Below are 53,580 nucleotides of genomic sequence, written 5' to 3' on the forward strand. Positions count from 1 at the left end.
ATGGGCTGCCGCATGGATTCTGACAACGGAGGCGGATTCTCCGGCACGGCCTCTGATTGCTCGCCCCCCGAACCGGTTCCCTATGCCTTCCTGTTTCTCAGAGTGGAAGACAAGCAGATCGGCCGAGTGCGCGTTTTCAGCGCTGAATGCCCACTGGATTTCACTGGTCTTCCGCTGACCTGGCTCGAAGACGTCAAGCCAGAGCAAAGCGTCGAACTGCTCACCGGTCTGGCAATGTCGGGCGACGCCGAAGAAACCTCGGGAAAGAAGCAGCGTGCCGATAACGCCATCATGGCAATTGCCATGCACGACGCGCCTGCAGCCGACATTGCTTTGGAGAAACTCATCCAGCCAGCGCAGTCTGAGCGGCTGCGCGAAGAGGCGATCTTCTGGCTGGGAGTCGAGCGCGGTAAGAAGGGCGTCGAACTGCTGCACAAATACGCAAAAGACGATCCCGATGATCGCATTCGCGAAAAGGCAACGTTCGCATTCTCACGAAGCAAGGAGCCCGAAGCGCTGAAAGATCTTATCGGAATGGCGCGCAGCGACGCCAGCCCGCGCGTGCGCGGCCAAGCCATCTTCTGGCTCGCGCAGATCGGCGGCAAGAAAGAGGCCGCGCAGATCACCGCGGCCATTGAAAACGATCCCGAGACCGAGGTCAAAAAGAAAGCGGTCTTTGCCCTCTCCCAGATGCATAACGAGGATAGTGTGCCGTTGCTGATCAACCTGGCCAAAACCAACCGCAATCCGGTCGTCCGCAAGCAAGCCATCTTCTGGCTGGGACAAAGCCATGATCCCCGTGCTCTCGATTTCCTCGAGGAGCTGGTCACGAAATAGGAGGCTGGCGGTTTGCGACAAGACGCTCTGGAAAACAGCCGTAAATTCTGGGGGCTTTGGCGAATCTTTGGACCAAAAGCCCCCTTCTCATACCCTTTATGCTTCAATTTCGTCTGTTATTAAAGTACTTGCGGTTTTTCTGAGTACCGGGGACTGAGTACTCACTGGTTTCCGGCATCCAAATTCAGGTATCCTGAAACTCATATGGGCATTCGCAAAACGTATTTCCTGGCCTTGATTCTGGCTGGGCTGGCGCTGTTTACAACCTCCTGTGATACAGGGGAGAAGCGCACGGCCAAGACTACTCCGCCGCCACAGGCATTGGCTCCGGCCATTGCCGCTCCTACTCCGACGCCGGCCCCCAAGGTCCTAGTCGAAGAGCAGCCTGCTCCTAAAGTTGATCCGGTTGAGACCATGGTAGCCGCCGCCGAGAAGGAGTATCAGGAAGGGCGGGCCAACTACACGGCCGGACACCTCGATGCCGCCAAGCAGAATTTCGACCGGGCATTCAATAACCTGACTCAGGGACCAGTTTCCATCAAGACCGATGAGCGCCTGCAGGAAGAGTTCGACAAGATTGTCGAGGGCACCAATCAGCTCGAACTCCAGGCCCTGAAGCAGGGCGACGGGTTTACCGAGCAGAAGTCCGAGCCGGCGCCGATTGACGAAGCCAATGCAATCACCTTTCCCGTAGATCCCAAGATCAAGGCAGCCGCCGAAGCCGAGTTAAAAGAGACCCACTTCGACCTGCCGCTGACCATGAATGATTACGTGGCCGGCTATATCAACTTCTATGCCAACTCTCCCCGAGGACACGCCACCGTAGAGCATGCTTTCTCGCGCGCCGGGCGCTATCGCGACATGATTCAGCGAGTACTGCGCGAAGAAGGCGTTCCCCAGGACCTGATTTATCTGGCGCAGGCCGAATCGGGATTCCATCCGCTCGCCCTCTCTCGCGCCGGGGCCCGCGGCATGTGGCAGTTTATGGCCAGCCGTGCCTCGGGCTACGACCTCACCCGCAACTGGTGGGTTGATGAGCGCCAGGACCCGGAAAAATCCACGCGCGCGGCCGCCCGGCATCTCAAGGATTTGTATAGCCAGTTCGGCGACTGGTACCTGGCCATGGCTGCTTATAATTCCGGTCCAGGAAACGTGCAACAGGCGGTGCAGCGCACCGGCTTCGCCGATTTCTGGGAGCTCTACCGCAGGAACGTGCTGCCGAAAGAAACCAAGAATTACGTGCCGATCATCCTGGCCATGGCCATCATTGCCAAAAACCCCAAGCAATATGGTTTGGATAACATCCCGCTCGACTCCCCCTTACAAATAGATAAGCTGACCATTGACTACCCCGTGGACCTCCGGCTGGTAGCCGAATGCGTGGATATCTCCGTGGATGACTTGCAGGACCTGAATCCCAGCCTCTTGCGCATGACTACCCCCAAAGAAGGCACCTTTGAACTCAACCTGCCCGCCGGAACCAAAGATAAATACCTGGAAGCCATAGCCGCCATTCCCGCCGAGAAGCGGGTATGGTGGCGTTATCACAAAGTATCCAGTGGCGAGACCCTGGCCTCGATTGCCAAGGAATATAAAACCACGCCTGCAGCCATCACCGAAGTGAACGGCCTCACCGCCGATGAGATATTGCCCGACACTAAACTTATTATTCCCATTGCCGCGGGCAAACATGCGCCCGGTGATGTTGAGACTTTGGTTTTTTCCAAACATCCCACGCGTTACCGGGTGCGTCGTGGCGATACCGTGCTTTCAGTCGCCGATGATTTCGGCGTGCCGCCGGAAAAACTCCGCCAATGGAACCGTTTAAAAGGCAATGAACTGCGCAAAGGAAGCCGCCTGTTGATCTATCGTCCTTTGCCTGGTGCCAGGGCAGAAACGGAGCCCCGGTTTGCATCTAAGTCCCATAAAAACAATAACTTACAAGTAGCTGCCAAGACCACCCAAACCACTCCGAGCGGACGCACAACCCATACGGTTCGCGAGGGTGAAACTTTGTATAGCATTGCCAACGACTACGGCACTACCGTGGATGCTCTCAAGCGCGAGAACAAACGTGCCTCTGCGCTGCTGCATCCCGGAGATGTGCTGATCATTAAATGAGTACGTGTAAAGACACTTGTGTTTTTACGCGCTTTGATTACACTTTCCTTGTTGACTTACAAATGTCGGCTGCTATAATCCGCGCCGTATTCATTTGTACATTTTTACAAGGCATAATGTTGTGTACCCGGCTTCCGATGCAAAGGGCTTTGCGTCCGGACCGGAATTTATGAGGAGGATAGAATGAGCTTCGACGACCTGACCCTCTACGGACGCAATGACGACGATGAAGACTTCGGCGACATGGGTTCCAGCTATGGAGATGCCACCGAGGAATACGAGGAAGAAGAGGAAGAAGAAACGACCGAACCCTCCGGCGGAGTAGGACCTGCGACCACTGGTTCCTACAGCGAGCCCGCTGGCGGCGAGTACGGCAAACCTGCTGGGGATGGCGGCAAACCCGCCAAGAAATCCGGTGGTAAGAAGGCAGCCAAGAAGAAAAAGAAACCAGCCAAGAAGTCGGCGGCCAAGAAAGGCAGCTCCGGCGCAGGCAAGAAGAAATCCAAGAAAAAGGCTTCTTCTAAAAAATCCAAGAAATCCAAGAAAAAAGACAAGAAAAAGAAGAAAAAGGGCAAAAAGAAATAAGGTTGCTCCCCTCTTCTACTTGGCAGTATCCCAAAAGTATCAAAAAGCCGCAGAGTTGGTCTGCGGCTTTTTGCATTTTTAGGCGGCGTCTTCAAGCATCAAGCATCCGGCTAGCAGCATGCCGGTTGCTTCGATTCGCAACCCGAAGTTCCCTTGGAGCTTGCAGCTTAGGACTTGGAGCTGGATTACTTCCTGCCCTGTACTACGTGAAGGCAGCGCCCGTAGAGTTCCAACAGGTGGCCGGCGTAGTCTTCTGCTTTTACGGTGGATGCCCCCTGAAAGCCCGCACCTGCGGCGACCCCACGCCCGTAACCGGTGGTGATGGCAACAAACTTCATCAGGTCCAGGGCAATGTCTTCATTGCGGCGTGCGCCCAAAGTAATGCTCCCCATCTCTTCCATAAATCCTCCCAGCGAATTCGTAAATACGAATTGGATTCTACGGGAAAGCAGTTTCAAGTTTCCAGTTTCAGGTTTCGAGGCCGGACTATTGCTTTTTGCCTTTGAAACTTGAAACTCGCAACTGCCTTCTTGCTTTTGCCTTTGAAACTCGGAACTTGAAACTCGAAACTGCTTTCTCTTTTTATTTGCCTATTGCCAACTCGGGTGTGAGGGCATAGGATACGAAATTAGTGGTCGTCGCGCCAGTCTACGGCATTTCAGCCGAGGCTCCTCAAGGGCGACGTTCACGCCGTCAGCAGTGCCCTTTAAGCCTTTTAAGTGATATCGGCCCCTTTTAGTCCTATAAAGACACGCCCCTTGGAAGCGTGTCGTCTACTCATGTTGCGCGTTTACCCAAAATACCGTTAGTACAGGGAGAGATGGTTATGGCCTGGTACGCATACTGCATTACAGAGCAGCAAGCATTTCAAGGCGAAAACAGGGCCCGTCGGCCTTTCGTCATTGATGAAGTTCGGGGAATTGGGGATAGGCAGGTTATGGGCTATCCCAGCGGTGAGTTAGCCGTCATTGTCAGCGAATACAAGCGTTCCAACGACCTTGATCAGAAGGCCATTTTGGAACACCTCAAAGTCGTGGCCGAGTGTTTCCGCAGCGCAACTGGTTCGAATACAACCGTCCTGCCCTTCCGTTTTGGGACAATCTTTGACACCGATGAAGCCCTGCGCCGCGCGGTGCGGGCCAATCGTAAGGCTTTTCTGAACGGCGTTGACCACCTTCGCGGGAAGGCGGAAATGCATCTGAAACTCCTGGTCAAAGACGGTTCGGTTCGAGAGGCATTGGAAGAGGTGGTTCTGCCGGCTACCGTTGGCGGTGCATACCTTACCAAGCTGCGGGAAAAAGCCGCCCGCCTGCGCGAACGCCAGACTAAAGCCCGCGCCATTTCGGTGCAGGTACACAAGCTATTTAACCCGCTCGAAACAGAAGTAACTTGTAAAAAGGTAGACTCCGGCGGAATGCTCATTGATATAGCCCACCTGGTAGATCACAAACAAATTGAAAAATACCAGGCGCGTTACAATTCCGCTGCCCGCCAGTTTAAAGATTGTGAATTGGCCATCAGCGGTCCCTGGCCTCCGTATCATTTCTTGCCCGGCAAGCTACGAACCGTAGCGAATTAGACTTCAACGCGAATGTTCTTAGAAAGGCGCGGCTGAATGCTGCGCCTTTTGCATTTTGTCTCGTGCTCGTCTGTATCCCACCCCTTGGGATAGGGCCTTTATGGTGAGATAACCAGCAACCCTGCCTTGTACTATCGCTGAAGCTGCCCTTGCAGCTTTTGGGTTGCAACCCGTCTTTTCTCTGAAACGTTCTGTCAGCGCGAAACACTATGGCTCAAATCCAAACTGGAAAGGCAGGGTGAGTCAATGGCATGCAAAAGCGGAACGATCTCGCTGGTGTACGACGTGAACGGTAAACCGACCGGAGAATTTGATCTCCATTGCGCAAACGGTTGCACGGAAAGGAATGAAAAATGCGACTGGGTTGAACACTTCCACTACAAAAGCCCAAGCCTGGTGGGAGTGAGTGCTGTTTTCTGTCACTGTACCAGGATCTACGAAGGTGGCAAGGTGGAGCACGTTACATCTGGGAATCCCCCAGGAAGGCTGACCCGGTGTGATGAGAGCGCGGGCATGCTTTGGATCACAGAGGGCGATGTCTGCAAAATGGTGCCACATTGCTTTGGTGGATGCGATGATGATGACTACGAATGCAAGGTGAAAGAACCGCCCCAAGAAGAGTGGAAAACCATTGAAGGCGGCCCATTCCCCAGGAGAGTGCGGGTTGTGACCTGGGAATGCGCCTGCCAGTTGAAACAAAAGTAAAAGCAAGCCTAAGCTAGAGGCTGAAAAACCAAACAGGTATACCGGTGCCGTGCTGGGCTGCGCCTTTTGCCCGGCGCTGAGACTTCAAAGGGAATGTTCTTAGAAAGGCGCGGCTGACGGCTGCGCCTTTTGCATTGTCACTCACCTGTATCATCCTCGGGAAAAGGCAACTACGGGGTGACTGCCCCGCCTACGTTCACATTGAATGAAAGCACACCGTTGGCCGAGGTGGTGAACGCGCCTCCCCCAGCAGGTGCAACTGTCACAGTGTGTTGGTTGCTCGCCACATTCACGATTATGTTGTAAGTGGTGTTAGGGGGCAAGTCCGTAATTACGTGATGGGTTTGCGCGGCTGGGACAACATAAACGAGTGTTCCCGTTGCATTCTGCCCGAAGGCGGCCGAACCTGCCAGCACTACAGAATTTCCCGCTCCTACGGGAGACGCCAACAACGCTCCCAGCACCGAGCCGCTGGTAACGTTGACCGGCGTAGCGTTTGCCACCTGCTCCGCGGTATCGGAAAGATCGAACACCGTGAGCCAGCGCTGGTTGGCATTGGCCGGGCCCGGCGGACGCACCTCCAGCCGCCAGATCTTGCTCCAGGTAAGAGGATCGGGAGCAACATGATCAGTTACGTTCGTCGCACTATTGGCGGGCAGCACGGTAGTCACCGAACCAGAGAAGCTCCCAAAGGTTACGTCGTAACGGTGTTCACCAGCCGCAGGAGGAGTAGCTGCCACGGCATTGGCCGGGAAGTGGAACGCCAGATATTGGTCGTAGGCAGCGTTGCAGATGGTGGTGCGGTCATAGACCACAAACTGGTTGGGCCGCAAATAAACAATCTGCCGCGACCAGGAGGAAATTGGCGGGCCGCAGACAAAGGGGCGGTAGGTGTCTTCCAGATACTCGCCTACTGCCAGCACGTAGGAATTGCCATCTTCGAAGCGGCTGATGTTGGTCCTGACGCCGTCGACCCGGCCCAACGAATACTGACCATAGTGCTCGAGAACATTCCCGCCATTATCCAGGTTCCGTACCTGGAACGTATTGTTGAGCTTGCGGTTGCCTTGAGTATGGTCGGCATCCCAGTTGCCATAGTTGTCGTCATAGATTGCGCTTTCGCCCGGGTCGCCGTTGGGTTGGTGTGTAATCCAACCCGATACATTCACCAGCAGAGGATTCTTGCCTTTCACCAGCGCCAGCGAACCCGAATCATAGGACTGTTCGCCCTGACCAGGGGCGTTGACATAAGGCCCCGAGGTGAATGACATCCACACCGCGCCCGTGCTCCAGTCTGACCGGGCGGACGCGATGCTGATTCCGGGCGCGAGATAGGAGCGTGGCAGCGTGGTGTAGTCCTGTTCGGGGGCGTTGTTGTCCCAGAAAAGGAATTCGATCCAGGGGTCAGCCTGGCCGGTTTGACTGGCGATAACAGTCTTCACATCGCGTGCATACTTGTGCATCATGGCTGCGTGCGGGCTGTTCCACATGCCCAGGAAGCCCGCAAGGAATGAGTAGAGGTTAGGCTCTGCCGTTCCCGGCCACAAGCTATCGCCGCGGGTGTGAGTTGTGCCGCGGTCGTCAATGAAATCACGGCTCGGCCAGGTGAAGTGCATGAGGTAGTCACCGGTGTCGAGCGGGAATGTGTAGGGGTTATTGGTATCGTGAATCAAATCCAGGCCCTTGGCGGTTCTGGCAGCCAGGGTTGGCAGCGCCTGATTCATCGTACCCAGCGGGCCATAGTTGGCAAAACCTTCCGGCCAGCCTCCGCCGATCATGTTGAGGTTGTAATAGGGCGCGACCCGCGCGCCATGCTGGTTGGTGTACCAGTCATTCCAAAGAGCATTGCCATTGGGATTGTCGCCTTGCGTGGCAATCGCGGCCATGCCTTTGGCGTCGTAGTAGCCGGCAAAGTAGTTGCTCTGCGGGTGCTCATATTCAAAGGAATTGTTTTCAAAGTCGCTGATCCACATGTTCAGGTCGTTATACACCTGCGCTTGCTGGCTGGCGTTCATCAGGTCGTGGAACCAGTCGTAGCCGATTCCCAGGGCCCCGCCGTAGAAGCGGATGCCATATCCGCTGTCGCGGTTCTGTATGGGGCTTCCGCCCACCAGTTGATGCGCCGGGTCAGACATTTTCATCAGGACATCCACACCCTTGGCGCCATATAAAGCAGCGTTGGTTGGATCGAACGTGCGCGCCACCTGATAACACAATCCCACTGAAAGCAGCGCGTAATAGTAGTCGCTGCCCTGATAGCCTTCGCCGATATTCGGGAGATTGGGATAGCCGTTCTGGTCGGGGAAGTTGACGCTTCCGCCGTTGTAGGAATCGCAAACGCTTTTTAATGCTACCCATTCCGGCGTGTTGGCCTGTGCCCGTGCGCGTAACCCCGCCAAGGTTGCCCCATCCAGAATGATGCGCGGATGCGCGCCCGTAATCGCCCCGGGTGTGGTCGCATTGCTCTCATTGGAATACGGCGAATCACCGCTGGTGTTGGTGGCACGCACGCGGTAATAGTATTGCGTCGTAGCCGACAGCCCGGAATCAATGAATCCCGTACCGTTCGCACCTGTAGTCCCAATCTGTATATAGGTCCCGGCACTACCGATCTTGCGCTCGACTTTGAATCCGGTTTGATTGTTGGCGTTGTTGATCCAGGAGAGGATGATCTCTGAACTGGTGACGGCGAGTGCTGCCAGGTTACTGGGCGGGGCAGGGAACTGCGGTGGATTCACCGTGAGAGAAGCTGTAGAAGGCGCGGCTCCCGCGATGGCGGCTGTGATCGTGGTTGTACCTTGCCCACGACTTGTCGCCAGGCCCTGCGAGCCGGGCGCATTGCTGATGGTGGCCACTGCCGTGTTCGATGAACTCCAGGCGACGGCGCGGGTCACGTCCTGTGGACCTCCGGCCCCGAAGGTTGCGGTTGCCTTGAATTGCTGTGTTCCGGCAAAGGGAATGGCCTGACTGGCCGGACTCACCGTGATCGTCGAGACTCCTACCAGAAGCGTAGTTGATCCTGTGAAAGCTCCATGCCTTGCCGTGATGGAGGTAGTCCCTTGTCCGGTGGTGGTGGCCATGCCGCTTTGCGCATTGATGGTAGCCACCGATGGGTTCGAGGAACTCCATGTAACCGAAATTGCTTTACCAGTCTGCTGGGCACCCCTGAAGAAGCCGGGAGCCGACGCTGTGAACGCCTGGTTGCCACTGACCGCGATGGAAGGATTGGCCGGGCTAATCTGGATCCGCACCGGACCAGCCTGTCCCCGGCACCGGGCCGCACTCAACATGAAAAATAAACCGCAAAGAATGAAGGGCAATCCAATCGTGCCGGCAAGCACAACAAATCGCTTCAACAGTCTGGTTTCGCGCATCGGCTCCTGCTTTTTCGTCAAAAAATCCTAATAGAGTCCTGGGAGAGGCCTTTCCGGACAGGACGATTCGCACACACTGACAGCCCTGTGAGTTCAATCCTTCGTGCAATATTTTGGGAAAGGAAAGGCAGATTCATTTGTATCAGCAGCGTCAATTTTGCGTCAACGATATTGCTTGCCCCACCTCACACACTGGTACAGTTTTGGGAGTGTACGTTAGAACATGGATGGCGTAGTACCAGCATCGTCGTGGAAAACGAAAATTCTTTTCCAGGAAAAGGTCTTCCACTAAAAAGGCGCGGTGCTCGGCTGCGACTTTTGCCCGGCGCTCATCTGGGCTACGGCACGGGTGGGAAGTCCGGGCGCGAACTTTCCTGGGTTCCCAGAGGAAGGAACACATTCCACGGGAACATTTTTTCACTCTGTCATCCTGAGCGTAGCCGCGCTTCGCGGCGTAGTCGAAGGACCCGAGGATGTCTCATTCGCCCATGCCGTTGCAAGGCATTCTCTGAAGAAACCCTCAGGCTCTTTCCTTGGAGCTGTTTTTAATCCCCCACTTGCTGAAGAAGCCGCATAGCTGCTAAGTCGGCAGTAATCAGGGACATACCGCGTAAAAATGATGCACTTACAGCTAGTGTCTGACGGTCGTCTATGCCGTCTTACGAGTGTTGCTCTCATTTTTCAAAGACCTCGAACTAAAGCGGCATGCTAAATGCCGTCAGCCAATTATGAATCATAAACCTCGCAGAATGAGCTTTTTGATATCAGTATGATACCACTCTAGAAAACTTTCTTTTCTTTCGCTGCATTGAAAAGAACCCCTCCGGCGGGGGCGCGCTGAAGATGATGTGGGAAAACACACAGTTCTCAGTGGCGTTCACGGCCCAGCAATAGTTTTCTTGGAGTTGTTCTTTAAGTCTGTCATCCAGAGCGTAGCCGCGCTTCGCGGCGAAGTCGAAGGCCCCCGACAACATCTCGTTCGCCTATGCCGCTTCAGGGCATTCTCTGAAGGACCAAAACATCCGCGCGATCCGTGAAATCCGCGGTTGCTTTTGGCGCGGCAATCGAACCAACTATCTTGCCACTTGCTGCTTCAGCTCTTTGAGCTCCGTTTGATATTGGGGTCCCAGCTTCGGGTCCAACTCGATAGCCTTATTCAAGTCACCCAGCGCGCTCTGGAAGTGTTGTTTGCCTTCGTAGGCGTGGGCGCGGATCACGTATGCGTTGGCCAGCTTGTAATCCAGGTGGATAGCCTGGTTGGCATCTTCGATGGCGTGATCGAAATCGCCTTTCATCCGGTAATATTCGGCCCGCGTAACCAGCGGCTCGGTATCGTTGGGATCGAGGCGAATGGCCTCGGCCAAGTCCTGAAAGCAGTGATCGTAGTCGCGCTGCACGAAGTAGACCGCGGCCCGCAGTTCGAACGCGCTATGACCTTTGGGATCAAGACGAATGGCCTCGTTGTAGTCTGCGATGGCGGGCAAGTAGTGGCCCTGGTTCTGGTAGATCATCCCCCGGAAAATAAAGGCTGGAGCGAACCCGGGATTCAGGCGGATGACCTCGCTGTAATCATCCAGCGCGTTCTGCTGGGCGCCTTTGCGCTGGTAGGCCAGCCCCCGGCTGCAGAACGCTTCCACATATTGCGGATTCAGGCGGATGGCCTCGCTGTACTCCTTGATAGCTTGATCGTAATCATTCTTCGCCACGGCGGCCTCGCCCCGGTTGAATGCGTCCAGGCCGGGGTTGGAGTGCGAACACGCCGCGAGCAGCAGCACGGCGACCGGTAACATGCGGAGAAATCTCATGGGAAACCTCATGTCCAGCGAGAGTCCAATTACAAACTGGATACCGGGTGCTGTCAAATGGCCTGTCTTACACTAAGTTATTCTGGATTTCGGCCGTAGGATCAAGATCAGCTCTTCAGATTTCAGGCGCGCTTTACGCTTGAGATTGTTGCCCCCTAACGTACTGAATCGGCCAGCAACTACTTTAGCCGTCACTTGGAAACGCCGTTCGGCCAACTCTCTGATTTCCTCGCCTGACAGGCCATTGCTGCACTCTGCATTTGGAAATGTAAACAGAGCGGTGCACTTTGATTGACAAACCTTCCATCAGCTTAATCACAGCCGAGGTGGATTGCCCTTTGTTGCTGAAGGCTGACTGAGGACGGTTCACAAGAGGAGGATAAGGGCACGAAGAAAGCAGTGGCCAACCGCCCCAAAGCCCGGGGGCTTTTTCCTGAGAACTGAGAACCGAGGACTGTCTCAGACTACGGCGTGACTGCCCCGCCTACGGACCTTGCAGGATCGAGGGGGACTCATTTTTTGATCTCGAGGGCGCCTTGGCCCTGTGAGCCCGCCTACGTTGGCGAGCTGCGTAAGCTGCGACCTTGAGGCGGTTCCCGCATAGTTGCATGCTGCACCAGCGTCGCGTCCCCTTCTTGCTGGTGTCATAAAAGTGCAGTACACACTGATCACACTTGCGGACGCGGCTGCGCTCTACACTCGCGAGCAACGTCGCTATGCTGTGCGCCAGCGGGGCAAAGAAGTCTTCGGGTTGGCGCGCTTTGAACCACAGCTCGGTCGCGGACCCGCTTCCGCCCGTCTTCAGCCTGGTGCGCATGGGATGCTCCGCCATGAGTCTATTGAGTTTGTCTACGGTGGAGTGACGAACTGCACCGCCACCCTCCCACGCAAGAACCTGCTTCCTCAGTTTCTCCCGCAGTTCACGTATTGCTTCCAGGGTGCGCTGAGCTCGGGCCGATTTTTCCCATTTTTGCCGAAGATTCGCCGCGTCGCGAGCACTGAGCAGCTTAGCCGCCTGAAACCAGCGCAAAAGCGCGTTGAAATCAGGCAGTAACTCCATGGGCTCGCCGTTCTGGAGAGGACGCGTGTTCAGCAAATCCAGAGCCAACTGGTTGCCGACGAAGAGGAATCCGTCTCTCCAGTCGGAATTGTGAATTGTCTTAACCCGGCTCATATTTCGACCTGAATAAAGTATAACACCGATAATGAATCTTTTTAAAGGTTAGCTAATCTGATGTTAAGAACGTGCAAAACGTTCTGAAACGGCGGCCTAATCAAGCGGCCGCCCCATCCAATCTTCTAAGGAGACGCACTATGATCAGGTATCACCATGCCATCGTCGACGGCTTCAAGATTTTTTATCGTGAAGCCGGTCCTAAAACCGCACCCGCCATTCTTTTACTGCATGGCTTCCCCACGTCGTCGCACATGTTCCGCGACCTGATTCCGGCCCTGGCCGACCGCTACCATGTGGTCGCACCCGATCTGCCGGGCTTCGGCTTCTCGGACGCACCCGATCGCAAACAGTTCCGCTACACGTTTGAGAACCTGGCCAAGGTCATCGATGGCTTCACCCAGACAATCGGGCTGGAGCGTTACGCGATTTATGTCTTCGATTACGGCGCGCCGGTCGGACTGCGGCTTGCATTGGCGCATCCCGAGCGGATCACCGCCATCATCTCGCAGAACGGCAACGCCTATGAAGAGGGTCTGAGCCAGGGCTGGAACCCGATCCAAAAATACTGGAAGGAGCCAACTGCGGAGAACCGCGCTGCCTTGCGCGAATTCCTCAGACCCGAAGCGACCAAGTGGCAATACCTCCATGGCGTCGAGGATGTGACGCTGGTCGCGCCGGAAGCCTACGAACTCGACTCCGCGCTCCTGGGGCGGCCTGGGAACGACGAGATCCAGCTCGACCTGTTTCTGGATTATGCCAGCAATGTGGCGCTCTATCCCAAGTTCCAGGAGTATTTCCGCACCAAGCAGCCGCCGCTGCTGGCGGTTTGGGGCAAGAGCGATCCGTTCTTTCTGCCTCCAGGTGCGGAAGCGTTCAAACGCGACAACCCCAGCGCCGAGGTGCGTTTCTACGACACCGGCCACTTCGCGCTCGAAACCCACCACCAGGAAATCGCCGGCGCCATTCGAGATTTCCTCGGTCGCAAGGCGGCAACCCAGGTCAAGGCCGCATAGTCAGTAGTCGCCAAAGAAAAACGCCGGGCTGGTTGGCCCGGCGTGGCTTTTCATTTTTTACTTTTACTTTTCGCTTCCCGGCTCGTTGAACCAGACCCCCCAGTACTGTTTCACCTTGCTTGAGTTGCGAAAACTCTTACTTAATTTCAACTTATTTTTCGCTTCTCCGTTTCGTGAACCAGACCCCCCAGTACTGTTTCACGCCGCTAGAGTTGCGAAAACTCTTACTTAAACTTGAATCAGGGCCTGAACCTTGCCGGCCCCGCCTTACATATCTGGCTGGGGTTAATTCACCAGCGCCAGACTTTCCAATTCCTCTGCTACCGCTTCGTCATCACAGCAGGTGGCTCCCAGCCTGGCTACGCTGGTCCGCGCCGCCTGAGGAGAAACTCCGTAGCCTCGTGACCTCAGGAACATTTGAATCATGTCGGCAGATTGCCAGCAGTCGAATTCAGCCGCCCTCTCCTGGAGCGCACCACGTAACAATGAGACGTCGCCCGCGGAGAACATTTGCTGCGTTTTCTGCTGACTGTCGCGTAAGCTGCTCAGTTCCAAATCTTTCGCTGTTGTCGGCTTGGCTTCCATTTTCGTTCCCTTTCTTTCTTGGGTTGCGGAGGGCCCGGAATTCTTCAGTTTCCTGACCCCCGGATTTCTTTAATTCTCAGGAGAAACTCAACTTGTCTTATGTAATTGCAACCCTCGTGCCAAACAGCACTCGGACGGCAAGTGTTTAAGAATAAGCTACTTAGATTTGCAGCAGCGGCGGATTGACGGAAATTGGACGAGCCACGTCCAGTTTCTGGACTCTCAATTCCATAATCGAGCCACGAATGTTTAACCACAAGGGACACGAAGGGCTGAACCACAAAGGACGCGAAGAAAGCAAGGCCAACTGCCCCCCAAAAGCCCGGGCCGCCCAACATGGTCCCATTGTGGTATCAAAAGTTTGATTTCTCAGAAAACTGCATGCCATCATTGAGAAGCGGTTGCCAGTGAAAAACGACCGCAAAAGAACGAAGACAGCATTCAAAAATGCCGGGGCTTAGGCCCGGGTGAGCGCGAAGAGAGCGCCGGATCGCGCGAGCGTAGCGCGAGGGCGAAGCCGCGAAGCGTTGCGGGAGCCCTTAGAAGAAAGCTCTTTGAAAATTTATTGCCTGACGCGGGTTTCGGCTGTTCCTGAGGACTTGAGGACTGACGACTGAGGATTCTCTGGCGACACTAGCTGCAAGTGCACCATATTTCCTCGGTATGTCGTTGATTACTAGAGACTTAGTATCTACACGGCCTGTCTCAGCAAGTGGGTGAGGGTGTACGACCTAAAGCTAAAGAAATCAGCGTAAATCTGCATTGATCTGCGGCGAGCTTTTGTTTTGGCTAAAAGCTAAGGCTAAAAGCTTTTCTGAGAACTATTCTCACACCGGTGCGCTGCTCGTCTGCGGTTTTTGTCCGGCGCTCATCTGTGCCACGGCATGGGTGGGAAGTCCAGGGCGTGCACCTTCCGGGGTTGCCAGGGGAAGAAACACATTCACGCATGTGTAGCTGGCCTCTGGTCTCTGGCTGCTGCGGATGCGGATCACGCCAAGCTGTTTTTCCACAATGCTGTGCACCATCCACAGTCCCAGGCCGGTGCCTTTAGCGGCTTTGGTCGTGAAGAAGGGCTCGAAGATTTTTTCGCGGTTCTCCGGCGAAATTCCGCACCCGGAATCGGCTACGGTGATGCGGATCCCTTTATGGGCAGGCCGGCCCTTACGCCAATCCTGTGATTTCGCGATACGGAAGCGCAGTTTGCCGTTCTTGGGCATGGCATCCAGAGCATTCAAGATCAGGTTAGAGAACATTTGCCGGAACTCACTGGGATATCCCTGATACGTGCCTTCATAGAGGAACTCGCGTTCCAGGCTTATATGTTGCTGGCGGAAGCGGTGCTTGTGGAAGGCGAGCACCTCTTCGGCAATCTGTGCCGGGTCGAACTCGGTCTTCACATATTCGTGATACAGACCGAGCGTCTGCTGCACGATGCGCACCACGCGCTCCAGCTCGCTCTGGGCCATCTTGGCGTAGTTGCGGCTGGCCTCATCGAGGTCGCGGCTGAGCACGAGCAGATTGATCAGGTTTGAAACCGCCTGCAGCGGATTATTGATCTCGTGGGCCATGGCGGAAGCCATTTGCCCGGTGGCGGCCAGCTTCTCTGACGTCACCAGCGCCTGGTCGCGCTGCTGGCGGGCGGTGATATCAATGAAAGTCACAACCGCACCCCAGACCTTGCCCTTGAATGACATGGGGTAGGAGGCGCACTCCACCGGAATGGACCTGCCGTCTCTGCGCCAGAAAACTTCATCCAGTGCGCGGATTCCCTTCTTGCCCTGCAGCACCTGCTCGATGGCGCACTCTTCAGCCGGATAAAAATTCCCGTCAGGCCGGCGCCCATGCATCAGCTCGTGAAAATTTTTACCCAGGATTTCCTCACGCGCGTAGCCCAGCATCTCGGCGGCGACACGGTTGATCAGGAAGCACGAGCCTTCAGCGTCCACCGCATAGACGCCGTGATCGGTGGATTGCAGCAGCAGGTCAATCTGCTGCAACAAGAGCACGCGCTCCTCCACCTGGCGGCGATGTTCGCTGATATCGCGATAGACCAGTACCACTCCGGTGATCTTTCCTTGATCGCTGCGAATCGGAGCAGCACAGCCATCAATGGGAATCCCGCGGCCGTCGTGGGCAAGCAGCAGGGTAGGATGGCCCATCTCGGCGTAGGCATTTGCCCGCAGGACCTGAAGCACGATGTCCTCGGCCGGTTCCAGCGTGTCTTCTTTGACGATACGATAAACATCTTTCAAGGGACGGCCAAAGGCATCTTCCATGCGCCAGCCGCAGAGCCGTTCCGAGACCGGATTCATAAACATGATGCAGCCGCGGTCGTCGGTAGCAATCACCGCATCGCCGATGCTGCGTAGCGTGGTGGCATAGCGTTGGCGGCTCTCCTGCAGCTCCAGGTTTTTCTGCTGCGCGCCGCTCAGCGCCTCACGGTAATTTTCCGAGAGGTGCCACAGCAGCCTTCGCGAGTAGAACAGCAACAGAGTCCCCAGGAAAATTGCGCTACCCGCCCCGATCCACAGCGCTTGCTGGGTGTCATAGCGGGTCCGCGATTCGCGTTCGGCCCGCAGCGCGGTTTCCATGGCGATCAACGTGCGGAATTGCTCGCGCATGGAATCGAGCAGGAAGGAGTCGTGCCCCTTGGCTTCCAGTTGCAGGTAATCGCCGTGGTTCTGTTTCAACTCCACGGCCTGGTCGCTGGATTGCTGCCATTCGTTGGCCAGCCGGCGGATTTCCAGCACTTTCTGGGCTTGCAGGGAATTGCCTGCCACCATGGCGTCGAGCTTATCGAGCGCCTGGGGCAAGCGCTGGTTGGCGCGCTTGGCCGGCTCCAGCAATAACGGATTTCCAGTCAGCAGAAAACCGCGGTAGGCGGTTTCGCGTTCCACTAATAAGTCCTCAACGGAGTAGGCCGCCTCAGTGGTTTCGTCGGAGCGGTCAACCACTCGATTGAGATTTTGCAAACGATAGATTTGCCACAGCAGTACGCCCGTAAGCAGAATAAGGACCAGCGCTGGCAGCAGCATAGCGCGCAGCAACAACGGACGGAAAAGCCTTTGATGAATCCCGATTGCAGTCATATCACAGTCGGAAGGCGAACCAAGAGGTAAAGCTTAGTTCCTGGGCACCTGAGACGAGGCGGCGTGTACAACGGTAAGGCCATTATCCGCCAGATATCGTCCGCTCTGCAACCAGCAATAGGCAAAATTTACCGGCATGTCGCCAGTTAGGCAGCCCTGAGTTTTTATGGAGGAGCCGGGCCATGTACAAACGTCACTACCACGATATGGCATTTCTCTTCCTATTGGTGGAATAATGATTACAATACTGGGTCAATTGATATTGATCCTAATCCGCATAAGGATAGGGATTCCTAAAAGTTCCAGCAATCTTCCCATGTGGCAACAAACTTGCGTTTGAGCATCTAAAGTTTATGCCAAGCTACTTCGCTCCAGGGGAAACATGAAAGCTAGCCCAAATTTTCGCGTGCTGATTGTCGACGATGACGCCGGGACGGCGAAGTTTCTGACTTCGCATCTCACCCAGCGAAGTTTTGACGTAAGCGTGGCATCTACCGGCGAAGAAGCCCTCCGCCTGTTTCGTGCTTATGATCCTGTTCTGGTGCTGCTCGATATTGCCATGTCGGGCCTGGGTGGCCTCGAAACCCTGGAACGCCTTAAGCAGATTAAGCCCGAAGTTTCGGTAATGCTGCTTTCGGCCCAGAATGATCCTGCGGTTATTTTTAAGGCCTCGAAGTTAGGCGCAGACGACTACCTGGCCAAGCCCGTGGACCTCAGCGAACTCGATCTCCGCATCAATCGCGTGCTCGATAAACAGCGTGTGCTCCATGAAGTGACCCAGCTTCGCGAGCAGGTGCGCAAGCAGAGTGACTTTTCCATGCTCTTTGGCACCAGCCCCAAGATGGAAGAAGTCAAGATGACCATCGAACAGGTGGCCGATACCAATGCTACGGTTCTCATTCGCGGCGAGAGCGGCTCCGGCAAAGAGGTGGTGGCACGCATGGTCAACGCCAACTCCACCCGCCGCGATAAGCCGTTTATCAAAGTAAATTGCGCCGCCATTCCCAGCGAGCTTCTGGAAAGTGAGTTGTTCGGCTACGAGCCCGGAGCTTTCACCGGCGCCAACCGGCAGAAACTGGGTAAATTCGAGCAAGCCAATTACGGCAGCATATTTTTAGATGAAATCAGCGAGATGCATCCCGCGCTCCAGGCCAAGCTTCTGCACGTCCTGCAGGACGGCGAATTTGCCCGCCTGGGCGGCAAACGCGATATCGCCGTAGATGTTCGCGTGCTCGCCGCCACCAACAAACCCCTGGAGCGCGCCGTAGAGGAAGGTCTCTTCCGCGAAGATCTCTTCTACCGCTTGAATGTTGTGACCATCCACATTCCTCCTTTGCGCGAGAGGAGGGAAGAGATCCCCATATTCCTGGATTTCTTTCTGCGCAAATACAGCGAGTATTACGGAAAGCAGCCCGCGCCTTTCAGCGACTATGCCGTGGGCCGCATGATGGAATATGCCTGGCCAGGCAACATTCGCGAGTTGGAAAACCTGGTCAAACGCTACACCATCGTGGGCAATGAACCGCAGATTATCCGCGAGCTCTCCACCCACAAGCCGATTGTCTCTTCTCTCGGCGCGGGCAAGGTCCAGGAAATTACGCCTTCAATCAACCCTGGTCCTGCGTTTATTACCAATGGCAATACTGAGATCGAGATGCCATCTTTATTGGAAATTGGCAAGCGCGCCGCCATGCAAGCTGAACGTGAAGCGATTGAGCGCGTGCTGGCGCAAACCCGCTGGAATCGCCGGCAGGCAGCTAAAATTTTGAAGGTCAGTTACAAGGCACTGCTCAATAAATTGAAGGCCATGGGAGAGCATAATCAGGTTCAGAATAAGCAAAAACATGCTTAAAAATGGAATTCAAGTTCCACTTTAATGTTAGATTTAGATGATCACAGGTTGTGGAAATCCCGCTAGGAAAGTATTCTAAGTCTCAAATCTTCAATATCTTCCAGATTTTCTTCTGAATTGAAGAATTTTTTCATCTTAATGGTGCTCGAAGTGCTCTATATGACAGTAACAAAAGAGGCCAATTTCACACATCCATAAGTCTTATGACTTCGAATTTCTCCATCATTGCCGATATCTACCTTGGGCATTCTTATATAGATTGCCGTCCCTGAGATTCCCTCCCCTCCCCTTTGCCTCTTTATAGCGGTTGCTGGAAACAGCAACCGCTTTTTTTTGAGAGATAATTTTCAGAAGTGTTTAGAGTTTGTTTTGAGCAACAAACTGGACTATGATTTTGTTCAATCCTCCCAAAATCCAGGTTGCGGCGGAAAGGCTGATCTTTCAGGAACAGTAAGCTTCTTCAAAACAGCAATTCGCCTTTTTTGTTCCTGAGACGCTCTCCCGCCCCGCGAGCTGTACCATGAGATTTCATTCATCGCATTTCCGGCCAGAATCCCAACACGGGCCTTGTTCCCGGAGGGTGCTGACCTTTTGATTACCCCCCCTTCCTTGACGCTTCTTTCGCGCCACGGATATCATCTAAGATTCACCCCGTTACTGCGGTGCTAGCAGAGCAGTTCGGGTATTTGAGATGGGGTTGTCGAGAGCGACCCCCACAAGCAGGGTTTATGGGTAAAGCATTAACTAAAGCAGGAACAATGGATAAGAAAAGGCTGGAACAATTTAAAAAGAAATTGGAAGAGCGGCAGCAGGAGCTGCGCCGCGTGGTGACCCGCACGGAACAAGACGGCCGCGACGCCGACAGCGAGGTCGCGCAGGATATTGCCGACAAGGCCGCCAACTCCTATAACAAGGAATTTCTCTTTCACCAGAGCAACAGCGAGCGCCAGGTTCTCCAGATGGTCGAGAGCGCTTTGGACCGCATCCGCCAGGGAAGTTTTGGGCAGTGTGTCTCCTGTGGCGAAGACATTAACAGCAAGCGCCTGGAGGCCGTGCCCTGGACGCGTTACTGTATTGCCTGCCAGGAAAAATTGGAAAAAGGCCAGCTCGTGGAAGAAGCCGAGTAAGCTCCCAGAAAATTCTTAGAAATAAAAGCCGCTCAGCAGAGCGGCTTTTTTATTTCTGAATTGCGCCGCTTTTGCGGCGCACGGTGGGAGCCCCCGGCTTTAGCCGGGGGTAAAGGTTCGTAGAGTTTTGGGCTTCAGCCCCGGCCTCTTGCCCGCGCACAAAGCACGCGTTAACTCGAAACTTGAAACTACTTCTGGTCCGGAGTCGGCGTTGGTGTCGGTTGTTGCTGCTGTTTCTTTTTATTCAACATTTGATTCAGCACATCGGCCCAGGTCTGTTTTTGTGGTGGTTGTTGCTGATTGTTATTAGCCTGATCCCCGTTGGCAGGCGTTGGAGAAGCCGTGGGCTGTGGTTGTCCCTGTGGCGGCTGTTGTTGCGGTTGTTGTCCGGGCTGTTGGTTGGGCGGCTGATTCGGGTTGTTCTTGTTTCCCAGGAGCGCGCCCAGAATTCCGCTGGTAAAATCCCCGGGCTTCCCCGAAGTGGGCAACAGGTTTTGCAGCTTCATGCGGGCGATGGCCTCAAAATCGGGGACGATACGCGGGTTAGAAAGCGATCCCGACACCAGCACGGGCATGACCAACTCACCATTGCGATTGGCCAGGGCCGTGGTCATATATCCACCGACCCCGTTAATGCCGCCAATGGAATCCGTCATAGCTTTGGTGAGCACGGCGGTAACGTGCATGTTCACAGAATTATCCACCATGCTGATGGCGCCGTTGCCTGACATGGTTGCGCCGTCAATCACCGCTTGCAAGTCATTCGTCTGCGCGATGCCATTGCGCACGTTAAAGTTTCCCGTCATCTTGGCGACATTGGTGAAGGGATGTTGTGAAATGTTCTTGCCTGTGGAAAGAAATTTGCCGACATTGGCCAGTTGATAAAGCACGTCCACGTTGGCCAGCTTGCCGTTGGTTAAATTCACGTTGAAATTACCGTTCAGGGTGCGAGCGATGTTATCGCTGCCCGAGGAAAAGTTCGCGTTGCCATTGGCGGCCAGCAATCCATACAGCGTCTTCTTGAGATTGGAGACGGAAGAGAGCAACTGGTTGGCGTCAACTTTGTCTGCCCTCATGTTGACCGCGTATGTGATGGGGGTAGACCGCGCGTCAATCACGATCGAGCCACTCTGCTGGCCCTGGGCAAGGCCAGAGGTCACGGGGTCCATGCGTATCACGCCGTGGTCGAGCGCGACATTCGATTGCACGTTGTTCATCACCAGGTCGTCATACAACAGCGTTCCAATGCTGACCTTGCCGCTCCCCGTCATACGATTGATAATGCTCGACTGGGGCACAGCGGCGGCTTCTGCCTGGGGCACAAAATTCCAGAATTGATTTCTTGATTCCGCACTTTGCGTTCCCGACGCTGCAAAAATCTTCTGCCACTCGCTGGCGATGAGCTTATCGGCAGCGAGCGTGAACTGCACCTTCGGATTGTCGAAGTTACTCAGCGTGAGCGAGCCCGTGGCATTAGTGGAACCCAGCGCCATGGCAACATTTTGCAGCACCGCGGAATTCTGCGAGAAGGTCAGGTTGGCATTGCCGATCTTGAGCGGCGCGGTCAGCGACGGCGTCCTGATTTGGGCATTCTGCAGCATGCCGTTGCCGCTGAAGTTCATGCCCGCGGAATTCTTGATGGGCCCGGTAGCGTGCAGGTTGAGGGAGATGATGCCCGAGCCGGAAACACCATCGGCTGCCGAGACTCCGTAGGCTTTAGCGATACTCAAAAATTCACCCAGATCAGCCCGGCCGGTGTGCAAGTCGGCATCTACCAACGGCGAATTCGAGGTGTATTGCGAAAGGGCGAAGCGGCCGGTAACGGTTGTGCTGCCGGTGCTGGCGGAAAAATCGTTGGAGCGGACCTCAGTCGGCGTAAGCGCCAGATCAATGATCGGGACCTTCACCGGGTCGCGCAGGTCTTTCCCACTGATCTCCAGGTTGCGGCCCTGCAGGCTGCCATTCATGGCCGGCTGATTGGCTGCTCCTTGAGCATGAAGATCGGCCGTAAGCTGGCCGGCGATTTTCATCCCGGGAGAAAATGCCGTGCCAAAATCTGCCGCCAGTTGAGCGACCTCCTGGATCGAGACATTCGACGCATTGATCCTCAAGTCAATTTGCGAAGGCGTAGGCTGCATGTTCATCGTGCCGGTGATGGTAAGCGGGGTATTGCCCAGCTTCAGGTTTCCCTTTTCGATGTTGAGCCGGTCTGCGTTCAGGTCGTCAGAAACTTTGTAATCCGCCGAGATTGGGTACCCCAGGTCATGTCCGTGGACGCGCGGCTGATCAAGTTTGAGTGAACCATCGGAATCGAATTTTCCCGCCTGGTTTTTGAGGTTGGCTTTGCCGCTGATGATGGCATCGGTATTTTCCAGGGAAGCAGAGTTAAGAAATTTTTGCAGGCCGGAAAGCGAGACCTCAGAAAGCTCCAGGCTGCCGTCAAAGGGGGTATTGATGCCCTGGGCGTTATTGATAGGCCCAGCCGTCCCTTGCAGCTTGATAAGCTGTGCCCCTTGTCCCGGCAGGTGCGCCGCAGCGATCAGGTCAAATGCATGGCCAGGTGCATAGCCCATCAGCCGCAGGTCTATATGGTCATAAATCGCGCGTGGTTGCCTCTTTTGATAATCGGTTAATGCAACCGTGCCATCGGTGATTTTCATGTCCTGCAGGGAGAACGCCTGGTTGGTGCCCGCCGGGGGCTGGCCAGCAGGCGTGTTGTTGCCCAGGCTGGAAAAGTTCCATGCTCCCTGAGCGTTGCGTACCAGCTCGATTTTGGGCTGCTTGAGTTCGAGAGAGCTGATCTGGACGTCTCCATGCAGCAGGGGCCACAGCGCTGCGCTCACATCCACTTCATTGGCCTCAGCAAAGGCCTTTCCCGTGCGAAAACTCGGGTCCTCGCCAATGACCGGGCTCTCGGCGCTGAAATACAGTGGCAGGATGGAAAGATGCAAGCGTCCCAGCGTGACCGGGCGGCCAAGCTTGGTTTGCATTTCAGCTTGGATCCGGTCGTGATAACTGTTTACATCGATGACCGAGGGCAAAATCAGTACAGCGATCACCCCGAGGACTAGAATAATTGCAATTGCGATGGCTAGCTTACGCATAGAGGCCTCAACTGTTTACCCGGCCAGGGGGTAAATTCGACTCAAGTGGCGGTTAAGATGTATACGTAAGGAATATTACTCCTATTATTATTGGAAGCTGTATAGGATGAGACAGGTTGTTTGAAAAGGCACTTTTCTTACTGTTAAACTAGTAGATCGTTCATCTGCTGTAGATCCATGCAGAAATCCTCACTCTGTTTAAAGGAACACTCGTGCGCAGTGAAGTTCGACATCGCCTGAAAGAAGATAAGTTCGCAACCACCGCTCAAGACACTTTTTCCTGGATGCAGCATCACAGCATCAATGTTGTCGGCGGCATCCTGGTCTCCGCCGTGATCATCGGTCTTGCCCTGGGCGGCTATTTTTATATGGAGAACCATGAGCAAAAGGCCTCGCTTGATCTCGCCCTTGCCATGGATACGCTCAATGCCCAGGTGCGCCCTGCTTCCCAGCCACCCAACCCCGATGCTACTGAAGAATCCTACGGTTCGGTGAAGGAGCGGGCCCAGGCCGCGCAAAAGAAATTCCAGGCTCTCTTGGACCAGTATCCGCACACCCATGCCGGCAAGGCTTCGCGCTATTTTCTTGCCATCACCGCGATACAGGCAGGCAATAATGCGGCCGGCGAAGCCGCGTTGAAAACCATCAGCGCCTCCGGGGACAAGGAATACGCGCCTTTAGCCAAGCTTTCCCTGGCGTCTCTGTATCGCGCTACCGGCCGCAATCCGGAAGCCATCGCCATATATAAGGATTTGTCCGATCATCCCTCGCATGCAGTTTCCAAGGCCATGGCCCAGTTCGAACTCGCCGGCATCTACGAAACTACGCAGCCCGCAGAGGCGAAAAAGATTTATGAACAATTGCAGAAAGATGACCCCTCAGGCGAGATAGGCCAACTGGCGCTTAGAAAGATGTTTGGCATCAAGCAGTAGCAGTACTCAGAAGCTATCTCAATAAATGCACTGTCCGGCGTTGCTGGTGAAATGGCGATGTTACGCCAACAATCGAACGCCCCATGCACGCACGGGCCATACTGGCTCCCGATGAATCCAAAGCACAGGCCCGCAATCTTCCTCGGAGTCGCGTTTGTTCTGATGGCTCCATATCTGGGGTTCGTGGTGTACTTCTCTCAGCGGTTTCCATCAAATCAATGGCCTACGTGGTTCACTAACACCATTCTCGTCTGGGTCATCGCAAATTTTCTGCTCCTTATGTTGCTGGCAAAGAAAATATTCAAGGGACAGGTGGTGGAACCACAGAAGGCACGCCGCGCCTCCGCGATAGTACAAATTGTTGTCTCCTACCTTCTGATTGTGTGGAGCGTGTTTTTTCTCTACGGGGTGAAAGAAACGATACAGGGAAAACTTCCCCTCAGCCGAGCGATCCCAGCGGGGGCGTTCTTGTTGTTTTTCATTGGGATTTTTGGGTGGAGCCTTTACCGCACAAGGCACGGAAAAGGTTGAGGTAGCTTCGCTGAACGAAATCAGGCGCTTTCGCTCGTTGACGGATTCCCAAAACAGCAAGGACAATCACCGACCGCTGGTCACGATGAGGCCGTTAATGATGCACCTTGTCCAACGCTTTGCACTCAGGTCCGTGAAAAGTAATCCACACAGAGCTGTATTGGTTCGTATTGCCGTACTTGGTGATGTTAACCCGCTCGTAATCGTCGGAAACACCAGAACACTCCGCGCATGGATCTTCGGCCAGTTCCATCGCAGATTTTCGGCTTGAATTGGATGTAGAGTTCTCTGGCTTCAGAAGCTTTAGACATGTGACGTCTAGAAAGGTGCCGTGCTTGAACTCGCCTCGAACGTCTTTGGGCGCGAGTTCATCCAGGGCGGCGTTCAATTGCGTATCGGTGATTCCGTCGCCGACGCCAGATTGAATGTGTGCTTGGCAAAGGTCGCCATTAGAAGCGTATGACGCGGTGATCGTCAGGTTTTGCGACGTTCGATAAACCTCGCTAACGGGATTGCCGTAGAGCTTTTCAACCGTGTCTCGGTTCTGGATTTTCGCGGGCGTTAATGGGCCGCGCTTTTGTTCTTGTGCCCCAACTCCTAACGACAGAGCCAATAAGACACTCACCACCGTTAAAGCCGTGCGCATTTATTCACTCCCGGTTGGACAGTTGATATTATGCCAGCAAATGTACGCGCACAATGCGGCAGGTTCCAGAGTCGTCTTGTGATTGTTGTTGTATCAGGCGATTTCATTACAGGCGACGGACTACTGGTGATATGGCGATTTATCGATAACCTTCCGCTATCATCAGATGTCGCGTTGGGCTTCTGAGTTTAGTTGAGGAGGCGAAGCAACATGGTGGAGAGCAGGATATTCACCGCGAATGACGTTTGGAAAGGCGGGCACTACGAACTATTCATTCAGCCCTCCGTCGGTTCTTCGGAAGACTTGTGCGCGTTGCTGAAAGCGCTGTGGACGTTCCCTTCACTCGAAGGTTGCTACGTACGTGATGATTGTGAGCCATCGACTCAAGTGCGAGTGCAGCCGTGCGAAAGCAGCGTCATGGGTCACCTGTACGGTCTAGCAACGCTTCCGAACCAAACGGTAGTCGCTTGTGGCTCGTACATGATGGATTATCCCGGAGAAGAAGGGGCGCAGGCGGCGCACTGGGTCAGCTTCTATATGCCCTTGGGTGCGCTCTCGCTTGCCTATCCAATAGGCGCGTATCCGTTCGGACCAATGGACAAAGTCTCGGAATGGAAAACGCCGGTAGACTCGTTCCTGACACAGGCCGCAATGCAGACTTATAGCAAAGTACCGTTCGACTTTGCGCTAGTTGGGTTCGAGGTAGACGTGTCAGCCGTCTCACCTCAAACAATACGAGAAAGAGGCATCCCTGCAGAACGAAGCGACGGGATACTCTGGAATGAAGGGTCCGAGTTGAAGTGGCACCCCGCAACTCGTCCGTAGCTGACGTATTCAGGCGATTGCACCATCCGGCCTGGTCGGTGTGTTAGTGTAACGGCAATGTTAGGTCAACCATTGTCCTGCCAGTTCAAGTCGACTATGGACCGGTTAACGTGCACTGCGAGCAGAACGGCTGGGATCTCCAGCGGTAGTATTCTGGCCTGTTGATACGCTGGACGCTAACGAGTTTGAATCCATCATGGATGGGCTTGAGCCACACGAGCACGCCACCACGGCTTGGACAGCAATTTCCGTCTTTGTCCTTCTGGTAAATGCTCTCGGCAAGAACAATGTCGTGCCCGCGCAAATGGAAATTCCATTCTTTACAACAGAAATCCTCGTCCGCACGCAGTAGCTTTTCCGCCGGAGCATTGTAGTCGGGCGGTTTCCACTCGTGCAGTTGACCTTTCACTTCGCTAAGGACGTGCCAGTCGATTCGGTCATCGGTGCCCGAGGACCCGGTCATGATGAGCAACAGAGGAACATCGTCACCTTGCAGCTCCGTGTTCTCGACACGAAGAATCTGGTCATCTTCGTACTCGTAAAAGACCTTTTGGAAATTAGCGTCCGTCACACGCACCCGTCGGCCTTCGATGTCGGATAGGCAGACCTGCCATGCGACGATGTAAAGGGTCTTCACCGGCTGATAGTCAAATGTCCGAACCGTGCGCCAGCGATCATCTGAAGTATCGTCGCAACTGAAGACGGCTCGTGCGGACTGCGCATTGCCGATAGAATGTTCGGGTGCAGGCGCGTTCTGAATGCGCCTTCGTTCGATGTACCAGCCGGAAATAAAGGCGGCGCATGCAGTGAGGATGAGAATTGCAATCCAAAAACACCGATTCATCTCAGCTCGATTACCTAATTGCAGGTTGAGTGGATTATATCGCCCATGAATAGCGACGACTGGCGTAATCCGACGATTACACCACCTATGTTGGGCCACCCCGCTGAGCCATTTATGAGATAGCCTATCAGTACCCAGTATTGAGTACTGCTACTGAAACAAACTTTCCCACTGCTCACGCGGAACCAGCGCCTTTGCAGCCACAGCAAGATTAGTCACCACGTGCTCTTTGTGGCCCATTCCGATGAGGGCGGTGGTAATCCCCGGAGCTGAGCGCGCAAACTGAATGGCGCTTTCTGTGTCGTTGGTTGTCCCCAACTTCTGTCGAATCACTTCCGGCAAGCCTTGTGTGAGTCTTCCCTGATAGAGGGTTGCGCTGCCGATAACGGCGACCCCAGTTTTTTCCGCGGCTTGGAAGATTGACAGCATCTCTTTGTCGAAGGCCTGGTTCTTCAGGCCGGCGGCCTCGGGCATGGCCAGGTTGAAGGGCAACTGAATAAAACGGAAGTGGTGTCCGTCGCCGCCCACCTCCCGCGCCACGGTTACAACGTCTTGCAGGCTGATGGCTTCGTGCTGCGTGTGGGGCAGGCGGAAGGCATTCCAGGTAGCGCATCCGTAAAAGCGTATCTTGTTGGCCTTCACCATTTTTTCCAGCGCGGCAAATGCGTCGCGCAAGCGCTGCCGGAAATCTGCAGGGCTCACGCCTGCTCCTAACTGCGACTCCGGGTTGTGCAGATAGAAAACGTCAATCGTCTCCAGCTTCAAATTCGTGCGGGAACGATCAATCTGGTTTTCCAGATACCCAGGCGCCATGCAGTGCATTCCGCCGGCAATCTCGGTGGGCCGCATGATGCCTTTGTTGATGTATTCCTCAATGAAGTATCCCCGCGGATCGTCGGGTGCTTCTCCATCAAAGCAGAGATATCCTGCTTTGGTGCATACCAGGATTTCATCGCGCTTCAATTCACCGCTTGCAGTCATCTGCTCGAGGGCAATTCCGATGTTTCGCTCCGAGCGCTGATGGCGATAGTTGATGGCCGTATCCAGGACGTTCACCCCGGAGCGCACCGCTTGCCGAATGGATTCGGTATAGGCAGAGTCAGCCTCAGCGTCGGCTTCGCCCAGGTAGGTGCCCAGTCCCAGCGAGGAGAGCGAAAGCTCGCTCACGCCCGGCACATGAACGGACTGGCGAAAGTTGCCGGCTCGATTCAGTTCTGGAAAACGGTCGCGGTAGCGCGCCGTACCTTCAGCAGTGGCAAATCCTTCAATCATGGGACTGCCAGTCTAGCAGAAGGCTAGACGGCCTGCCCGGCGTGCATAACATCAGAGAACTTATGCAATGATTAGGTATCACTCTGATATCAAATCCTTGACTCTTGGCAAACCGCGGGCCATCATTGAGAAGCGGTTGCCAGCGGGAAAGGCCGTTGCCGGTAGCCAGTCCACGGCACGCCGGGACAGGTTGCCGGTAAAAACAACCGCAAAGAGAACGAAGAAGGCATTCCAGAATGCCGGGGCTTTTATAGTCCATTGAGCTCTTTGAAAACCTGTTGTCGGTAGATCGAAGCGCGACCTTTCGGCGTCCCAGAGGCCTGGCTGCCCCTCGCCTGCCCCGGAGTGCCGTGGGAGCTGTTTCTTAGACTGCCGGGTCTATTACTCCGTGCTTAGTCGTAAGAAATTGATTGCTAAGGATTTAGAGCTGCGTCCACTACTCCAAGTAATGGGGGTGGGGGAGTAATACTTTGTGTGGAACAAGGGATTAAGAGCAGTACTCGGACTTTGTTATATGCTCTCTGACTCTGTGCTCTTTCCCCAGTACTCAGAAATGGCCCTGCGGATAATGAATACTCAGTAAACACGGGAATAGCCCAGCAAGTGCCCCACCGCGACAGCGACTTTCCCCAGTAAATACAGGGCGATCATGGTTGTTTCAGCGGGTTCTAACCACTTGCAGCAAGTGGGGTGGGGTGTCGGCCTTTCCATGACAGCCACACATTACTAGAAAGGCAACAGCCCATTAGCCCATTTATCGGCACTGGTAAACTTGTGCCCTGATACAAAGCAAGAGATTATTCGGTCGCTGGCGCCGTTGCCGTGGATGCGATTGGAAGTGGTGCGCGCCCAAATATGATGCCGGTTTCCACCTCAACCGGCTGCCCGTCCCGCAGGTACGGCCTGAACTTCCATTGCCCCAGGGCGTCGCTGATGGCTTTTGCCTGCTCGGGAAATGCGCTGAGAAAGTGAATGTGTTTTACCTTGCCTTTTTTATCGATGATAATTCGGACGGGAACAGGGTTAAACCTGCGCTCGCTAAAGACCGGATCAACCCGCTCGATCACGTGGTCCTCACTTGCATAGTCCTTGATGCACACAGGGACAGCGCCCCCGCCCGTCCCGGCCATGGGACCGGCCTCCTCGGGCAGCTTCATCTTGTTTAAGTCCAGGATCAGGCTCTCCAGCAGTTTCGTATCCCGGCTGGTGAGCACCAGCTCTACTGTGTGGCAGCGGATTTGCGTGGCCAGGACGTACCAATGCAGCTCTGCGACCGGAGACCAATACCCAAAGAAGGTAAAGGAGTGGCCGGCGATCTTGGTCTCGGTGGGTTTTAATTCCACTTTGTAATCGGCCTGCAAATTGTCCTTGGTGTACTTGATGAGCTCCAGCGCGTTGGCCGCAGGCAGCGGGGTGAAGAACATGTCCTGGGCGGTGATCAAAATACTTCCGCGGACCGGTCCTTTATATGTGGGCGCAGGCGTGATCTGGGCAAGCACGTAGCGGCCGCTATCGGAGGGAGGCGGCCCTTTGTGTTTCTCGATCCAATCCGGGGGCAGCGCGTAGGTCATTCCAAAATACTGGTCGCTGAAGATGTTGTTGGCCACGCCTCCGCCTTCCGGCAGGGGAGTTACGGAATCACTGGCGCTCGCCCATGCGCCTTTTACCAGGATGACTCCCGCCGGCACCTTTTGCTTTTCCGTGGGGTGCGTGTTGGTGGAAAAGTCGCCGCCGTTCTGCGGGGCGTTTTGCGGTCCGGCGCTTTGGCCCCAGGCCGGCAACGATACGCAAAAGGCGAGAACGAACACGAAACGCAAAAATCCAGACTGCATATTTCTCCTTCGCATCCAAGCAATTTCAGGCCGTTGGCCTGATGGAAAAACTGGCGAGACACCCTCGTGTCTCGCCAGGAAGGGGTGCTGTAAAACGGTTACAGCGAGCGCAGGAAGTTCAATACGTCCTGTTGCTGGCTGGGGGATAGGTCGTTGTCGAAGATGAACTCCACGTTGGTGGCTTCGCCGCCGTTGCTTTCGTGGGCTTCGATGGCGCACAGCAGGTTTGTGCAGCGGCCATCGTGCAGGAAGAAGATCCGCTGTCCCAGACCCCACAAGGGAGCCGTGCGGAACTGGTCGCCACCCGCACCGCCCTGCGAGACGTTATCTGCCAGGGTCGTGCCCATGTGATGGATCTCAAGGTCACTGAACAGGTTGGCAGTAGCGTTGCCCAAACCAGCCGTTAAGTGCGAGGGCTGGGTCGGGAGCGACGTTGTGTGGCAGACCGCGCAGCCAACGGCGCTAAACAGCGCGCGACCATTGGCGATGGAGCTTGCTCCGCCCGGGCTGGTCGTGGATGCCGTGGGCTGATCCAGGAACTGCATGAAAGCATTAAACAGCCCGACGTCACTGGTGACGGTGGAGGCGTTGGTGCCATCGGAGTGGGTAATGTCTTCAGGGTAGCCGTTTCCGGCGAGGTTCAGGCAGTTGGCTGGAAGCCCGCTTCCCAATTGGTCCTCACCCGGCAGCGGCCGATCTTGCGTAAACAGCTCGTTGGAGATGCCCATTTCCACGTTGTAGGCTTCACCGGCAAAGATCATCAGCGACTTGTTCTGGGCCTTCCAGCCAAAGCGGCTGATGGTGCCGTCGTTGCCGTTGTGATTAAAGGTGCCCGAAATCCCGAGGCCATTGTTGGCTTGGGACGCCAGATTGGCCAGCAGGGTTGAGTCATCAATGTTCGCCATCAACCCCGAGCCAAAGACCGGCGTGGGGATGCGGAAGATGATGTTGTTGGCCGCCAGAGCAGCGTTAAAGCTGGGCTGACGGAGGCTGCAGGAGCCGGCATCAGCGCGGCCGCTGACGGTGAACAGGTCTTCCACTCCGCCATTGGGCGCGTTGGTATTGGCCGTGCCATCGGGGTTAAAAAAGAATGGGAATCGGACTTCACGCACTGGGCCGTTAGCCGCGATGAAAGATGGGATGGTGTTGGTGCTGCCGCTCACGACCCCGTTGGCAATCACCTGGCTTTCCGGGTTCGGTCCGACGTTGGGGAAAATCGCGGAGGCTGGACTACTTCCGCCCGGGGCCGGTTGTGAGTGACATGTCCCACACCCGTCCGTGTTGAATCGTGGTCCTAGACCGTTGTTGTCTCCGGTAACGGTTTGGTGTTCGTTGAACTGCGCGAGTCCGGTTTGGAAGAAAGCCAGATCGTTGCCAGTGACAGAGGCAAAGGGCTGGCCGGCGTTCACTCCGGTGTTGCTGCGCACTCCGGGATCGGACTGGGCAAACGCCGCTCCTGCAATCAGCAGCGCCGCCACAAATGTGGAAGCCAAAACAAGTCTTTGTACTCTTCGATGCGTCATGTTTAAGAGTCTCCTAATTCTCTTCATCGGTAATTGCGCGTTCCATCGGGAAGGAACACGCAATAGAGAGGTGAACCCGCATGCGGTTCGAGCAACAGGAGTGGGCCGCGTGCGGAAAAGATAGTGTAAGAGTTGGTTGGTTTAACTTAATGTCGTTTGAACGGCATGCCAACAGGCACACCGCTATCCTTGCGTACCCGTGCTCTACGTGTTCACGCAACTAACGCGCACGAACCATAAGCATGGGTCACTTAGCGTACGAAGCGTTCCCGCTCGCGAAAAAAATCTTCCCTCGCGGGCCCAATTTCCTGGCCGAGAGATTGGGTAAATTTGGTTGTTACCACAGACGGAAGTGTTGTTGAAAAACGTTGGGTTTGCGGCGTCGGCCCCTACGAACGGTTCAGTACTTTCAAGGTTCCCAACTTCTCTAAACTCTATTTCTTGCCTGGTTTAGTAGGAATGGGGAGCAGCTTTGATAAACCGTTCATTCCGGCGTCAAAAGTTGCGGGCGAATATAAGTAATTCTCCGGGGAATGTCAAATAAAATTTTGTTAATTCTAAAATTTAGTTTTCTTGGGGAAATGGGAAATTTCTAAGGTATTCTCCTGTCGCGGGAGAATCAAAGAATAGGGATTCAAAAATTGGCGGCAAACCAGTTCTACGATTTTTGGGTCGCGGCCTTGGCGATAGCACGGCGCACGGTTTCATCCAGGGCTTGCTTGGTTGCAGTGTATTCTTCCCGCGAGATGGAGCCGTGAATGCGGTCCTTCTCAAGCTTAAATAATTCTTCCTTTAAGCCCGCTATTAACGCGGCGGAGTGGTCAGCCCGGCCGCTTCCCATTTCTGCGACGGCGGTATTTTGCCGTCCACCTCGCAACCGAGTGCGCAGTACAAATATTCCCAACAAGATCACGGTTACTACCCCCACGATCAACCATTCAAGAGAAAACTGAGTTTGCTTCGGGTTTTGGATTGCACTTGCCGGCAAGGGTTTGCTTGCGTTGGCCGCACTGAAATTATTTCCTGCGGCAGCTGGCCTCGAGACAATTGGAGGTAGCAATTGCGCATTGGATCGCGGCTTGGCCTCACCGTTTATAGGAGGAAGCACACCATTCCCCGAGATCTCAAAGCTCGGCCCTTCGCCCGCTTCGACCTGGTTCACGGCCTGTACCTGGAGGTCTTTGTTGTCAATGATGGAATGAAAACCAGTGGAGGGTGCACGAAACGTCATGGAAGGAGAAAACATGACCGCCAACTGTTGCACGGGATAAGCAAGCCTGGGGTGAAAATCTGCGCGTCCGGCGTAGGGCAGATCGTAGTTGACGGCAAACTTGGTCTCACCCGGCCGCAGCGGAAAATTCATGGTGTAATGCCCGGGTTCTCCTTTCACTGTGGTAGCGGAGATTTTCACGCCACCCCCTCTGGGACTCGCCGCCAGGACAGAATCAATCTTCGCCTTAGCCGGCAAGTAGACTTCAAAGGTGTGCTCACTTGCCTGGGTTACTGGCGGGTTGGATTCGTTCTTGATGTCATACATGTCGGAAATGTGAAGCGAATTACTTTGGGAGCCAACCCGTATGATTTCGATCCTTCCGCTGATGCCCTTCACTTTTGATGCGGCGTCGAACACGTCAATGGTGACGGTACTGCCTGCAGAAACCTCCTGATCGTAGTTCACTCCTTGATGCACCACGCGGACCAGGTAGCGCGTACTGGGAAACTGCACGTTCAGCGAAAACCCACCCTGGGCGTCGGTCCTGGTGCGCGCTTCTTCCTGCATTCCATCCAGCAGGCGAAGCAGAACCACCTCATCTTCTGCCGCAGGCTTGGCGGTGGTAGCGTTACGAACGCTGCCGCTGATGCTATTGTTGGTGGCAGCGAAGCACGGCAAAAGAGCAAGAAAGATGGTCCAGAAAAGAAACGGAAGTTTTTTTGCGAAGAATTTTTTTTTAATATAGCGGTTCATGAATTATTTTCCTTCTCGGTTTTCCTCGGCTGCTCACGCACATTTCGGATTACATACCAGCACCCAAACTTGTTTGCGCAGGGTTTCGAGCGCCGCGGCCCGCCCAGGGTCCGGGTGCTGGGCCAGCAATTGCTCCATCTCTTTAAGCTTGTCGGTTGCTTGCTTTTGCTGACTCCCCTCGGCATAGAGAGTTGCAAGTATGGCCAGCTCATCCCAATAAGCCCGGTCGGTATCTTTGTGAAGAGAGTTTGCGCGCTGCTCCATCGAGGCCAGCAGATCGTCGGCTTTCTTGGACTCGCCCTTCTTGCGGTAGTAGCGGACTTGCAGGGTCCATACCCTCCAATAGCGGGCCTGTAATTCGCGTTGGCTCTGGCGCTTGTAGTAAGTGTTGTACCAATCGAACGGACGAATGCGCTGCAGCCGCCATTCGTCGTCACGGATGCCCTGAAGCGCCATCGTGACAATAGGGTCAAGATCAATGCTGTTCATGTTGAACAGGCGCTCGGCGCGGTCAATCAAGGGGCTCTGATTGGGCAGAGGATCCGGACGCTTCACCAGCGTAGCTCCCGGACACAGCGCGAGAAGTTTTTCCCGCTCGGTTTTTTCTTTGCGCGCGTCGCGAAAAGTTTCTGAGCCGTAGATTTCGGCAAGTGTGCGGTGGGCCGGCGCAAAGTTGGGATTGGCCGCGATGATCTCGTTCATGGCCTGAATGGTAGAAGGAGTGCTCCGCCCGAGCATGCTGCGCGCATTCAAGTAGCGATACATCAGATCGCCCGGATGCTGCTCCGCCAGGGCCTGGTATTCCTCGGCCAGCGCTCGCAGGTGGCCTTCGATTCCATGCTGGCTCACGGCATCCTGGTAGCGCTCGTGCACGAACAGGTCGTTGGGGTAGCGCCCGCGCAGTGCAAGGAACGGGGCCACATTGTGGTCGAAATCTGTGGGGTCTGTTATGGGCGCAGCAGCGGCCTTCTGCAATCCGCCCTGGATTTCAGACGCAGGTCCGCAAGAGTTGGATGAGCTGCACCATGCGGCCACGGAACTTATGAGAACAACGATGAAAATCGCGCGGTAGTACATTTGGACAAAATAGAGATGACGGAATCGCGGAGGGGCCGTCGTGGCCCCTCCGCTTTCCGGTTTAAGGTAAATTGATGACGCTACAGCGAACGCAGGAAGTTTAGCAGGTCTTGCTTCTGCGAGGAACTGAGCGAGTTAAAGTTGCTGATGACCCCGTTGGCTTCCGAACCGCAGGTTTGACTTTGCGAGAAGGGCTGGAAGTAGGAGACACCGTTATTGATGCTGAACTGCTGGAAGTCCTGGGTGACCACGCATATGTTGCCCGAACTGGCGTGGGCCTTGATGGCCTGCAACAGGTCAGAGGTTCGACCGTCATGCAGGAAGAACAACCGCTGCCCAACACCCCACAGCGGTGCTGTACGGAACTCATCCGGACCCGCTCCGCCCTGGTTCACGCCATCCGCCAAGTTCGATCCCATGTGGTGGACGGCAATGTCTGAGTACGGGTGGTACACGACGTTGGACATGCCCGTGAATGGTGACTGCCCTGTCGTGAGTGTAGAGCTGTGGCACAAAACGCAGCCCACACTGCTGAACAACTTCTGGCCATTCAACTCCGAAGCCGTGTGCGTGGTCGCGGTCGGCGGAGCTGTCAGGCGCATGAAGGCAGCGAAGTTCACAGTATCGGACGACATCTTCGAGGCTGTGCCGGTGGTAGAGGTTGGATCATCAGGGTTCGTGATGTTGGTTGAATCTTCCGGAGTGGAGTTGAACACGCAGCCAGGGACGGCCGCACGCTCGTTGGGGAACACCTCGTTGGCTACACCTTGTTCAACGTTATAGGCTTCGCCTGAGAAGATGACCAGCGACTTGTTCTGGGCCTTCCACCCAAAGCGGGTGACGGTCCCGTCATTGCCGGTACGGTTCAGCTTTCCGCCGATCCCCAGAGCTGACTTGGCAGCACTGTTTGCAGCCAGGTTCGCCTCCAGGACTGCATCCGGTGTGTTCTCAATCAGACCCAATCCAAAGGTTGGAGTGGGAATGCGGAAGATCACGTTATGGTTGGCGAGCTGTGTGGCGAAATCCGGCTGCTGAAGATTGCAACCAATTGCGTCAGAGCGGCCCGCGATGGTGTACAGACCGTGCACGCCACCATCGAGCGCAGCGTAGGGATCTGCAGTGTTGGTAGAGACGAACCGCGCCTCGCGCACTGGGCCATTCGCGCTGATAAACGGAGGTACGGTGTTGGTAGCGCCATCCAGCGTGGCAAACGCCACCTGCGGGTTGGGAACTGGCTTTTGTGGACTTCTCAACCCAGGACTGCTGCCGCCGACATCTGGCTGGGCATGGCAGGCTGCACAACTGTTGGCATTGAAAGTTGGTCCCAGGCCAACACCGGCCTCACCGGGCACGTTTCCAGAGACTGAATCAATTTCTTTGAAGCGATCCAATGCCTGGCTGAAGAATGCCTGCTCGTTGCCATCCAAGGTCGGATAAAAACCGCCGGCTCCAGCGGCCCCACCGCGCGGCCCAGGATCGTGCTGGGCCTGCAGTATTCCCGTACAGAGAACCACCGTCAGGCACAGCGTTAATAGATGTACCGGTTGCAGAATTTCTAGCTTTGTTGATTTTCGATGCTTCATTTCTAAAAGTTCCTCCTACTTCTCTTCGTTGGGTGCTTGTGTGTTCTTGAGAGAGGACACACAGAGAGAGGTCACCCGCAAGAGGTCTGTTCCAGCAAAACAGCACCGGGCCGCCTGCGGAAAAGATAAACGGTTGTGCTTCAGATTCTGTCTTTTCAACGGCGTGCCTATAGCAAGAAAACACACCGCCTGCTTTGCGTGCCAACGTCTCAACTTAAGACATCTGTAAATGAGCGCGGTCACAACGCGTGCGAAACCGCGAGGGCTCAGCAGCAAATCCCGAAAAAAGTGAGAAAGGTTGCCCGTACCCTAGACGAAGTTGCGCGCCCTCTTAGGCGCTGGCACACACCAGCCGTAAGCATGGGCCGCTCAAGCTTCGAGTCGCCCCGCTTGCAAAAAAGACAGTTTTCTCGCGGGAAATGATTTTGGCCGAGTAGTGTGCAAATCCCGCTAATACCGCATGACTTGGGATTATTGTTGGGTATTTATAGGCCCAAACTATCTATCTATTCTGGCCTGCCTGACTTGTGGCGCCGGCCCCTAGAAAACGGTCTATGTTCCTTTGTTCCCGAAGTCCCACAATTTGTCTCGCGATGACAAGACCTGACTTGCTGCTGTCGGGAGGAACCTTCGCTAAGCGCTTTTATTAAACCGTTTATTTCCGGCGTCAAATGTTGGCGAGCAATCTATTCAATTCGGAGAGCGATGTCAAACAAATTTTTAACTGAGGAAGTAAAGTTTTGTAATCGCGAAGCCTGGTTTTTGGTTTCAGGGAAAAGAAGCGGTGTTTCATCACATGAAAATTGATCACGGGAAGACGCTCTTGACAAACGAAGTCTGCGTCCGTCGAGCACTAGGAATGGCTCTTAAAATTGTTTCTGACCTGTTTGCCTTCAATCACAATGTAGTAATTTCCGCTCCACGACATCTGCCAGCGCCGGCTGGGTGATCCTTTACTGATGTTGGTCTCCAGATACTTCGCTGCCGTTGTGGGAGAGAGAGCCTGCCGGCAGTGCGGGCATTGCGGCGCTGCATTGGCGGTAAACTTTGATCCACAGGAACAGGGCTTGAGGTGCCGCTCCAGGTCGGGAACAATCACCTTGTAGGCCGCGACCCTGATCAACTCAATGGGGAATCGCCCGTCGGAGATGTCCAGAATGGCGGTCGTGCCGCAACCCTCGCAATACGCGTAGCAACTGTTCGTGACCCCGCTGTGCAGCAGGGTGTATTCGAACATCTTATGACATTCTTCACACGTACCCACACTGTTGACGAGTGACATAGGTTTTCCCGGCAAGTCAGTATAACCCGTGCCCGATTTTTTAGTCGCGCTGGGAGTCGGCTGTTTTCGAAGCGCGAAATCTTCGGCTTCAGAGCTTGCGGAAATTTATGGGCGTGAAGACGTGTCAGTGCAGAGCTTTGGCTGTGTCGCAAGTCGTTAGGAAATAAAACTTCCTTACTGCCGTAGGCTGGCGCGAAGCGAAGCGAGCGCCTAAAATTCCTTTTCCCGCAACCCCATTAGGAGGCAAAAGTAATCTGACCAGTAGAACGTAGGGTTTCGACGTACGGCTGATGCTCGGTTATGATCTGTGGTCGGGCCTGACAATTGCACTGAAAACGGATAAGGCTCATGAAATACGGCTCCAGCAAGCTGTTGTTCGCAGTTGATTTGGCCGGGATCCTGCTCTTCGGGATCGAAGGCGCCATGGCGGCGATACGCGGCGGCCTCGATTTTCTGGGTCTCATGGTGCTGGCATTCGCTACCGCATTGGCGGGAGGAATCATTCGCGACCTGCTGATCGGCGCCGTTCCACCCCAATCTCTGCGCGATTGGCGTTATGCAGTCACGGCATTCACCGGCGGCGCAATCGTCTTCTTCTTGCACCAGTTTGTTCAGATCATTCCGGCTCCCGTCATCATTGTTCTCGATGCCGCGGGCCTGTCGTTGTTTGCCGTCGCTGGGACCGAAAAAGCGCTCAACTACAACATGCACCCGTTCATCGCCATCTTGATGGGGGCAATCACCGGGGCGGGCGGGGGAACCGTGCGCGACATTTTGCTGGCGCAGGTTCCAAACGTTCTTCACGCCGATGTCTACGCCACCGCCGCCCTGGCCGGCGCGGCCGTCATGGTCCTTGGCAGAAAGCTGCGAATTCCGCCGGTGTGGGATGCTCTCCTGGGCGGCGTGGTTTGCTTCTCACTCCGCATGATCAGTGTATGGCACCATTGGAGCTTGCCCCGAGTGCTGAGTAATTGAGCGCGGTTCTTGGTGAATGGTTCTTACAATATTTAGGCCGCTCATCCGTCTACACGAATGGACCGCAGGCCAGCGTATCCAACAAAACTCCGGTCTGGAACTTGCCACGTTGGAATAGCTTTTGTTATCCTGACTAACCAGTTAGTTAAAATGCAGAATTTACTTAAAAAACGAGCTAAACCCCGTCCTTCTTTTCGCAAGGCCCTGCGCAGAGGCCAGCGCGACGCCGTTGAAACCCGCTCCGCGATTCTAGGAGCTGCTATGCACGAGTTTGCCGAAGAGGGCATTGCCGGTGCGCGCATGGAGGCCATTGCCGCAGCGGCCGGTGTGAACAAGGCTCTATTGCACTATTACTTCCACGATAAGGAGCGGCTTTACGGGGAAGCGCTCGATCACGTATTTGCCACGCTTTCCCAGCGCATGACCGAGGTGCTTGATCGCGACCTGCCGCCCCAGGAAAAAATCATGGCCTACGCCGCGGCCCATTTTGATTTTATTGCGGCGTCTCCCATCTATCCGCGCATGGTGCAACGCGAGATGATGCGCGCCGGCCGGCATGGCTCGCCCCATATGCGCCGCATTGCCGAGCGCTATCTTCGCCCGATTTTTGCCAGGGTGATGGTCCTGCTGCGTGAGGGCATAGAGCGCCGCCAGTTTCGCCGGGTTGATCCCATGCATTTCGTCTTGTCGCTGATTGCTATGAATGTTTTTTATTTCAGCAGCGCTCCCATGATTGCGTTCGTGACCGGCAGAAACCCGCTCACGCCACAGCACATCGCAGAACGCAGGGCCGCTGTGTTGGATGTTGTTGCCACTACGCTGCTTCTGCCCCATCGCGCGGCATCCAAAGAGTTTGGCAGTACCAGGAGAGAAGCCAAGTGACGCAAGGAAAGAAGTTTCTGGTTTTGGTCGGAATTATTTTTTGTATTGCTCTGTTTTACTTCATTTTCTTCAACGACCATTCCAGCGATTTGCAGTTGATCGGCATCGTGGATGCCAACCAGGTCATCGTGGGTCCCAAGATCATGGGCCGCATCGAAAAATTGGCGGTGGATGAAGGCTCCGAGGTCCACGCCGGGGACCTGATTGCTCAGCTCGATACTGCCGAGCTTCAGGCCCAGCAGCAGGCTGCAACCGCAGCCGCGGCCGGTCTGAATTCCCGGCTGGCAGGAACGCAAGCCACTGAAGTTTTGACTCAAGGCACAACCGCCAGTGATGTGGTCAATGCGCAGGCCCAGGTGCAGATGGCGCGCGCCAATCTGGTGGCAGCCCGGGCAGATTTGGTGCGCATTCAGTCCGATACCACCCGCACCGCAGAGCTGGCCAAGCAAGGCGTTGCTTCCCAGCAGGCAAGCGATGAAGCCGTCGCCACCCTGCACGCGCAGGAGGCGCGCGTGCGTGCAGCAGAAGATCAGGTACGCTCTGCGGAAGCGGCTTTAAATTCCGCGCTGGCACGCACCCACCAAACCCGGGCCGCCGAAAGCACAGTGGCAGAAACCCGCCAGCAGCAGCTTCAGGCCGAGGCGCAGCGCACGCAGGCCCAGGTGCAGCTCGATTACACCCGCGTGTTCGCTCCCATTTCGGGAATAATCTCCCTGCGTGTGGCCCGTGAAGGCGAGGTAGTTGCTCCGGGTGCGCCTATCGTGACCATTATTGATCTGGGTGAAACCTGGGTTCGCGCACCGCTCCCGGAAACTTACGCTGACAAAATCGGCATTGGCGATGAACTCAAAGTGCGTATGCCTGGCGGGGACATCGTAACCGGCAAGGTGATTACCAAGGGCGTAGAAGCGGATTTCGCTACCCAGCGCGACGTCAGCCGGCGTAAACGTGACATCAAGACGGTGCAATTGAAGCTCTCTATTCCCAATCCGAATCACGCTTTTGTTCCCGGAATGACCGCGATTGTGCTCGTGCCCAAATCAAAGCTGAATTAGCCATGAACACTTTCTTCAAACCCAATGGCGGCACGTCGGCAGAGGCTCCCAATGCCATCGAGGTCGAGCACATCGTCAAGAAGTATGGTGACTTCACCGCGGTGAACGACATTTCGTTCACCGTGAAGGAAGGCGAGATATTCGGCCTGCTCGGCCCGAACGGCGCTGGCAAGAGCACGCTGATTCGCATGATGACCACGCTGCTGCCTATTACCTCAGGCGTCGCCCGCATCGGCGGATACGACGTCAGCCGCGACCCCAATGGAGCGCGCAACACCATGGGGGTGATTCCCCAGGCCATGACCAGCGATCTGGACCTGACGGTTTACGAGAACATGAGCATCCACGCCAAGCTCTACAGCGTGCCCGCCAAGGAGCGCAACCGCGCGATTAATGAGCTGCTGGAACTCGTGGACCTGACCAAGTGGAAAGACACGCCCGCCAAGAATCTTTCCGGAGGCATGCGCCGCCGTCTGGAAATTGCCCGCGGCCTGGTGCACAGCCCGAAGATATTTTTCCTGGATGAGCCTACCACCGGCCTCGACCCGGTCTCACGCGTGGCGGTGTGGGAGATGCTGACCAACATCAAGCGGAACCGCAATCTTACCGTCCTGATCACTACGCACTACATGGATGAAGCCGACCGCCTCTGCGACCGCATTGCCATCGTGGACCACGGCAAGCTGGTTGCACTGGATACGCCCAGCGCCCTTAAGCAAACGGTCCCCGGCTCTAACGTCATAGAGGCCCAATTTGGGAATCCGCCACAAGACTGGGAGCAAATGTTGCGCAGCTTCCCTGACGTCCGCAGTGTGCAGTCCCTGGGCAGCAATGCCTACCGTCTGCTTTCCGACAACAGCTCCAAAACCGTGACCGAGCTGGTTGGGTTGGCCTTGCAGCATCAGGTCGAAGTCAATGCACTCTCGGTCCATAACACTACACTCGACGATGTTTTTGTCTACTACACCGGACGGCAGTTGCGCGACCAGGAAGTCAGCGCGCATGTCTACACCGGCTGGATCAGCGGCGGCGACCGCTGAAGAGGAGGCGCCTATGAATCGAATGATGGCCATTGTGGAGCGTGAGATGCGCAAGTTCGTGCGCTCGCCGGCATTGATGCTGGTCGCCATGGTCCTTCCCATAGTGCAGCTCATCGTGCTGGGCAACGCCTTCGGCGGCAAGATCCACGATGCGCGCCTGGGCATTGTCGACCACGACCGCACTCTCATCCAGGGAGTCGAAACCGATCGTCCGCAGGCGCTGCGCATCCGCGAAGCGCTGAATGCGATCCATGCCAATGCCCGTACGCTGGACGCGGTTGACTACAGCGACGAGAAAACCGCCGTCGAAGATGTGCACAACGGCAAAATTGATGGCGTCGTCGTCATTCCTGAAAACTACTCCCGCGATGTGTACATGGGACGGCAGCCGCGTATCGGATTAGTGCTCGACAACAGCGACAACTTCATGACCGCAACCCTCGAGCAAAATCTCAACGAGCTTGTGGTCGCGCTCAATCAACAGCCGGTCGAGCCGCGCCTGGTGCAGCAGATTGCGCTCAACGTGGTGGAACTCTATCCCTATATCGAGTACATGAAATATTTGCTGCCGGGTTCAATCGCGCTGGCTATGTTTGTCTCCGTGATGATCGGCGGCGGCATTGTCTACATTGATGACAAGGCCCGCGGGGTGCATGAGGGTTATCTCGCCACCCCGATCAGCAAGCTTGAGCTGGTCTTTGGCCTGAACCTGGCTGGTGCCATCAAGGCCATTGGCGCGGGTTTGGTTTTGACCTTCATAGGATCGTTGATAGCAGGGGTGAGCACCGCCTTTCAACCGGCAACGCTCCTCTGGCTGCTGCTGATGATCATCGCGACGTCGGCCGCCTTCGTGACCATGATCTCCTGCATGATGGCACGCGTGGAAGATCCCCTAGTGCCGCGGGCCGTCTTCGGCATTCTCAATACGCTGCTGTTTTTTCCCAGCGGCTCCATTTATCCCGTCAAGGCCTTTCCCGGATGGCTCAAGGTCATCGCCAATATTGATCCGTTCACGTACTCGGTCCACGGCTTCAAAGCGCTGTTGCTGCGTGATGCCGGCTTTATGGCCATCTGGCCCGATCTGCTCTACCTGGCGGCTTTTGCTGTTGTCATGCTGACCGGTACTACGCTCTTGTTCAAAAGAACGTTGTAAACGTAAACTGAAGCCATGAGCTTGCTTGACGCCCAACCGGGGGATGAAATTGCTGAGAAACTCCGCGAAAGACGCCGCCGCATCAGGATCGCTATCGCTGTTTTCGTCGTCCTGCTGGCCGGCTTTATCTGGTGGAAGATGCGCTTCTGGCCCGAAGAGCGCATCATCAATAAGTTTTTCACCGCCATCGAGTCCCAGAATTTCGAGCAGGCCTACGCCATCTGGATGGCTGACCCCAACTGGAAGCAGCATCCGGAAAAGTACGACCGCTACCGTTATGGCGATTTTTATCATGACTGGGGTCCAGGCGGAGAGTATGGCCCCATCCAGAGCCATAAAATCGAAGGATCTTCCAATGGCGGCAGCGGCGCCGTGATTGAAGTTCAAATCAACGGACGTCCAATCACAACCAATCTATGGGTAGAGAAATCAGACAAAAGCATCTCCTACCCGCCGCCGTAAATAACTTCCTGATATCTGATATCGAAAATTAACCTGAGGACTGAGGACTGCCGACTGCGGACTGTATCGTCTTTTGCAGCGACGCTTCATCTTCCACATTGAAGCAAGTCCTCGACCGGTCAATCTGACGCATGAGCCCGCAGAGCACTTTGCCCGGACCAACTTCCACAAAAGCCTCTGCGCCCAGGCTTATCAGCTTCCGCACGGAGTTCACCCACTGCACCGCGCCCGTCACCTGGCGGATGAGCGCCTCGCGCGCATTTGCAGGATCGCTGGTCGGCTCGGCATCGATGTTTTTGATCAACGGAATCTGCATTGCTTGAAAGCTCAGTTTCTGTAGGTCAGCCGCCAGCCGGTCTTGTGCCGGCTGCATCAGCGCGCAGTGGAAGGGCGCGCTTACCGCGAGCATGACGACCTTCTTTGCGCCACGGGATTTCGCCAGCTCGGCCGCCCGCTCCACGGCGGCTTTGCTACCCGAGATGACAGTCTGCTCCGGTGAATTCAGGTTGGCGGGGGAGCATACGCTATCCTGCGCCGATTCCTGGCAGATCTTCTGTACCTCATCCCCCGGCATTCCTAAGATTGCGGCCATCGCGCCCTCGCCGACTGGCACTGCTTCCTGCATGTACTTGCCGCGATTGCGTACCGTGCGAACCGCATCGGCGAAGTTCAGAGTTTCGGCGGCAACGTGCGCAGAGTATTCACCCAGGCTGTGTCCAGCGACAAAAGTGGGCGTGATTCCTTTTTCGCGCAGCACACGGAGCGCGGCGACCGAGACGGTAAGAATCGCCGGTTGTGTAATCTCGGTGAGTTTAAGTTTTTCTTCCGGGCCTTCGAAACACAATTGCGAGATTTTATAGTCGAGGGCGGCATCGGCCTCATCGAAAGTTTGCTGTGCCACCGGATGCGCAGCAGCCAGCTCTCTTCCCATACCGACTGTCTGCGAACCTTGTCCGGGGAAGAGAAAAGCGAGTTTAGAAATTGTCATAGGATTTTATAAATGTAGAACTGTTTTTAAGTAGATACACACAAAAGCTCAGACCTGAGAACTGCGGACTAAGGACTGCTGACTAGTCAGTTGCTTTAACTACCACTGCGGCCGCGGCCACGCCATTTTGCCGTGTCAACTCTTGTTCGATTTTCTGGTTGCTTCCCGATTTGGCAAATTCCGCCGCAACCCGGATGGCATTCTTGATGGCATTTGCGTTCGAAGATCCATGGCTCACGATGACGACGCCTTTGATGCCCAGCAGCGGTGCGCCGCCGTATTCGGTGTAGTCCAGGCGCTTTTTAAAGTCTGCAAAGGCGCGGCGCGAGAGCAGGAAGCCGACCTGGCGGGTCAAAGTGGCTTCCAGCGATTCCTTCAGCATATAGCGGATGGTATCCACCAGGCCTTCAGAAATCTTCAAGGCCACGTTGCCTACGAAGCCATCGCATACGATCACATCTACTTTGCCGTTGTATAAGTCGCGCCCTTCCACGTTGCCCACAAAATTCAGTGGCAGGTGGCGCAGCAGCTCGTAGGCCTGATGCGTGAGCTCATTGCCTTTGCTTTCTTCTTCTCCTATGGAGAGCAGTCCCACGCGCGGCTGCTGGTTCCCAAAAATGGAACGGCAATAGATTTCGCCCATGACGGCGAATTGTTCCAGGTTTTGCGGTTTGCAATCCACGTTGGCGCCTACATCAATCATGATGGCAGCCTTGCCGGGAACTGTGGTCGGAAACACGGCAGCCAGGGCAGGGCGGTCAACGCCGGGCAGCGCGCCCAGCACCATCTTGGCAGTGGCCATGGCAGCGCCGGTGTTGCCGGCGGTGACAAAGCCCTGTGCTGTACCTTCACGCACCAGCCGCAAGCCTACACGCATGGAAGAATCACGCTTGGCACGCACCGCATGTGCGGCTTTTTCGTGCATGCTGATCACTTCGCTGGCTTGGATGATTTCTATGGGTAGCTCAGCAGCAGCAGGATGATTGGCCAGTTCGGCTTCAATAGCTTCGGTGCGGCCCACAAGCAGCACGCGGGCGTTGCCGTAGCGTGCCGCCTGGATTGCGCCTTCCACCTCAGGACGAGGTGCGCGGTCCGAGCCCATGGCATCGACGGCAATCGTGGTGCGGGGGCCGGGAGAACCATTGGGAGCAAAAGCGGCGCGAGCCAGAGACTCGAGCTTGTCTCCCATCACGCGCGATAGGCGCTTACGCGGTTGCCGGGTAGATCGCAAATGCTTCCCGCCGTTTACTTGGATTCGACTTCTACTACTTCGCGCCCTTTATAGTAACCGCATTTGGCGCAGGCGCGATGCGGCATTTTTTTCTCATGGCAGTTCGGGCACTCAGAGAGCGAATGCGCAGTCAAAAAGTCGTGGGCGCGGCGTTTGGAAGTGCGGGCCTGGGAGTGTCGCCGTTTCGGATTTGGCATTGCTTACCTCGAAAATCTCTGCGAGCGTTTCAATCTCGCGGACTATTGTTTTAGTTTGTTCTTGATCTCTTCCAGCGCGGCCCAGCGTGGGTCCGGCGGCTGGCTTGAGCAATTGCAAGGTTCCAGGTTGCGGTTGCGTCCGCACAGCGGGCACAACCCTTTGCATTCTTCCCGGCAAACCACCCGCAATGGAACCGCGAGCAGCAACTGCTCTTTGACTACATCTTCCAGGAGCAATCCATCGCCCTGGTAAAACCCAATTTCAGTTTCCGCCTCGCTGATGGAAGACTCATCCGGCTTCTTATCCGCGCCTTGCGGCCGGTACACCAGATCGAAGCTGCTGTTTACATCTTTGAACACCGGTTCCAGGCAGCGCGCGCAACGCATTTCAAGCCGCGTGCTTACTTTGCCCACGACCCGGATATCGGGGATACGCCTGGCGCCATCGTGCTCTTCCACCAGCGCAGCCCGTCCGCTGGCCTTGGCCGGTGCAGCCTGGCGCAGCTCGGAGCCCAATTCCAATGCCTCCGCAGAGAACTCCTCTTGAAAGGGAATTTCTTGAAGCTGTAAATCCTGAACGCTGATGAACATCGCGGACCCCGGAGGACGTCCCCCTAACCCATTACCTCCCGGAACGCTCCGAAATGGAACCAGAAGCGGCTGAGAATGACTGGGACAAACTAAAGTATAACGTCCAGAAAGCCGGGGGGTCAAGATTGGTAGACCTGCCGCTAGTCGGCCAGTTTGGATGTTTTCCAGCGATAGCGAAAAAATATGGCCCGCCCCGCAGCTACGAGCCATGCCAGCACCCAGAGACCGCCCAGCACAAAGAAAGGGACAGAGCTTCCAAATAATTTTAAAAGCCAAAACCCAATTGGAAAGACAACAGGAATACAAAGAACGAAAAGCCAGACGTAATACTTAACCGCTTTTCGATACTGTCGTTCATTCTCAGTCATACTACCTTCAACCCTTGTCACTTCTAATAATCCCAACAACTCCACAATTATTCAAGCTTAGTTCTGCTGACGTCCCCCTAACCCACACCTCCCGTGCGTGAATATTTCAGCCCTCTGCTAGAATTTTCTGATGACTACAAGATTGTTGCACCTCATCGTTCTGATCGGAGTCGCCACCCAGGCATTTGGACAAGGGGTTTCGCGCCCCCGCCCCGACGTACCGGAGAAGATCAAATCTCCTGCCAGCGAGGAAGTCGTGTTCGAGGCCCACGCGTCGGGCTCCCAGATCTATGTTTGCCAGCCAGGAGCCGACGAAAAATACGGCTGGGCGCTGAAGGCCCCCGAAGCTGAGCTTCACGATCAGCAAGGCGCAGTCATCGGCCGCCACTACGCCGGACCCACGTGGAAGCACAACGATGGCAGCGAAGTCACCGGCAAAGCCGTGGCCCGGGTGGATTCGCCAGATGCGGATTCAATTCCCTGGCTGCTGGTGACCGTTACCGGTCACACTGGAAGCGGCGTGCTCAGCCGGGTTACGAGCATCCAGCGCATTCACACCAAGGGTGGACAGCCACCAGCAGCAGCCGACTGCAATGCGTCAAAGCAGAACGTTGAAAGCAAGAGCAGCTACACCGCCGATTACTACTTCTACGCCCCGGCGAAATAGAGAAGATTAACCACAGATAAGATTAACCACAAAGGGCACGAAGGAAACACAAAGGGACGAAGGAAAACGTGTTTTGGGGATGGCCCCCACCCCCCACTTGCTAGCTTGTGTCTGGGAGTGCCCCAAATCGCGTCTGACCCGTGTCATTACTGGCGAAAATCAATCTGGCGCGGGGGACTTGCTGCCAGTCTGCCGGAAGTGGGTATGAGCCACAAGGAGCCCACGGCACGCCGGGGCAGGCCAAGCTCCAAGGAGACCAAAAGCTCACGCGTCCGATCTGCAGGCAAACAAATTTTCAAAGACCTAATAGGGTTATGAAACCCCGGCATTCTTGAATGCCGTCGTTACTCTAAGGGCTCCGCAGCCAAGACCAGGCTGCTGCGCCCTCGCCAACTGCTCGCGCTCATCCGGCACTCGCATTTGGCTCACCCGCGTTCTTTTGCGGTTGCTCTTAACTGGCAACCTGTCCCGGCGTGCCGTGGACCGGCAACTGGTAGCTGGCAACTGCTTTCGAAACTTGAAACTCGAAACCTGAAACTGTTTTACCAACCGCTTCTCCATGATGACCCGCAGTGTCCAGGAAATCAAGGTTTTGATATCAGATTGGTACCATACGGCGGTCAAATCGCGAATCCAGAAACCGTTTGTACAAGGGAAAATAAAATCCCCACTCGCTCTGGCCGGGCGAATGGGCGCCCAGAGTATCTGGACTATGCAATTCTGCGCGCCAGTTCCGCGAGCGATGGGATATAGATGGGGAATGGCATGTAGTCATGCCATCCAACCAAGAGGGAGAAGACGATATGAATTGCGGGCGCCATACAAACGGCCATGGGCACGTAGCGCGTGATCTCCTGTCGCGACATGTGCAGCCACAGCGGGGGCAAGACAAATGTAGTCAGCGCCGGAACACCGTAGTAGATCGCCCATGACAGATCTGGAAAGAAGTGGTGAGAGTACCACGCGAAGGTCATCCCTGCGGGGACGACGACGGTCGCCAACATCAAGAGAGACAAGCGACGAGGCTTCGCGCTCCTGCTGTGAAGCACCCACAGAAGCACGGCAAGAAATAGAACAAATCCCGCCGCCATGAAGACGATAAATCGCTGCAGATCAGGCATAGCTGGTATTACGCAATACCGTCGCCGTTTGTTCCGTGCTTTCCAGTTTGAACGGAATGGTTGCCCGTGTGGTCAAAAATCTCATCTGCATCCCCAAAGGTGCTGAAGGGACGTGATTTGCCCTATATGTAGGTCCCTGGTCAAGATGTACTCACCGCACGCTTACCGAAGAAGAATATGTTTTGTTTTTGAAGAAGAACAGCATGGAATATGACGAACGCTTCGTATTTGGATAAAGAGCGAGCGTCGTCCCTACGGGACTCGGATCATTTCGGCATTCCTACCCAGCGCTGGAAGCGCTGGGCTATAATACGTCGCCCCGTTGGGGCTTGGCTTCCCGGCGATGACAACTGAGTAATCATGAAACAACTGTTTGGGTCGGGCCACCCACCCGTTTCATAATGGAATAAATCCCAGAATGGAACTGTTAAGTTCGAAGCCCGCAAGCACCCTTTCTGGACCATCTGCCTTGCAGCGAGACGTACCAAACATGTACAGTGAGTTTCCCCAGCTACCACCGTTCTACTTTCAATGCACATAACCGCCAATACGCTAGACGACCTGCTTCGGCGGGTAATCAACAAAATTCTCAAGAGCGGAAATGCTACCGAGCCGAGTCGCGGCAAGACGAACGAACTGATCGGAGTCTTGCTTGAAATCACCGATCCTCGTGCGCGTCTCAGCCGAACGGAGGGACGAAGCCTCCTTTTTGGTGGCCTTGGTGAACTCTTGTGGTATTTGGCAGGAAGTAAGCAACTTAGCTTCATCCGCTATTACTTGCCCCGGTATTCCGAGGAATCGGATGATGGACGTACGGTTCATGGCGCGTATGGTCCTCGGTTTTTCAAAATGCGTGGTATCAATCAAATCCAGAATGTTCTCGACTTGCTAAAAAACAGGCCAGCCTCACGCCGTGCCGTAATTCAATTGTTTGATGCGACGGATATTGAGGATATTGCACATGAACACAAAAATATTCCGTGCACGTGCACGCTTCAATTCATGGTTCGTCACGGTCGTCTGCACATGTTCACCAGCATGCGCTCGAACGACGTATTCCTCGGCCTGCCCCACGATTTATTCACTTTCACGATGTTGCAGGAGATTATTGCCCGTACGCTCGGGGTCGAACTTGGAAAATACAAACATGCAGTTGGGAGTCTCCACATTTACGAAAAAGACAGAGGGAAGGCTGAACAATTTCTGAAAGAGGGGTGGCAGGCCTCGGTACTTATGCCGTCAATGCCGCTCGAAGACCCCTGGAAGTCTATCCGCAAGGTACTAAAGGCCGAGAGGGCTGTTCGTCATAACCGAGGGATCAACATTGGCAGACTCGGTCTTGAAGCTTATTGGGAAGACATCGTGCGCCTTCTGCAAATCTATTCGTACGCTAAGAAGGCGAATGCTGACAAGATCGCTCGACTAAAAAAAATGATGTCGAGTCGCATTTACGACGTTTACATTGAAAAAAAGAAACAAAAGGCTACTCTACAAAGAGTCAAAAGGACCAAGCCGATACAGGAGCAGCTGTTCTGAAGCAGTTAACTTCGCGGATGCTCTCAGAGAATCTCGATACTGTATGCACTATAAAGTGCGATGCTTTTTCAAGTGCCTATAGGGATTATGAATGAACGCGACACTATCAACATTAATTAAACGCCTGTATGAAACCAGGCTTTCGAAAACAAACGTCATACCTTGGAGCTGCCCGGTTCCATCCTTCGGGGATGTGTCCAGCGCAAGAGTTGCAACCCTTGGCCTCAATCCTAGTAACCGCGAATTTGTTGATCGCTCTGGCAACGAACTCGTTGGCCCATTTCGCCGATTTCACACTCTCGGCTCGCTCGGTCTGGCTCGCTGGTCTGAGGTCAAGGTGCAGCACTTGCGACAAATATGGGATTCGTGCCGAAACTATTTTTCGAGGAACCCTTATGATCTTTGGTTTAGGCAACTAGATCACTTAATCGGAGAAACGGAGGCGTCCTACTACGATGCTTCGGGTGGTGCTTGTCATCTTGACTTGATTCCCTACGCGACTGAATGCAAATGGACGAGCCTCAGTCATCGGCAGCGTTCACTCCTCATTTCCGTGGCTGGCGACAGTTTGGCCCTGCTATTGCGAGAGTCTCCGGTTCGATTGTTGATCCTTAACGGCAGTTCGGTGGTCAGGAACTTTGAGAAGATTGCAGAGGTCCGTCTTGAAAAAAAGGTGATGAATGGCTGGATGCTTCCACGTCGTTCGAGGTCCAATGTCACCGGAATCGCGTATAACGGGGTTGTCCGTTATGTTTCTGGCATCAAGCTCAAGCATGACGTTTTGGTGATTGGATTTAATCATAATATTCAAAGTAGCTTCGGAGTTACGCGAGAAGTCAGAACTTCGATTCGCCATTGGATCGGGAGAATAGCAGATGGGGTGTGTTGGTGAGGCCCAAAGATGTGAAGCTGGCCCAGCAACTTGAAGCTGGCTTGAGTTCGTTCGATTCGCAATCCCGTGCTCTTCCGGGAATCAAAAGTCGCGCGAATCGTACAGCTTTCGTTGAACAGCTGGTGGAGAGTATTCGACGGATCAAGTACATTTCCGTGATAAGGAGTCGAAAACTCAGCAGCTCTCGTGCAGATCCCTCGAGTGACATTTTTGATCCCATTATGGCCGCAGTGCTCCGCATGCGCGAAGGACAGATCGATGAGGCATTCTGGTTTGTGTTCTTATTTGTGCATTTCGGTAAGCATCAACGAGACGGTTGGCGGCTAGTCCGGGATGTCTATGGTCGTTTGGGCAGGGGAGCTCCTTGGGATTGGACGAGAACCAGCGCTCATCCCGAGCGCTTTCGAAAATGGCTGGCAAACTACCAAGCGCACTTAAAGCGGGCAGGTATCACTTGCCATTTTGGTAATCATAGGAAGTACCAGAGTCTTGACGCGAACAAGTCTGCCGGAACGGGTGCGGCCTTTGAAAGTTATGTAGAGTGGGTCGATCCTCCTCGCACTCACCAGATGCTCTTTCAAGAGGTATACAAAAAATGCGATGGTGACCCAAAGGCGACATTTGATTACCTCTACCGGTCTATGAATGACGTGGTGTCTTTCGGTCGAATGGCGAAGTTTGATTACCTAACGATGGTAGGTAAGTTAGGCCTTGCTCCAATTGAGCCTGGTTCCACCTATATGCAAGGCGCAACTGGCCCGGTTTCCGGTGCACGGCTATTGTTCGGTGGGAATAAAAACGCGCCTCTCAAACACGAGGTGCTTGAGACATGGCTAGGGCAGCTCGGGGCCCGCTTGAATGTTGGCATGCAAGTGCTGGAAGATGCTCTATGCAACTGGCAAAAAAGTCCCTCGCTGTTCAAACCATTCCGTGGCTGAACAAATAACCGAATCACTACTCCCAGCTGAACCGCACCTTAAGATGATCAAGCTGATTTCGTCTCGCTCGTCCAAGGTGCTGGAGTTGCCCCAGAATGATGCCGGGAGATACTCCTATCATTCTCGCAAAGTTCCGTATGTCATGTCGGTCGACAGGAAGGTGCTCAAGCTTGTCTTGGAATTCGGAAGGTACAAGGACGTGAGCGGCGAACTCATTGGCTTCATCCTCTTCGACGGAGGACACCTTTTCGCCTTCTAAGAACAACGCTTTTTTGCTGTGTAGCAGTAGATGGGCAGCTTCATGAAAGAATGTGAACCAAAAGTGATCATCTGAAAGATACCGAAAACTTAGAAGCAAGAGTGCCTTCTTTTCTGACAGAAAGCGTGTAGCACCACTCGCACGACAGCCCTCAGGGGCCCGGACAATAACAACGGCAACCCCGTGCTCGGCACAACATCGAGTGAGTTCAGGAATGAATAATCTTGGGTCACGTTTTCGGGTCAGCGGCCGAATTTCTGATAACGCCCTCTGGAAGCCCGCAGTGTGCCAGGGCTTGCAATCGATCGCGGCACTCTCAATTTCACCCTGACGCATCCAAGCAGCCAAAGCACCCGGCTGTGAATGGAAAGTGGGGGATGTTCGGAATGCGGCCATTTCAAGTAAGTTGTGATACGTGGCACGCCAAGCTTGTACATCTGCTACGCCGAAGAAACGCAGACATGCTGTTACAGGATCGCTTACCGAAAGATCTGGGGCGAGCCATCCATATCGACGCATGTCTTTCAGCGGAAGCTCGCTAAGCCAACTTTCCTGTCCTGTGAACTTCACTTTGTTCTGTGCGTGTGCAACAGTTCCGCTATATTGAGCTTCGCGAGCTATCCAAAAGTCAGCTGTCGCCCCGAGAACAAGCTCCAGCCTGCACGCCGTCTCGAACGAGATAGTCGTGCGCCCTTTAAGCAATTCGCTCACTTGTTTGGCCGAATACCCCATTCTCTGTGCAAATTCGGTTGAGGAACAAGATCGCTCCTCAAGAATGTCGGCCATGGTTTCGCCAGGGCACGAAACCCAGTCGGGCTTAAAAGGATTCTCAGCCATGAGAGTTTCCAATGGACAATATCTTCACGCGACTCACTTTTGACCAATCCACGTAGCCGTCCTCCGTGCGTGGAATACTATTGTGATTTACACGAAATACGAGACGAACACCGTCACACAGGTCAACCGCGATCTTGTGACCGCGATTTCCTCCTAATTTTTGAGGCCGCCCGGCCACAAGATCTTTAGCGGAGCTAGCAGCGTGAATATCCGCGAGTCGTCGTTTCAGTTTTTCAGCTACTTTTGCTCCCAAGGATCGTTTCGCCGTGTCCTCGCTCTCACAGAGTTGGCGGAGCGACTTTGTGGCGAATGCGATTTCCAAGGCTTACGACCAGATGGTGCGAATGTATCGCTATATATTGTGCATGTCAAGAACTGAGTACCAATAGAATGTGTTCACAATTGTAACAGTTTGCAGGAGCGGGGAAATGAACCCATCACTAGTCCTCAGGAAAACGATTTAACGTTTTTCAAAAATCCGCGTGAATCCGTGAAATCCGCGGTAGGCTTTTGTTTTAATTGCCGAGCGCTCTCAGTTGCGCTTTGTGATAGTTCTGGCCAGGATGCTGACTTCGCCCCAGGGAGAGACCTTGGCGATCTGCTCGTTCCTGGCGTCATAGACGTAAAGGTTTCCCTCGGCATCGGTGGCGAGGGATTCGAAGGTGGGGTTGTGGTTGTTCTTGATGAGGTTGCCGCGATATCCCACGCCGTTATAGTCAACCCAGGTGTTGATGAAGCCCTGGGGGATCACCTTGCGCACCCGGTCGGTTATGGTATCGGCGATGTAGACGCCGCCGGCCGAATCCACAGCTACAGCCGTGGCGGAGCCTATGGAAGCCAGCAAGGCGGGGATTCCTTCGGCCCAGGAGCCATTCTCAGCTCCGGCAATGGTGGTGATGGTGCCGTCGGGCAGCACCTGGCGAATGCGCTGGTTGCCGCTGTCGGCGATATACAGGTTACCGCCCGAATCCACGGCGACGCCGAGCGGCCCATTCAAAGCGGCTGCAGTGGCCGGGCCGCCATCGCCGGAAAAGCCATAGGTGCCGGTGCCGGCTACGGTTGTGACCTGGCCGTTCGATATCCTTTCCACGCGAGCGCCTGCATCGTCGGCAATATAGATGT

Annotated in this window: 42 protein-coding genes; 19 read left to right on the forward strand and 23 right to left on the reverse strand. The window is 54.9% G+C overall.

Annotation, left to right across the window (positions count from 1 at the left end; genetic code table 11):
• From VK738_17605 to VK738_17615, 3 genes are all read left to right on the forward strand, one after another.
• Positions 1 to 837 (forward strand): HEAT repeat domain-containing protein (locus tag VK738_17605; protein ID HTD24478.1); only part of this gene is annotated, 837 nt, incomplete at its 5' end.
• Between the two features lie 204 nt (positions 838 to 1,041).
• A complete protein-coding gene (locus VK738_17610) occupies positions 1,042 to 2,958 on the forward strand; it encodes a LysM peptidoglycan-binding domain-containing protein (protein HTD24479.1) in 1,917 nt (638 codons plus the stop codon).
• Positions 2,959 to 3,141: 183 nt separating this feature from the next.
• Positions 3,142 to 3,543 carry a hypothetical protein gene (locus VK738_17615; protein HTD24480.1) on the forward strand — a complete coding sequence of 134 codons (402 nt, stop codon included), beginning with the start codon at positions 3,142 to 3,144 and terminating at the stop codon, positions 3,541 to 3,543.
• Positions 3,544 to 3,728: 185 nt separating this feature from the next.
• On the opposite strand, the gene VK738_17620 is transcribed toward VK738_17615, so the two are convergent.
• Positions 3,729 to 3,944: a hypothetical protein gene (locus VK738_17620; protein HTD24481.1), complete on the reverse strand. Its 216-nt coding sequence runs from the start codon at positions 3,942 to 3,944 to the stop codon at positions 3,729 to 3,731.
• 425 nt (positions 3,945 to 4,369) lie between these two features.
• On the opposite strand from VK738_17620, the gene VK738_17625 reads away from it, so the two are divergent.
• Both VK738_17625 and VK738_17630 read left to right on the forward strand, forming a co-directional pair.
• Positions 4,370 to 5,122, forward strand: a complete 753-nt coding sequence (locus VK738_17625) for a GvpL/GvpF family gas vesicle protein (protein HTD24482.1) — start codon at positions 4,370 to 4,372, stop codon at positions 5,120 to 5,122.
• Between the two features lie 246 nt (positions 5,123 to 5,368).
• Entirely contained in the window at positions 5,369 to 5,827 is a 459-nt protein-coding gene (locus VK738_17630; protein ID HTD24483.1) for a hypothetical protein, read from the forward strand.
• Between the two features lie 170 nt (positions 5,828 to 5,997).
• On the opposite strand, the gene VK738_17635 is transcribed toward VK738_17630, so the two are convergent.
• The 3 genes from VK738_17635 to VK738_17645 form a co-directional block, all read right to left on the reverse strand.
• Positions 5,998 to 9,201 carry a fibronectin type III domain-containing protein gene (locus VK738_17635; GenBank protein HTD24484.1) on the reverse strand — a complete coding sequence of 1,068 codons (3,204 nt, stop codon included), beginning with the start codon at positions 9,199 to 9,201 and terminating at the stop codon, positions 5,998 to 6,000.
• A 1,073-nt stretch (positions 9,202 to 10,274) separates the two neighbouring features.
• Positions 10,275 to 11,006: a tetratricopeptide repeat protein gene (locus tag VK738_17640; protein HTD24485.1), complete on the reverse strand. Its 732-nt coding sequence runs from the start codon at positions 11,004 to 11,006 to the stop codon at positions 10,275 to 10,277.
• 484 nt (positions 11,007 to 11,490) lie between these two features.
• A complete protein-coding gene (locus VK738_17645) occupies positions 11,491 to 12,180 on the reverse strand; it encodes an ABATE domain-containing protein (protein ID HTD24486.1) in 690 nt (229 codons plus the stop codon).
• Between the two features lie 140 nt (positions 12,181 to 12,320).
• Between VK738_17645 and VK738_17650 the strand changes: the two genes are divergently transcribed.
• The gene (locus VK738_17650; protein HTD24487.1) at positions 12,321 to 13,196 is read left to right on the forward strand and encodes an alpha/beta hydrolase; all 876 of its coding nucleotides are present in this window, start codon (positions 12,321 to 12,323) and stop codon (positions 13,194 to 13,196) included.
• Between the two features lie 285 nt (positions 13,197 to 13,481).
• Here VK738_17650 and VK738_17655 read toward each other — a convergent pair whose 3' ends face one another.
• Both VK738_17655 and VK738_17660 read right to left on the reverse strand, forming a co-directional pair.
• Positions 13,482 to 13,781, reverse strand: a complete 300-nt coding sequence (locus tag VK738_17655) for a hypothetical protein (GenBank protein ID HTD24488.1) — start codon at positions 13,779 to 13,781, stop codon at positions 13,482 to 13,484.
• 827 nt (positions 13,782 to 14,608) lie between these two features.
• Positions 14,609 to 16,870, reverse strand: a complete 2,262-nt coding sequence (locus tag VK738_17660) for a PAS domain S-box protein (protein ID HTD24489.1) — start codon at positions 16,868 to 16,870, stop codon at positions 14,609 to 14,611.
• 382 nt (positions 16,871 to 17,252) lie between these two features.
• Between VK738_17660 and VK738_17665 the strand changes: the two genes are divergently transcribed.
• Both VK738_17665 and VK738_17670 read left to right on the forward strand, forming a co-directional pair.
• On the forward strand, positions 17,253 to 18,722 hold the full coding sequence (locus VK738_17665; GenBank protein HTD24490.1) for a sigma-54 dependent transcriptional regulator: 1,470 nt from the start codon (positions 17,253 to 17,255) through the stop codon (positions 18,720 to 18,722).
• A gap of 758 nt (positions 18,723 to 19,480) precedes the next feature.
• A complete protein-coding gene (locus tag VK738_17670) occupies positions 19,481 to 19,849 on the forward strand; it encodes a TraR/DksA family transcriptional regulator (GenBank protein ID HTD24491.1) in 369 nt (122 codons plus the stop codon).
• Between the two features lie 188 nt (positions 19,850 to 20,037).
• On the opposite strand, the gene VK738_17675 is transcribed toward VK738_17670, so the two are convergent.
• Positions 20,038 to 22,953, reverse strand: coding sequence for an AsmA family protein (locus VK738_17675; GenBank protein ID HTD24492.1), 2,916 nt, complete (start codon positions 22,951 to 22,953; stop codon positions 20,038 to 20,040).
• A gap of 212 nt (positions 22,954 to 23,165) precedes the next feature.
• Between VK738_17675 and VK738_17680 the strand changes: the two genes are divergently transcribed.
• Positions 23,166 to 23,885, forward strand: coding sequence for a tetratricopeptide repeat protein (locus VK738_17680; protein HTD24493.1), 720 nt, complete (start codon positions 23,166 to 23,168; stop codon positions 23,883 to 23,885).
• Positions 23,886 to 24,510: 625 nt separating this feature from the next.
• Here VK738_17680 and VK738_17685 read toward each other — a convergent pair.
• From VK738_17685 to VK738_17725, 9 genes are all read right to left on the reverse strand, one after another.
• A complete protein-coding gene (locus VK738_17685; GenBank protein HTD24494.1) occupies positions 24,511 to 25,062 on the reverse strand; it encodes a hypothetical protein in 552 nt (183 codons plus the stop codon).
• Positions 25,063 to 25,981: 919 nt separating this feature from the next.
• Positions 25,982 to 26,731 (reverse strand): hypothetical protein, encoded by a 750-nt coding sequence (locus tag VK738_17690; GenBank protein HTD24495.1) that lies wholly within the window; start codon positions 26,729 to 26,731, stop codon positions 25,982 to 25,984.
• A 150-nt stretch (positions 26,732 to 26,881) separates the two neighbouring features.
• The gene (locus VK738_17695) at positions 26,882 to 28,003 is read right to left on the reverse strand and encodes an aldo/keto reductase (GenBank protein ID HTD24496.1); all 1,122 of its coding nucleotides are present in this window, start codon (positions 28,001 to 28,003) and stop codon (positions 26,882 to 26,884) included.
• Between the two features lie 797 nt (positions 28,004 to 28,800).
• Positions 28,801 to 29,835, reverse strand: coding sequence for a hypothetical protein (locus VK738_17700; GenBank protein ID HTD24497.1), 1,035 nt, complete (start codon positions 29,833 to 29,835; stop codon positions 28,801 to 28,803).
• A gap of 98 nt (positions 29,836 to 29,933) precedes the next feature.
• A complete protein-coding gene (locus VK738_17705; protein ID HTD24498.1) occupies positions 29,934 to 31,358 on the reverse strand; it encodes a di-heme oxidoredictase family protein in 1,425 nt (474 codons plus the stop codon).
• Positions 31,359 to 32,016: 658 nt separating this feature from the next.
• On the reverse strand, positions 32,017 to 33,324 hold the full coding sequence (locus VK738_17710; protein ID HTD24499.1) for a carboxypeptidase-like regulatory domain-containing protein: 1,308 nt from the start codon (positions 33,322 to 33,324) through the stop codon (positions 32,017 to 32,019).
• A gap of 33 nt (positions 33,325 to 33,357) precedes the next feature.
• Positions 33,358 to 34,359 carry a hypothetical protein gene (locus tag VK738_17715; protein ID HTD24500.1) on the reverse strand — a complete coding sequence of 334 codons (1,002 nt, stop codon included), beginning with the start codon at positions 34,357 to 34,359 and terminating at the stop codon, positions 33,358 to 33,360.
• Between the two features lie 122 nt (positions 34,360 to 34,481).
• Complete coding sequence (locus VK738_17720) at positions 34,482 to 35,984, reverse strand: di-heme oxidoredictase family protein (protein ID HTD24501.1); 1,503 nt, start codon at positions 35,982 to 35,984, stop codon at positions 34,482 to 34,484.
• An 853-nt stretch (positions 35,985 to 36,837) separates the two neighbouring features.
• Positions 36,838 to 37,266: a hypothetical protein gene (locus VK738_17725; protein HTD24502.1), complete on the reverse strand. Its 429-nt coding sequence runs from the start codon at positions 37,264 to 37,266 to the stop codon at positions 36,838 to 36,840.
• A 348-nt stretch (positions 37,267 to 37,614) separates the two neighbouring features.
• Here VK738_17725 and VK738_17730 point away from each other — a divergent pair, with 348 nt between their 5' ends.
• The 6 genes from VK738_17730 (at position 37,615) to VK738_17755 (ending at position 42,833) form a co-directional block, all read left to right on the forward strand.
• Positions 37,615 to 38,241, forward strand: a complete 627-nt coding sequence (locus VK738_17730) for a TRIC cation channel family protein (protein ID HTD24503.1) — start codon at positions 37,615 to 37,617, stop codon at positions 38,239 to 38,241.
• 150 nt (positions 38,242 to 38,391) lie between these two features.
• Positions 38,392 to 39,123: a TetR family transcriptional regulator gene (locus VK738_17735; protein ID HTD24504.1), complete on the forward strand. Its 732-nt coding sequence runs from the start codon at positions 38,392 to 38,394 to the stop codon at positions 39,121 to 39,123.
• On the forward strand, positions 39,120 to 40,178 hold the full coding sequence (locus VK738_17740) for an efflux RND transporter periplasmic adaptor subunit (GenBank protein ID HTD24505.1): 1,059 nt from the start codon (positions 39,120 to 39,122) through the stop codon (positions 40,176 to 40,178). Before VK738_17735 ends, VK738_17740 begins: the two co-directional genes overlap by 4 nt.
• Before the next feature lie 2 nt (positions 40,179 to 40,180).
• Positions 40,181 to 41,218 (forward strand): ATP-binding cassette domain-containing protein, encoded by a 1,038-nt coding sequence (locus VK738_17745; GenBank protein ID HTD24506.1) that lies wholly within the window; start codon positions 40,181 to 40,183, stop codon positions 41,216 to 41,218.
• On the forward strand, positions 41,181 to 42,371 hold the full coding sequence (locus VK738_17750; protein ID HTD24507.1) for an ABC transporter permease: 1,191 nt from the start codon (positions 41,181 to 41,183) through the stop codon (positions 42,369 to 42,371). The genes VK738_17745 and VK738_17750 overlap by 38 nt, the downstream gene beginning before the upstream one ends.
• Positions 42,372 to 42,386: 15 nt before the next feature.
• On the forward strand, positions 42,387 to 42,833 hold the full coding sequence (locus VK738_17755) for a hypothetical protein (GenBank protein HTD24508.1): 447 nt from the start codon (positions 42,387 to 42,389) through the stop codon (positions 42,831 to 42,833).
• 28 nt (positions 42,834 to 42,861) lie between these two features.
• On the opposite strand, the gene fabD is transcribed toward VK738_17755, so the two are convergent.
• The 4 genes from fabD to VK738_17775 form a co-directional block, all read right to left on the reverse strand.
• Positions 42,862 to 43,821 (reverse strand): ACP S-malonyltransferase, encoded by a 960-nt coding sequence (gene fabD, locus VK738_17760; GenBank protein ID HTD24509.1) that lies wholly within the window; start codon positions 43,819 to 43,821, stop codon positions 42,862 to 42,864.
• Positions 43,822 to 43,903: 82 nt separating this feature from the next.
• Positions 43,904 to 45,052 carry a phosphate acyltransferase PlsX gene (gene plsX, locus VK738_17765; protein ID HTD24510.1) on the reverse strand — a complete coding sequence of 383 codons (1,149 nt, stop codon included), beginning with the start codon at positions 45,050 to 45,052 and terminating at the stop codon, positions 43,904 to 43,906.
• Positions 45,053 to 45,291: 239 nt separating this feature from the next.
• Complete coding sequence (locus tag VK738_17770; GenBank protein HTD24511.1) at positions 45,292 to 45,840, reverse strand: DUF177 domain-containing protein; 549 nt, start codon at positions 45,838 to 45,840, stop codon at positions 45,292 to 45,294.
• Positions 45,841 to 45,980: 140 nt separating this feature from the next.
• Positions 45,981 to 46,208, reverse strand: a complete 228-nt coding sequence (locus VK738_17775) for a hypothetical protein (GenBank protein HTD24512.1) — start codon at positions 46,206 to 46,208, stop codon at positions 45,981 to 45,983.
• Between the two features lie 130 nt (positions 46,209 to 46,338).
• Here VK738_17775 and VK738_17780 point away from each other — a divergent pair, with 130 nt between their 5' ends.
• Positions 46,339 to 46,875: a DUF3455 domain-containing protein gene (locus VK738_17780; protein ID HTD24513.1), complete on the forward strand. Its 537-nt coding sequence runs from the start codon at positions 46,339 to 46,341 to the stop codon at positions 46,873 to 46,875.
• Positions 46,876 to 47,585: 710 nt separating this feature from the next.
• Here the strand turns inward: VK738_17780 and VK738_17785 are convergent.
• A complete protein-coding gene (locus VK738_17785) occupies positions 47,586 to 47,996 on the reverse strand; it encodes a hypothetical protein (GenBank protein ID HTD24514.1) in 411 nt (136 codons plus the stop codon).
• Between the two features lie 531 nt (positions 47,997 to 48,527).
• On the opposite strand from VK738_17785, the gene VK738_17790 reads away from it, so the two are divergent.
• The 3 genes from VK738_17790 to VK738_17800 all read left to right on the forward strand — a co-directional run bounded on the left by VK738_17790 (position 48,528) and on the right by VK738_17800 (position 51,362).
• Positions 48,528 to 49,532: a thymidylate synthase gene (locus tag VK738_17790; GenBank protein ID HTD24515.1), complete on the forward strand. Its 1,005-nt coding sequence runs from the start codon at positions 48,528 to 48,530 to the stop codon at positions 49,530 to 49,532.
• Positions 49,533 to 49,623: 91 nt separating this feature from the next.
• Complete coding sequence (locus VK738_17795) at positions 49,624 to 50,424, forward strand: hypothetical protein (protein ID HTD24516.1); 801 nt, start codon at positions 49,624 to 49,626, stop codon at positions 50,422 to 50,424.
• Positions 50,425 to 50,435: 11 nt separating this feature from the next.
• Positions 50,436 to 51,362: a hypothetical protein gene (locus tag VK738_17800; protein HTD24517.1), complete on the forward strand. Its 927-nt coding sequence runs from the start codon at positions 50,436 to 50,438 to the stop codon at positions 51,360 to 51,362.
• A 16-nt stretch (positions 51,363 to 51,378) separates the two neighbouring features.
• On the opposite strand, the gene VK738_17805 is transcribed toward VK738_17800, so the two are convergent.
• A complete protein-coding gene (locus VK738_17805) occupies positions 51,379 to 52,458 on the reverse strand; it encodes an ImmA/IrrE family metallo-endopeptidase (protein HTD24518.1) in 1,080 nt (359 codons plus the stop codon).
• A 532-nt stretch (positions 52,459 to 52,990) separates the two neighbouring features.
• The coding region (locus tag VK738_17810; protein HTD24519.1) for a hypothetical protein at positions 52,991 to 53,580 on the reverse strand (590 nt) is incomplete at its 5' end.

Source organism: Terriglobales bacterium, assembly GCA_035487355.1.
Taxonomy (GTDB): Bacteria; Acidobacteriota; Terriglobia; order Terriglobales; family Acidobacteriaceae; genus QIAW01.

What these genes read in the sequence shown, in the direction of transcription:
- VK738_17730 (HTD24503.1), top strand. Translation starts at nt 37,615, where the DNA reads ATGAAATACGGCTCCAGCAAGCTGTTGTTCGCAGTTGATTTGGCCGGG.
- VK738_17750 (HTD24507.1), top strand. Translation starts at nt 41,181, where the DNA reads ATGTCTACACCGGCTGGATCAGCGGCGGCGACCGCTGAAGAGGAGGCG.
- fabD (HTD24509.1), bottom strand. Translation starts at nt 43,821, where the DNA reads ATGACAATTTCTAAACTCGCTTTTCTCTTCCCCGGACAAGGTTCGCAG.
- VK738_17805 (HTD24518.1), bottom strand. Translation starts at nt 52,458, where the DNA reads ATGGCTGAGAATCCTTTTAAGCCCGACTGGGTTTCGTGCCCTGGCGAA.
- VK738_17720 (HTD24501.1), bottom strand. Translation starts at nt 35,984, where the DNA reads ATGAAGCATCGAAAATCAACAAAGCTAGAAATTCTGCAACCGGTACAT.
- VK738_17630 (HTD24483.1), top strand. Translation starts at nt 5,369, where the DNA reads ATGGCATGCAAAAGCGGAACGATCTCGCTGGTGTACGACGTGAACGGT.
- VK738_17670 (HTD24491.1), top strand. Translation starts at nt 19,481, where the DNA reads ATGGATAAGAAAAGGCTGGAACAATTTAAAAAGAAATTGGAAGAGCGG.
- VK738_17700 (HTD24497.1), bottom strand. Translation starts at nt 29,835, where the DNA reads ATGCAGTCTGGATTTTTGCGTTTCGTGTTCGTTCTCGCCTTTTGCGTA.
- VK738_17650 (HTD24487.1), top strand. Translation starts at nt 12,321, where the DNA reads ATGATCAGGTATCACCATGCCATCGTCGACGGCTTCAAGATTTTTTAT.
- VK738_17770 (HTD24511.1), bottom strand. Translation starts at nt 45,840, where the DNA reads ATGTTCATCAGCGTTCAGGATTTACAGCTTCAAGAAATTCCCTTTCAA.
- VK738_17725 (HTD24502.1), bottom strand. Translation starts at nt 37,266, where the DNA reads ATGTCACTCGTCAACAGTGTGGGTACGTGTGAAGAATGTCATAAGATG.
- VK738_17745 (HTD24506.1), top strand. Translation starts at nt 40,181, where the DNA reads ATGAACACTTTCTTCAAACCCAATGGCGGCACGTCGGCAGAGGCTCCC.
- VK738_17790 (HTD24515.1), top strand. Translation starts at nt 48,528, where the DNA reads ATGCACATAACCGCCAATACGCTAGACGACCTGCTTCGGCGGGTAATC.
- VK738_17645 (HTD24486.1), bottom strand. Translation starts at nt 12,180, where the DNA reads ATGAGCCGGGTTAAGACAATTCACAATTCCGACTGGAGAGACGGATTC.
- VK738_17615 (HTD24480.1), top strand. Translation starts at nt 3,142, where the DNA reads ATGAGCTTCGACGACCTGACCCTCTACGGACGCAATGACGACGATGAA.
- VK738_17665 (HTD24490.1), top strand. Translation starts at nt 17,253, where the DNA reads ATGAAAGCTAGCCCAAATTTTCGCGTGCTGATTGTCGACGATGACGCC.
- VK738_17780 (HTD24513.1), top strand. Translation starts at nt 46,339, where the DNA reads ATGACTACAAGATTGTTGCACCTCATCGTTCTGATCGGAGTCGCCACC.
- VK738_17785 (HTD24514.1), bottom strand. Translation starts at nt 47,996, where the DNA reads ATGCCTGATCTGCAGCGATTTATCGTCTTCATGGCGGCGGGATTTGTT.
- VK738_17675 (HTD24492.1), bottom strand. Translation starts at nt 22,953, where the DNA reads ATGCGTAAGCTAGCCATCGCAATTGCAATTATTCTAGTCCTCGGGGTG.
- VK738_17695 (HTD24496.1), bottom strand. Translation starts at nt 28,003, where the DNA reads ATGATTGAAGGATTTGCCACTGCTGAAGGTACGGCGCGCTACCGCGAC.
- VK738_17660 (HTD24489.1), bottom strand. Translation starts at nt 16,870, where the DNA reads ATGACTGCAATCGGGATTCATCAAAGGCTTTTCCGTCCGTTGTTGCTG.
- VK738_17705 (HTD24498.1), bottom strand. Translation starts at nt 31,358, where the DNA reads ATGACGCATCGAAGAGTACAAAGACTTGTTTTGGCTTCCACATTTGTG.
- VK738_17690 (HTD24495.1), bottom strand. Translation starts at nt 26,731, where the DNA reads ATGAATCGGTGTTTTTGGATTGCAATTCTCATCCTCACTGCATGCGCC.
- VK738_17620 (HTD24481.1), bottom strand. Translation starts at nt 3,944, where the DNA reads ATGGAAGAGATGGGGAGCATTACTTTGGGCGCACGCCGCAATGAAGAC.
- VK738_17610 (HTD24479.1), top strand. Translation starts at nt 1,042, where the DNA reads ATGGGCATTCGCAAAACGTATTTCCTGGCCTTGATTCTGGCTGGGCTG.
- VK738_17735 (HTD24504.1), top strand. Translation starts at nt 38,392, where the DNA reads ATGCAGAATTTACTTAAAAAACGAGCTAAACCCCGTCCTTCTTTTCGC.
- VK738_17640 (HTD24485.1), bottom strand. Translation starts at nt 11,006, where the DNA reads ATGAGATTTCTCCGCATGTTACCGGTCGCCGTGCTGCTGCTCGCGGCG.
- VK738_17710 (HTD24499.1), bottom strand. Translation starts at nt 33,324, where the DNA reads ATGAACCGCTATATTAAAAAAAAATTCTTCGCAAAAAAACTTCCGTTT.
- VK738_17635 (HTD24484.1), bottom strand. Translation starts at nt 9,201, where the DNA reads ATGCGCGAAACCAGACTGTTGAAGCGATTTGTTGTGCTTGCCGGCACG.
- VK738_17685 (HTD24494.1), bottom strand. Translation starts at nt 25,062, where the DNA reads ATGCGCACGGCTTTAACGGTGGTGAGTGTCTTATTGGCTCTGTCGTTA.
- VK738_17655 (HTD24488.1), bottom strand. Translation starts at nt 13,781, where the DNA reads ATGGAAGCCAAGCCGACAACAGCGAAAGATTTGGAACTGAGCAGCTTA.
- VK738_17625 (HTD24482.1), top strand. Translation starts at nt 4,370, where the DNA reads ATGGCCTGGTACGCATACTGCATTACAGAGCAGCAAGCATTTCAAGGC.
- VK738_17775 (HTD24512.1), bottom strand. Translation starts at nt 46,208, where the DNA reads ATGACTGAGAATGAACGACAGTATCGAAAAGCGGTTAAGTATTACGTC.
- VK738_17755 (HTD24508.1), top strand. Translation starts at nt 42,387, where the DNA reads ATGAGCTTGCTTGACGCCCAACCGGGGGATGAAATTGCTGAGAAACTC.
- VK738_17795 (HTD24516.1), top strand. Translation starts at nt 49,624, where the DNA reads ATGAACGCGACACTATCAACATTAATTAAACGCCTGTATGAAACCAGG.